This window comes from Chitinophaga sp. (assembly GCF_039596135.1).
Lineage (GTDB): Bacteria > Bacteroidota > Bacteroidia > Chitinophagales > Chitinophagaceae > Chitinophaga.
Genome location: NZ_JBCNKH010000014.1, coordinates 57,672 through 115,342, shown reverse-complemented (window position 1 = coordinate 115,342; position 57,671 = coordinate 57,672). Strand labels below are relative to the sequence as shown.

Here is a 57,671-nt window from a genome sequence, read left to right as displayed (position 1 = left end):
TTACGGAATAGGCGATCCATGAAGTGTAAAGTGCTTTCATAGGCCTGGTTAAGTTTTACGATATGGCTTTAAATAATACTATTTTGAAATTAAAATTAACATTAATATAGTAAATACAAAAAATGTGTATTACTTATCACTTAAGATATAAAAGCATAAATGGAAGTAAAGGGGGAGAGGAATTTTGATTTTCAGGTACTTAATGGGAGAAAAAAAATTTTTACTTTTATGCAGAAAAGTTATCCACATCCACAATCCGTGAATAAAAAAGTTATCTTTGGCGTTCGTTGTATAAAATATTTATCTACCTTTGCAGACCAAATTTGATGTAAGATGCCCAAAGTAAAGACTCATTCCCGGGCTAAGAAGACCTTCAAGGTAACCGGGAGCGGACAGATTAAGCGGTATAATGCCTTCAAAAGTCACTTGCTGACCAAGAAAGCTACCAAAAGAAAACGCCACCTGAGAGGCAGCAGCCTGGTTAGTTCCGCTAACCTGGATCTGGTAAAGAGAATGCTCGCACTCAGATAGTCGGTGTTTGTAAATTAATTATTTAACTAAAACGGAAAAAAGAGCACAAAATGCCTCGTTCAGTAAATGCAGTAGCTTCCAGAGCCCGCAGGAAGAAAATTTTAAAGCAGGCCAAGGGTTTCTATGGTAAACGTAAGAATGTTTATACCGTAGCCAAAAACGTATTGGAGAAAGGTCTTACATATAGCTATGTTGGCCGTAAATTAAAGAAGAGAAACTACCGTCAGTTGTGGATTGCGCGTATCAATGCAGCAGTTCGTGCTGAAGGTATCACTTATTCTGAGTTCATCCACAAGCTGTCAGTTAAAAATATCGATCTGAACAGAAAGGTATTGGCTGATCTGGCTATGAATGAGCCTGAGACTTTCAAGAAGCTCGTAGCAACCGTTAAATAAGCGGGAGCCTCCAACGATACAACGAATAAAGCCGATGTCATTATGACATCGGCTTTGTTATATTGTAAAAGTTTTATACGTCGCTGTAAATCCTGTGCCCTTCGGGAATATCCCTACCATTGCCGAACCACTTCCACTCATCGTTGCGTACACCGCACCCTGCCTGTACATGTTCTCCTTAATTTCTTTCAGTTCCGGATGTGCACTAAAGATCGGCTCTTCAAAGTCATTCTTCATTAACCCCTTCCATTCCTCTACTGGCTGCTTAATCACTTCCACCAGAGAAACGGCTGGTTCCTTTGGGATCAGCTGTTTAAACGCCCAGCCTGTATTCACGTGTATATCCGGGCATACCAATACAAACGTCCAGGCGTTCAGGTCCAGTTCTACCGGGCTCATTACCTCACCACGCCCGGTGGCATAACAGGGTTTATTCAACACAAAAAACGGGCAATCACTGCCAAGTACAGCGGCATATGCTACTAACTGTTCTGTGGTCAATTCCAGCTGAAAACGCTGATTGAGATGCATCAGCATAAAAGCCGCATCTGCTGAACCACCGCCCAACCCTGCACCAATAGGAATATGCTTATGCAGATGAATATCTACCGCTGCGATGGAAGGGAAATCCTTCTTCAGCAAATGCCATGCTTTCAGGCATAAATTATCTGCTGCAGCACCTGGTATGGCGATACCACTGCTGTTAAATTGTAATGTTCCCGGGCTCAACACCTCCAGCGCATCTGTGAGCTGTAGTGGATAGAATACCGTTTCCAGGTCATGAAAACCATCCGCACGCCTGCGAATAATATGCAAACCCAGATTTATCTTGCAATTTGGAAAAACGATCATGCGGAAAAAAGGTATAATTTATCTGCTCTTCCGGCTATTGATCTCATCGCGTATTGCGATTGCCCGGATATAATCTTCCTGTTCCAATACTTCCTGTAGCAGTTGTGTAAGCTCATCCAGGTTCAGGACTTTCAGATCATCCTCAGTGCCTTTTTCGTGTTCTGAAATGGTCGGTGTGACAGGTTTTAGCCCCTTCTTGCCGGCAGGGTCATCGAGTAAGATTCCGGCACTGTTCAGGATATTTTCGTAAGTGAAGATGGGACAACCAAAACGTACGGCTAATGCCAATGCATCGGAGGTACGGGAATCTATCTCAATGGTTTCGTCATTACTGTAGCAGACCAGTTTTGAATAAAAAATCCCTTCCTGCAAATTGCTGATGACTACTTCGTGTAATTCAATGTTGAATGCATTCATAAAGTTCTTCATCAGATCGTGTGTCAGTGGGCGGCTGGGTTGCATTTTTTCAAGCGCTACAGCAATGGCCTGTGCCTCGAATCCACCTATCACAATAGGTAATCTGCGCAAACCGTTCACTTCCCCCAATACGACGGCGTATGAATGTGTTTGTGTAATGCTGTGCGAAAGGGCAACTATTTCCAGTTCTATTTTTCTCATATCTGTCCTGCGTTGTCGCTGAATATTTTATAAGTCGTGAAGTTAGAAAAAATATTCCTTATCTAAAAATTACGTAATAAATCAACCTTGGTTTTACCAGCTGGCCATAGGCCCTGGCAGCTCAAACGATCGACTTTCACCGTTGGCAAAAGTCGATCGTTGAATATCTATAATTAGCCTTTTAATGCCTTTACTGCTGCGGTCAACTTTGGCACCACCTCAAACGCATCCCCCACAATTCCGTAATCTGCCGCCTTGAAAAACGGTGCCTCCGGATCTTTATTTATCACAACAATCACCTTACTACCATTAACCCCTGCCAAATGTTGTATTGCACCCGATATTCCTATGGCAATATACAGATTCGGCCGCACTGTCAGGCCCGTCTGGCCCACATGTTCATGGTGGGGGCGCCAGCCTGAATCCGCTACCGGCCTTGAACAGGCGGTACCTGCGCCCAGTGCTTTTGCCAGATCTTCTACCAGGCCCCAGTGCTCAGGTCCTTTTAACCCACGACCACCACTTACTACTATCTCTGCTTCCGTCAGCGGAATTTCTCCACTCACTGTTTCGACCTTACTCACTTTAACTTTAAAATCCCCGTCACTGACAGCAATGGGGAATGCTGCTACTGTAGCAGTATTGGAAGATTTTTCCACGGCAAAGGTATTCGGCATTACTGCTATTACCTTCTTCGCAGCGGTGATATTAATGTTGGCGAATGCTTTGCCGGAGAAGACACTCTTTTTTACCACAAAGCCATTGCTGGTATCCGGATAAGAAACCACACCAGACACGAACCCAGCCTTGAGACGGGCTGCCACCCTGGGGGCGATGGCCTTGCCATCAAAGTTGTGCGGGAATATGATCACATCTGCATCTTCCTGCTCCGCAGCAGCTGCAATGATCTTTGTAAATACGGTTCCTTCGGTTTCATTCAGGCGTGCATCTGCTGCATGCAGTACCTTGCCCGCACCGTAATTGCCCAGTGCTGTCAATTCACTTTCAGGCACTTCTCCCAGCACCAGCACGGTCGCAGTTGTATTAAATTGTTGTGCTACTTTTGCACCATATTGAATCGCTTCAAAAGCCGCCTTTTTAATCTTTCCCTGGGCCTGATCTGCAAATATGAGGACTGACATATCGAATTGACTGTTTAGATTGTTGATTAATGTTTGCAGGCGAGGCGCCTGACGTGGAATGATTTTTCTTAACGGGGTATTCAGTAAGACCGGTTAACTTAAATCACTTTCGCTTCTTCGTGCAGTAGCTTTACCAGCTCTTCCACATTATCGGGGCTGATCATTTTAACACCTGCTTTGGCTGGTGGCAACTCAAAGCTTGCAATGGTAGTCAGCGTATCGGCAGGTGCTGGTTCTACCACCGCCAGTGGCTTGGTTCTTGCGGCCATAATACCACGCATATTAGGGATGCGGGCTTCGGCCATTCCCTTCTGGCAGGATACGACTACCGGCAGGTCTGCAGTAACGATCTCTTCGCCACCTTCGATTTCCCTGTTGATGGTGGCAGTATTGCCACTCAGTTCCAGTTTTGCAGCGATAGATACATAAGGCAGGTCCAGCAGTTCTGCGACCATACCCCCAATAGCGGCGCCATTGTAATCGATGGTTTCTTTTCCTGTCAGGATCAGGTCATAACCCTGCTGTTTGGCATGGGCTGCAATCTGCGCAGCGATAAAATAACTGTCGGGACTCTCAGTATTCACTCTGAAGGCTTCATCGCCTCCCAATGCAAGGGCTTTACGGATAATGGGTTCCGTATCTGCACCACCCACGGTAATGAGATGTACAGTAGCGTTGAGGGACTCTTTCAGTTCCAGCGCCCTGACCAGGGCATACCATTCATCGTAGGGGTTAATGATGAATTGTACACCTGCTTCATTGAATTTCGTGTTGTTGTCTGTGAAAGCTATTTTTGCAGTCGTGTCCGGAGTTTTACTGATACATACTAATATCTTCATGGCCTTAACTGTTTTATGAAAAAAAGCGGTATGAGCAAATATATTTAAATAATGGATAGGATAGCCAGTATAAAAGAATTTTTGAAACAGACGCCCAATGACAGCTTTCTGAAGCATGCATTGGCGCTGGAATATATCAAATTGGGCAACGATACCGACGCCCGGCAGCTATTCGAAGAGCTGCTGGCACACGAACCGGGGTACGTGGGCTCGTACTATCACCTTGGCAAGCTCCTGGAAAGGGCAGGAGCAGAGCAGCAGGCCATTGCCATATACGAAAAAGGCATGGAAATGGCCAAAGCAGAAAATAACAGGCATGCCTACAATGAATTGCAGATGGCGCTGGATGATCTGCTGTAAGAAAATAACAATCGAATGAATACCATGGAGCTTATCAATAGGTTTAAAGCATATATCGTAGCAGAAAAATTGTACCGGCCGGGCGACAAGGTTTTGCTGGCTGTAAGTGGGGGCGTGGATTCCGTCGTAATGGCGCACCTGTATAAACAGGCTGGCATTGATTGTGCCATTGCGCACTGCAATTTTCAGCTCAGGGGGGCAGAATCCATAAGAGACGAGACGTTTGTGACCGCACTGGCCCATGAACTCGGTCTGCCATTGTACACCACCCGGTTTGATACCGAAGCGTACGCCAGTGAAAAGCGTGTATCCATACAGGTGGCAGCCCGTGAACTGCGCTATGCATGGCTGGAAGAGACCCGTCAGCAACAGGGGTATACATTCCTTGCCACCGCGCATCATATGCAGGACAATGTGGAGACGGTATTGATGAACTTTTCCAAAGGCACCGGTATCGCAGGGCTTCATGGCATATTGCCCCGCCAGCAACACCTGATCCGGCCGTTGCTCTTTGCACAGAAAGAGGACCTGGTGGCACTGGCTGCAGTTAACGGGTGGGGGTTTGTAGAAGACAGCTCAAATCTAACTGTAAAATACACACGCAATTTTTTCCGTCACAAAGTGATCCCTGTTATACAGGAAACCTATCCGGCTGCCGTACCCCAGATGGCCGCCAGCATAGACCGTTTCAGGGAGGCGGAACAATTGTACACAGAAGCTGTACTGAAACATAAAAAGCGACTGCTGTTTGAACAAGGTGAGAGCTTTAAAGTACCGGTATTAAAGCTGCAAAAAGCGACGCCGCTGCAAACGCTTGCCTGGGAGATATTCAAAGACTTTGGCTGTAGTCCTGCACAATTGCCACAGGTGATAGACCTGTTGCAATCAGAACCCGGCAGACTGGTAGAGACCTCTACCCACCGCATTATCCGTGACAGGGTATGGCTGCTCATTACGCCACTGGAAGCACCTGAAGCACCCTTAATAGTGATTGAGAAGGAAACGGCAGTAGTGCCGGTGAAAGGAGGGACCCTGAAGTTGAAAATCCGGAACAGCGAAGGCGCCACCATCCCTACATCCCCGCTCATGGCTTGCCTTGACATGGATACACTACAGTTTCCATTGCTGATGCGCCGCTGGAAACAAGGAGATTATTTTTATCCATTGGGCATGCGAAAAAAGAAAAAGCTGAGCCGCTTTTTCATAGATCAGAAATTGTCTTTGATACAGAAAGAAAATATGTGGGTGCTGGAATCAGCCAAACGAATTGTGTGGATCATTGGTATGCGTATAGACGACCGGTGTAAGATTACACCTCATACCAGTAATATGTTGGTGCTGGAATGGCAGCCTATTTAAAGTTTTGGATCAGACTGCTCAGTTCAGGGAAGGAATGTTTCTTCAGGCAGAAATCATAAAAATGCTGAGCAGAAACCAGGTATTCCTCGTAAGTAAACGGTTTCACCATATAGGAGAGCGCGCCGAGTTGACGGCACTCATGCATTTCCATTACGTTCATGGAGGAGGAGAAAATAATCACTGGTATGTCCTGATATTCAGGAATGTTCTTTAGTTCGCGTAAGGTTTCTGTGCCGCTCATTCTTGGCATATTCAGGTCCAGCACAATCAGGGAAGGTAGGGTGCCGGCGTGCTGGTAGAGCTGTTCCATATGCTGTAGTACTTTCTCTCCGTCTTCAACAAGTAGGGGCACGTCAGGCAGGTTGATGGCATTGAAGGCGTCCTGCATAATAAAGCGATCTTCCAGATCATCATCGGCCAATAATATTTTGACATTTTTTTCTTCCATACCTGATTGCTACCAATTCCTGATAAGTGATGAAAGGTCTCCCGTAGAAAAAAATCCACTAATTGATTCCTGATCCACAATGGTATTGTAGGGATATTTACTTCCTTGCTCAATCCGGGTGGTCTTAGATTTCATCAGATGGCGCATTTTAGCTTAGGTGGAACCTTAATTCAAAGACACAAGTGCAAAAAGCAGGCCGTGTAAAACGGAAAAGCCGCTTTGGAATTAGACCAAAGCGGCTTTTCAATATGGTGTTGATCCGTTTTAAAAAGACGGGTGCATAAGCTGATTCAGAAAGTACAATGCGATTTCCGGCTTGAAAACTATCGGAAAGAGCAGACCGAATATTGCTCCCCACAGGTGTGCGGAGTGATTGATACCATCTCCGAACTGACGTTTATCCAGGTAGGCAGTCAGGGCAATGTACAATACAGCATACAGGATCAGCGGCATGGGAAATATCAGTACGTAGATTTTTGCCCATGGTGCAAATAACACTGTCGCGTAGATCACAGCGGATACAGCACCCGATGCACCTACGGAAGAATAATGGTCGTCATTTTTGTGCCTGATATATGTGGGTATACCTGACAATATAATGCCTAACACATAGAATATCAGGAAGTAAAATTTAGACTGAAAAATAGCTTCGAATGTTCCTTCTATAAAGCGTCCGCAAAAGTAGAGGGAGAGCATATTAAATCCCAGGTGCATGAGGTCAGCGTGTACGAGACCGCAGGTTAAGAAGCGGTAGTACTGCTTGCGTTCTTTGATCATAGTGGGTCGCAGGCTCAGGTCGTAAATCTTCTCCGGGTTGTAGAACAACGTGGTGAGTGAAACCAGGCTGGTGATCAGAATAATTGTAAACGTTAAAGTAAGGCCGTCCATGTTGAGTCAAATAATTTATAGGTTGTAATGTACTTAAAATATCACTGATGATGATATTTTTCCCGGTTCAAAACTGTATACGCCCTGTAAATCTGTTCTGTCATAATTAATCTCACCAACTGATGCGGAAAGGTTAATGGGGAGAGGGACATTTTCAGTTGCGCCCTTTCCAGCAAACTATTGTCGATTCCAAATGCCCCACCAATCAAAATAATTAGCTGCCTGGTGCCGGCATTTTCCCTTTGCTGTATGAAATCGGCCAGTTGCAGGGTGGTATGCATCCTGCCATGTTCATCCAGGGCCAGCAGGTAGTCCTGTGGCTGCAGCATATCCATAATCATCTTTGCCTCCGCCTTCTTCAGTTCCGGTACAGACAGGCTGGCCGCCTGCTTGACGGTGGGGATCAGCTTCAGCTCAAAATCTGTATAGTGCTGTAACCGCTTCTGGAAAACCGCAATACCATCCCTGATATATGCGTCATTTTCCTTCCCGATGCTCCAGAGTTGTATTTTCATGATGACAAATGTAAAATATGCATAAAAGAAAAGCCCGTTTCATGTAGATGAAACGGGCTTTTTGGTGACCTCGTCTGGATTCAAACCAGAAACCTTCTGATCCGTAGTCAGATGCTCTATTCAGTTGAGCTACGAAGCCATTTGTTTGCCATTTGGCTGTTTGGGAGGGCAAATTTAGAAAACTTTTTATTGATAACCAAATTTTGTCCTTTCTTTTTTTGAAAGAGAAAAGTTTTGTTCTTTTTTTCGAGTTCAAAACTTTTCTCCTGGTGACCTCGTCTGGATTCAAACCAGAAACCTTCTGATCCGTAGTCAGATGCTCTATTCAGTTGAGCTACGAGGCCGTTCCCGTGATTGGGATTGCAAAAGTAGACTTTATTTTTAAATCACCAAAAAAAAGATGTGTTTTTTTATTCCTAACTGAAATGGCCCTATGAAAAGGGGGCAGGGAATCATCCTGTCGAACCTGGTACTTAAACAAAAGTACGCACACCGGAAGACGATGTATATGCCTGCCGGAACTCCTTGGGAGTGCAATCCTTTTTCTTCCGGAAAATTCTGTTGAAGTTCGATATGTTATTGAACCCGCACTTATAGGCAATTTCATTAATACTATGCGTGGTTTCGATCAGCATCCGGGAGGCATGCCCCAGCCTGATTTCAATAAGCGTATCCACAAATGTCTTTCCTATCTTCAGCTTGAAAAAACGGCTAAAAGACACCTCCGTCATTGACGCAATTTTTGCTGCTTCTCCCAGGGTTACATTTTTATCAAAATGTTCGTTCAGGTATTTCATCACATTGTCAATCCGCCTGCTGTTGTAAGATAGGGTCTCCGTATTCCGGAAACTGGCATCTGACAGGATCCGCATATTCCGGGAAATAGACAGGTCATGCAGAATAGACAGCAGTTCCAGCACAGAATCAAATCCTTGTTTGTGTGGCAACTGTATCAGCCTGGGCATGATATTGCTCACTGTTTCCGGCGAAAACAGGATACCCCGCAGCGATCTTTCCAGCATACTCCTGATAAAACTCATCTGGTTCCGCTGCAGGAACTTATCATCGAACAGATCCCTGTGAAACTGGATGGTAATCTCCCGGATCACCCCTCCGGCATGTTTGTGTGTAAACCACCCATGCTGCAGGTTCGGACCAACCAGTACCAGTTCCAGGTCACCTATTTCCTCGATATGATCCCCGATAATGCGCTTTGCACCAGTCGCATGCTGGATGAAATTCAATTCAAATTCCTCATGGTAATGCAGTGGAAAATCAAAACCTGTTTTTTCCCGGGCAAATAACGTGAAACAATCATTGGGTGTCAGGGGTGTGATTTCCCGTAATAATTTTCCTCTCATAACGATTGGATTCTACCTGCAAGTTAGTAATAATAGTATAGTATTTATGAAATAAAGTATTATTTTAGTTAGATCAGCCAGAGCAAACATATGCCAACGAATATGACAGATAAAATACAATATTGAGATAAAAAAGTATTACAATTCAGAGTGAATTAAAGGCATCTTTGCTATAAATACGCACACGTTATGAAAAACAATCTTTTAAAGGGATTCCCTATCATCCTTTTAATCGTCTTATGCCAGGTGGCGGTCCTGGGCCAGGACCGAAAAATCACTGGTACGATCAAAGATGAGAAAGGAAATTCCCTACCCGGTGCTACCGTACAGGTAAAAGGCATGAAACTGGCCACAAGCACAGACGTTAATGGACACTACACACTCACTGTGCCTGAAACGGGCAAAGTACTCGTCGTTTCTTTTATCGGCATGGTGCCACAGGAATTGCCCATCACTAAAAAGACCGTTTACGACATTAACTTACAATTACAGTCCACACAGCTTAATGACCTCGTCGTGATTGGTTATGGTGCGGTACGTCGTTCCGACCTGACAGGCGCTGTTCAAAAAATCAGCAAGGACGACCTGGTGAGAAACAATCCTACCAATGCCCTCGAAGCCTTACAAGGCAAGCTGGCAGGCGTGAACGTAACACAGAACGATGGCGCCCCCGGTGCAGGTTTGAGCATCCGCGTACGTGGCTCCAATTCATTTCTTGGAGGTACAGAGCCGCTATATGTGATAGACGGGGTACCGTTCAATAATAGCAGCAGCGGCTCCACGCCGGCTTCTATCGGGGACGATGAAAAACAAACTATTAATGCTATGGCATTCGTCAACCCCAGTGACATTGAATCTATCGAAGTGCTGAAAGATGCCTCTGCCACTGCTATCTATGGGTCCCGTGGTGCCAATGGCGTAGTGCTCATCACTACAAAGCGGGGCCGCAGCGGCAAAGACAAGGTAGAACTGAATATCAATATGGGCGTGAATGAAGTGTTTAAGAAAATCCACATGCTCAGTGCCCACGACTATGCCCTGTACCAAAACGAATCATTCCGCAACGAAAACGAGATTGAAGGAACTTCCTATGATCTTCCTTATCCGGGCAAGGATATGCCCGTGTCCGGATACCCCGACTCTACTTACTATGCGCCGGGGCCAGATGATTATGGTAAGGGTACCAACTGGCAGGATATCATCTTTCGCCGTGCCCTCACACAGAACTATACTGTGAGCGTATCCGGTGGTAGTGATGCGGGTAATCACAGCCTGTCTTTCAACTACCTGAACCAGGATGGTACCATTCTCAATTCCAGTTACAAACGTTACAATGTAAACATGAACCTGAACAGGAACATCGGCCAGCGTGTAAAAATCGGTACCAGTACCATGATCAGCCGCTCTATCATGAACGGTGTGAAAACCGGCACCACAAAGATTGATGACGTGACCGCAGGGGTAGTCAGGTCAGCCCTGACCTTTCCCAGCACCTTGTCTCTGACCGATCCTGCCACCGGTGCTTTTACCAGCGTTTACTTCGTAACCAACCCTTACATCTATACGAGAGATGTATTGAACAAAGTATCCAGTATTAATATTTTCTCTTCCAACTATGGTGAAGTGAGCATAACAAAAGACCTGAAGTTCCGTCAGAACATAGGTATGAACTATGCCTATAACCTGCGTGATCAGTATTATCCCCGTACCGTTTATGAAGGCCAGTCTGTGAACGGCTGGGGCCTCAAAGCCGACGATACCTGGAGCAGCGTGGTCTCTGAAAGCCTGCTTACCTATATGAAACAGTTGAACAAACACACGATTAATGTAGTTGCCGGTGCCACTTATGAGCGTACAGATGGTCAGTCTAAAAACATGCAGGCAAAGGATTTTCCGAACGATATCATGAAGAATGAAAACCTGTATGCGGGCGAAATCCAGGTTACACCTACGAACAACAGGTATAGCTCTACATTGATCTCAGGGCTGGTACGTGCCAATTACAACTATGCAGATAAATACCTGCTCACAGCATCTGTACGCCGCGATGGTTCCAGTAAGTTTGGTAAGGATAATAAATGGGCAAACTTTCCCTCCTTTGCCCTTGCCTGGAAAGTAGTGAATGAAAATTTCCTGAAAGGCAACACAGCCATCAGTGACCTGAAACTTCGTGCCAGCTATGGCCAGACAGGTAACCAGGGGATCGGTTCCTATGCCTCTTTATCAAAACTGGCAGTGTACAACTATGTACTGGGGGGCACTGTAGTTACAGGCCTGGCAGATGATTATTACTCTGGTCCGGCGAACAATAAACTGAAATGGGAAACCACTTCTGCCTACAACCTGGGCGTGGACCTGGGTCTCTACAACCGTTTGAACCTGCATGTAGAGGTCTACAAAAAGAAAACTGAGGACTTATTACAATACATCGTTACACCCGCCTCCAGCGGTTATAGCAAAGCGCTTCGTAATTCAGGCAGTGTAGAAAACAAAGGATTGGAAATCGCCGTAGATGGTACCCCGGTTAAAACTAAAAACTTTGAATGGACACTGAATGCCAACATCGCGTTCAACAGGAATAAAATCCTGAGCCTGGGTGGAGATGTGAAAGAGCAGTTTGCGGACAATATCAATACCAGCGACGCACCTTTTATTCAGAAAGTAGGTCATCCCATCGGGGCCATCTATGGCTACCGGGAAGATGGCTATTACGACAATGAAGCAGAGGTACGCAACGATCCTTACTACGCCTCCCAGTCAGACGCTATTGTAAAAAGAACCATTGGCGAAATAAAATACAAGGACCTGGATGGCCAGCCAGGTATTACTACCAATGACCGTACATTCATTGGTAATACCAATCCAGACTACACCTTCGGTATTACGAACAACTTCCGCTATAAAAACTGGGACCTGAGCATCTTTGTGAGCGGTGTACAAGGCAATGATGTAATCAATATGAACTACCGTTTCTTTGGGAACATCGGGGATTATAAAAATATTACCCAGGCCATGTGGGATGGCCGCTGGCAGGAAGGTAAGGACAACAGCCACGCTACAGGTCCGAAAGCCATTCACCAGTTCTGGCGTACTATGTACTTCTCCCGCAGGTATATTGAAGATGGAAGTTTTGTAAAGATCAAGAACGTACAGGTCGGTTATAATGTGCCGAACAAAATTCCGGGCATCTCTGCACTCCGTGTATCCCTGGCAGTAAATAACCTGTACACCTTTACCAAATACACCGGCTATGATCCTGAGGTAAACGGTTTTGGCGATAATCCTGCTTTATTTGGGGTGGACCTGGGTGGTTACCCTGGTTCAAGGACTTATACCTTCAGCGTTCGTGCTAATTTCTAAAAATGACCACATTATGAAAAAAATAATTCTCTTAATAGCGACGGTAGGTATGCTGTTCGCCAGCGCCTGTAAGAAGCAGCTGGAAGAAACGTCTTACAGCTTTATTTCCCCGGATGATTTTTATACCAGCGGCGATGATGCGGTGACCGCCGTCAATGGTATTTACAGCGAGTTATTTACTTACGATCTCTATATACAACCCTTCTGGAACCTGACCCTGCTGGATGACGACCATGTATCTGGTGCGGATTGGTACCTGGGATATGCAGGTGCTGGTAACCCTTCCAGTTATTGGGGAATTGACCGCCCCTGGTCCGGGTTGTACCTCATGATTTCAAGGGCAAATACGGTGCTGGAAAAAGTACCAGGCATTGCTTCAGACAAAATTACAGACGATTTAAGAAGCAGGGTGATGGGCGAAGCATATTTCCTGAGAGGATGGGCATATTTCCAGCTGGTTCAGTTGTATGGGGGCGTGCCTTTACGTATGCATTCCCTGTCTGCAGATCCCAACCAGAATATTCCCCGCTCTTCTGTGAAAGCAGTGTACGATACTGTTGTAAGTGATCTGAAACGTGCTGAAGCGAGCTTATTTTATGCTACTGACTCCCGTTCCGGTGAAACAGGCAGGGTGAATAAAGGTGTAGCACAGGGATTTCTTGCAAAAGTATACCTGACGATGGGGTCAGGTGCGCTCTCCGGCAATATTTCTGTACGTGGTGGCCAGGACAATGCTTACTATAGTTATGCCAAAGATGTGGTAGCAGGTTATGATAGCCTGGACAGTAAAGCCTGTTATACGCTGGCAAGAGACAAGGCGCTTGAACTGATTCAGGCTGGCCAGTATTCCCTCTTTGACAACTGGGCTGATATCTGGACCAAAGCGAATCGCAATGGAAAGGAGCATATGTGGGAAATACAATCCCTTGCTGGTTCTTCCTTTGTAAATGATTTACATTCTTATTTCACTGCCGGCTCTTACAACTTTGGATTGGGGGCAGTCTGGATGACCAACAACCATTATAAGAACTATGAGGAAGACCTGGATACGCGTATAGTGGACGGTGTTACCCATCAGTATACTGCTTATAGAAAAACATCAGCAGGTACCAATTATTACTATCCATCCTGGGAATCTTCCAAATACAGTACAGATGCCAGCGGCAATTCTTATTACAACAATGGCGGTACGGACAATAAAGCCTTTGTAACCAAGTTCAGTGATGTAACTGATCCTACTGTATCTACCAGCGACGCGTTTTTCCCGGTGATGCGCTATTCAGAGGTGCTGCTCATGTACGCAGAAGCAGAGAATGAAGTGAATGCAGGTCCGGATGCTGCGGCCTACCAATACCTGAACCAGGTAAGACAAAGATCTAAAGCGACAGCAGCGCCGACTGGCCTGACACAGGAAGAGTTCCGCAGTTTTGTACTGGAAGAAAGAGGACGTGAGTTCTCCCTGGAAAATATCCGCAGGTATGACCTGATTCGCTGGGGTGTTTATTTGCAGGTGATGAATAAAATTTCATTGGGGCAGGATAATATATCTAAGGTAAGAACAAATAAAAACCTCCTGTTGCCTATACCAACCAGTGAATTAAGTTCTAATTCTGCAATCACCAGTAATAATCCCGGATGGTAATAAACTAAAAATTTCACTTATGAAAAAGTTACTCTTCATAGCATTAGTACTCTTCGGTAGCTGCAAAAAAGAAGACTCCGGAGATACGGCAGCGCCGATCATTTCATCAGTCACCACGACCACAGACAGAACGACGGGGATCAGTTCCGGTTCATTGTCTGAATGGGTACAGATAAAAGGTTTGCACCTGGCTACAACCCAAACCGTTCGGTTCAATACACTGGAAGTAAGTGCCGGCGATTTCTACGCCACAGATACCAGTGTGACGGTACAGATCCCCGGTGAGATTGCAGATAGCCTTACGAATAAAGTGACGGTGATTACAAAATACGGGCAGGCAGATTATGACTTTACTGTCGAAATCCCTGCACCGGCTATTACGTCCTTTGATCCGGCGGTTGGTGATGCGGGCGCAGTGGTGAATATTGCGGGGAATTGGTTCCAGAACCTGGAAAGTGTAAAAATCGGGACACTGACAGCAGAGATTGTATCCAGCACGGATACGACCATTCAAATCAAAGTACCGGATGGGTTTACGCCAGGGTATTTATATATCACCACATCTACAGGTGGTACAACAAAATCTGCAAATCCCTTTGGGATGAGTTATGCTGTATATGATGATGCAGCGAATGCAGACTGGTGGTTTGGGCCATGGTCTGCAGATGTAACGACAGGGAGTACAGAGCAGGTACGCAGGGGTAGTAATAGTATCAAGGTACAGTATACCGGCGGATATGGTGGTTTCCAATGTGGCTCCTGGGTTGATGTGACGAGTTACCAGGGCATAAGGTTATCTATGTATGGTGGCAGTGGTACCAAAGGAATGCAGGTAAAACTGTACATCAATGGGGTATCAGGTACAGGTGTAATACTTACCCTGTCAGAAGGTACCTGGACGGATTATAGTGTACCATTTAGTGCACTGGGCAATCCGACTAACTTGTCTATATTGGTGATACAGGAGTTCAGCAACAATAATAGTCTTATTTATATTGATGATCTGGGTTTATTCTAAGCATATGAAAATACTCTGTGGTATACTTCTATTTATGGGCACCGCTGCATTTGCACAGGCAGATAAGCAAGCGAATGCGGAAACAAAGAACCTGTATCAGCACCTGCAGCAATTACCTGCTAAAGGATTCCTGGTAGGGCACCAGGATGATCTCGCTTATGGGGTGAACTGGAAATATAAAGCGGGGAATAGTGATGTGAAGGCAGTCTGTGGCGATTATCCGGGTTTGTATGGCTGGGACCTTGGCGGAATAGAATTGCCGGGGGGAGATAAAAATCTCGATGGTGTACCATTTAAAAAAATGAAGCAATATATCAGAGAGGGATATGAGCGTGGTGGTGTAATTACAATCAGCTGGCATGCACGTAGTCCATTCGGCGCGGAGAAGGGGGCATGGGATACGACTCATGGTACGGTGACCAGTATCCTGCCTGGTGGCGTGAATCATGCACTGTATAAGGAGTGGCTGGACAAGGTAGCAGGATTTCTGCAATCATTGAATGGAATTCCGATACTCTTCAGGCCATTTCATGAACTTACCGGAAATTGGTTCTGGTGGGGACGTACAGCCTGCACACCCGATGAATTCAAAACACTGTGGCGGTTCACTGTTTACTATTTAAAGGAAGAGAAGCATCTCCATAATTTACTCTATGTATATAACACCAGTGGGGAGACTAAGAGAGCCCTCGTTTTGGAAAGATATCCGGGGGATGATATGGTAGATGTGATCAGTTTCGATACCTATCAGTATGATGACAGCTTTGTCAAAAATGTACAGCAGCAACTGGCCCTGCTGGATAGTATTGTGACAGAGAAAGGAAAGATTCCTGCATTGGGGGAAACAGGATATGAAGCAATTCCCGATGCATCGTGGTGGACAAAGTCCTTATTGCCCGCGATTGGGAATTATAAGATCGCATACGTGCTGTTATGGCGCAATCATGGGTACAATGAATTTATGAAGAAGATGCATTACTATATGCCTTACCCGGGGCAGTTATCTGCAGAGGATTTCAGGGTTTTTTATAATGACAAGAAAACTCTTTTTGAACGTGATGCTGCTGAACTAGGACTATACAAACAATAATATGCGATTGACAATATTTGATGCCGCCATTATTATTCTTTACCTCATTGGTATGGTAATGATCGGTTGGTTCCTCCGCAAGAAAGCCCGACAGAACAAAGAGAGTTACCTGATGGGTGGGAAACAGCTGCCCTGGTACCTATTAGGTCTCTCTGACGCCTCTGACATGTTCGACATCAGCGGTACCATGTGGATGGTAGCGCTCTGTTTTGTGTACGGCATGAAGAGCATCTGGATCCCATGGTTATGGCCGGTATTTAACCAGGTTTTCAACATGATGTTCCTGTCTAAATGGCTGCGCCGCTCTAATGCCAACACAGGCGCCGAATGGCTCGCCACCCGCTTTGGACTGAGCGGCAGGGGAGTGAAGTCGTCGCACAATGTAGTGGTGGCTTTTGCTTTGTTAGGTTGCCTGGGCTTTCTGGCGTATGGATTTGTAGGATTGGGTAAGTTCATAGAGATATTTGTGCCCTGGTCGCTGGTGCAACCTTACATTCCATTTACGGTGGCACCGGCATATGTACCACATGTATATGGTATCGTCTTTACTTTGTTTGCGATGTTTTATTCCATCCTGGGTGGCATGCACAGCATTGTGCTGAGTGATATGATTAAGTACATCATCATGACCATTGGCTGTTTTGCTATTGCCGGAATTGCAATGGTACACCTGCATGGCAAAACACTGCCGGTACCACAGGGCTGGGGCAATCCTTTCTTTGGATGGAAATTAGATCTTGACTGGTCAGCGCTGATCGCGGATGCCAATAAAAAGATAGCCGATGATGGCTATGGGCTCTTTGGCCTGTTCTTCATGATGATGCTGTTCAAAGGCGTCTTTGCGAGCCTGGCAGGACCAGCGCCTAACTACGATATGCAAAAGGTATTGAGTAGCCGCTCCCCCAAAGAAGCAAGTAAAATGACGGGGTTTGTATCCCTGATTTTATTGCCTGTAAGGTATTCCATGATCATTGGATTAACAGTGATGGCATTGTTGTATTACAACCAGCTCGACATCAGGGGCGCAGGTGGAACAGATTTCGAACGGATTTTACCGGCTGCTATCAATGCATTTCTGCCGGCGGGTATATTGGGTATTGTATTAACGGGGTTGCTCGGTGCATTCATGGGAACCTTTAGTGGTACGCTGAATGCTGCCCAGGCTTATATCGTGAATGACATCTACCTGAAATATGTAAATCCTGGTGCATCGAACAAAAAGATCATCTCCATGAATTATACTGTAGGTGTATTGACAGTAGCGATCAGCATTGTACTGGGTTTCTTTGCAAAAGATGTAAACAGCATTCTGCAATGGATAGTCGGCGCACTGTATGGTGGTTACATTGCTGCCAATATGCTGAAATGGTACTGGTGGCGCTTTAATGCCAATGGGTTCTTCTGGGGCATGATCTGCGGTATTGTAGCTGCCCTGATTTTCCCCTTCATCTTTACAGGGTTACCATTATACAACTGGCCTTTATTATTCTTCATTTCGCTTATAGGATGTGTGGTGGGTACTTATGCCGCACCACCTACAGACATGGAGACCTTAAAAACATTTTATCGTACGGTCAGGCCCTGGGGCTTCTGGGCGCCGGTGCATGCACTGGTGGTGGCCGAAGAACCCAACTTTCAACCCAATCGCCGCTTTGGGCTGGATATATTCAATGTGGTGCTGGGTATCATTGCCCAATGCTGCCTGACTATCCTGCCCATGTATGTGGTGCTCTGGTGCCAGTTGCCACTGGCTGTGACGGTCTGCATCCTTGTTGTTATAGCCTTTATCTTAAAGCGTACCTGGTGGGACAAACTGGAAAATTAAACGTGAAATCAATAAAAACGAAAAGTTATGAACTTTGAACAGCGGCTGGCAGCATTACAGCAATCATCAGAAGTATTGCTAAGCCGGCCTAACAGCCGGTTACCACTGGGCAATGGTGTGTATGACAGGTATGCACACCCTGTACTAACTGCAGCACATACACCTATATGCTGGCGATACGATCTGCGGAAGGAAACGAACCCTTATCTCATGGAGAGATATGGGATCAATGGGGTGTTTAATGCGGGAGCAATTAAATTTGGTGATAAATATCTGATGGTGGCCAGGGTGGAATCTGTAGACAGAAAGTCCTTTTTTGCGGTCGCAGAAAGTCCGAATGGAACAGATAATTTCAGATTCTGGGATACCCCGGTGACCATTCCTGAAACGGAGAATCCGGATACGAATGTATATGATATCAGGATGGTGCAGCATGAAGATGGGTGGATCTATGGATTATTCTGTACAGAACGCAAAGACCCCGCTGCGCCACTTACTGACCAGTCAGCAGCCGTGGCACAGTGTGGTATAGTAAGAACAAAAGATTTGCGCAGCTGGGAGCGTTTGCCTGATTTAATTACGCCTTCGCCACAACAGCGGAATGTGGTATTACATCCTGAGTTTGTAAACGGGCAGTATGCTTTTTATACAAGGCCGCAGGATGGATTTATCAATACCGGTTCCGGTGGGGGAATTGGATTTGGCCTGGCGGCAAGTATGGAAGGAGCCGTGATTAAAGAAGAAATTGTAATTGATCCCAAAGTCTATCATACTATTTCAGAAAGTAAAAATGGACTGGGGCCGGCGCCGATCAAAACACACCTGGGATGGTTACACCTCGCGCATGGTGTAAGAAATACAGCGGCCGGACTACGGTATGTATGCTATTTGTTTATGACAGACCTGCATGACCTTACAAAGGTGATCCACAAACCAGCCGGATATTTTTTAGCACCGGAAGGAGAGGAGCGGGTAGGTGATGTTTCGAATGTATTATTCAGTAATGGATGGATTGCAGATGAAAACGGAGATGTGTTTATTTATTACGGTTCATCCGATACGAGAATGCATGTAGCGACAAGCACCATTGATAAGTTGCTGGATTATGTGATAAATACACCGGAGGATGGGTTGCGGTCAGCGGCGACTGTAAAGGTGATTAATTCTATCATCAGTGCAAATAAATCAGTTATCCTTTAAGCTTTGGATATCCCTGGGCACTCAGCAATCTGGGCGCTCAGGGAATATCTTTGTCTCTTTTTCTTAATATAGGGAAAACAAATATTCTCATCATTGTCATTCCCAGGAATATCCCAATCAGGAATACTACCAGTACATTATACAGCGATATCTTTTTACATTCAGCCGTATCGTCTGTAAGGCCCAGCAAGGGCATTCTCTTGGCCAGCATCAGGTTTATTGTACCTGACAATATCATCAGCACAATCAATGTTACCAACAGGTATAACATCTTTTTCCGCCATTTCCATTCTGTTCCTTCCATCCGCACCTGGTAGACATAGATCAATCCAACAACCAGCGCACAGACAAATAAAAATATAGTCAGGTACTTAAAATAATCATCACTTTTATACCTGGCCATATTGGTTTTACAGGGATCCTTCAACAGACTGTCAATGCCAATCATTTCATGATGGAAACGTAATTGCAATTTTCTCCATAAAGATAATTCCGGCGCAGGCTTGGGTACCAGTCTTACGGTATCGATAAACAGGGTATCGATTATTGTAAACTTATCAGTGAGCTCATCCCACAATTCACCGTATCCGTCATCTGCACCTAAAGGATAAACAGCTACGCCTCCCAATCCATTCCTCAGCACATAATCATATTTTACATCCATTGTAGTCGGATCATTAAACCATGTTTGGGTCAGCAGGCCATTCTCTGTTTTTTCGACAAAGGCAGCTGCTGCTGTCACGTCATAGTTGATCATTGAGTCGGCCGGATATTCTTTTTTAATATTACTATAGGCAACAAACGAAGGCTTTTTACCTTCCCATTTTATTCCATTGTAAGGTAACATTACAACGAATTTATCAGGAGGGATCAGCTGATTGATATATTTTGATACCACTGGCGCAATGCTATAATTAACATTCCCTTTCAGGGGATCGCTGCTACCCGGTTCTGCAGGTGCTTCCGTAAAATTGATCAGGAAATATTTTACCAGGGGCGCCATTTCACGAAGGTCATATGCCTTGTTCCTGTCATTTGCAGGAATAGTTACCATTACAATATATCTCTCAGCAAGACGATTACTCAATATCGTCACAAACTGTGTAAGTGCATCCCGTTCGCTTTGTTTTACTCCTTTAAACCAAACATTAACACCTACCGCCTGTTGTGCTTCCAACATTGGCAATAATGAATCTACCAGCTCAAACTGCGCTGCTTCATCTTGTAGCAAGCCATTGCGGTTAGAGATAGTTAACAATGCCTGGCAACGATTCTTTGCTGCAGCGGTCAAAATCTTTGGCGGAACAGGGGGCGTTGCCGCCAGGTAACTCAATGATGTGAAATTATAATTCCTGTAGGCTTCGGGGTATTCATTAGATTGAATCCCAATCACTGCCGCCTGATGAGCGAGTCGTATTTTATAGGTTCTGCCCAGGGTATCACTTAGGCGTAGTGTATCAATCTTGTCTGGTGGTCTTCCATACAATGACCGGATTATTTTTAAACGTTGTTGTTGTGCAGTATCATTTTTGATCTCCACCTGTTTTTGTTGTAATAATGGAATCAGCTTCGCTGCCAGTTCTGTCATTTCTTCGTCTGTAATAGTGTCTTTTATAAAGACCGTGTCAGCTGTTCTTTTCGACAGACTATCGTTTAGTAATTGACGTAAGTAGGCATAACTCTGGATGCGTTCGTTATTCAATGCCCAGTTCAGGTATTTAATCGCTGCCGGCGTGGCCAGCAGTGAATCTACAAAAAGCCCGTTTACAATTGTTATGACCCGCTGCTGTTCCCGTTTCCTGGCGTTGCGTCTGAATTGCAACATTTCAGTGATCCGCTTTAGCAGTTTAGTTTTCACCGCAGTATCCTTAGGTATTTGCTGGCATACAGCTACTGACGCAGTCATGGTACTCACTGCAAAAAAGAAGATTGTGGAGAGAAATAAAATCAGACGGAACTTACTCCGAATGCAGGGTATCATACTTCAGTTTAATATCGGGTTTCAGGGGATGAAGTTATTGATGCAATAGTAAGGAATCTGTATAAAAAATAGACAATAATTTGTTCAAAATAAAATTTGAATAATTTTTTTTAACTCCTATATTGCGTTTGAATTTGAATTCCTAGCCCGCAGAATTCAACCGTTTAATACTTAAACTTCGTTAATGACTCCTAAATACTGACGTTTCCAGGCGTTACGGATTTCTGTTTCCAGTACTGACTCCCTCAAAGTGTATTTGCTACATACTGCGAAGCCGATTTCGTACCGGGCATTCTTATAAACGGATTTACTGACATTGTAGAATAGCAGTGTGTGATCATAGTATGTGCTTACTAACATACATGGTTATACGGGTTACTATTGCTTTTAAAATGACAGATATGATCTATGAAACCCTTTCCTGCATTGTCGATGAGATGAACCGTTTTTTTAACAGGCAGTTGCATCTCAATGAAGACAAGGTAGTGTTGTCGTCCATCGTTAACCAGGATGGTACTGTCGCTATACAGGGCGAAAATAAAGTGGCGCTTACACTTATTAATGTAGAAAAAGAACCGGCGGGCAAAGGTGTGCCGGGGTTCAATAGCGGTACGGTAACTGCGAAAAGCATGCCCCCGGTATGCATCAATCTGTACATTTTATTTTCTGCATATTTTAGTCAGAACAATTATGCGGAAGCATTGCGCTTCCTGTCATTTATCATTGCGTATTTTCAGTCCAGGAATGTTCTGAACAGCGCGAATACACCGTCGCTGGATAAGCGGATAGACAAGCTGATGTTCGAAATGGAGAGCCTGGGAACAGAACGGTTGAATAACGTATGGGCTACATTGGGCGCGAAATATATGCCATCTGTAATTTACAAAATGCGCATGCTGACATTTGATGAAAGTGTAATTGTGGAATACAGACCTGGTGTATCGGAGCCATCCGGCAATACGCGTCCTGTATAATAAAGTATTCATGAGCTATACATTGTTGACAACGGTTTATTTCCGTCATCACTATTATTCTTCTAACAGGTATGAGCAGCTACAGGTGACGATCCCTGTGGCCACAGCAGGGAATATGCGGCGTTATGGATTATTGCTGCGGCAGTTTGCGGATGGTATCACTTTGTTTTTTGATAGCACTACGTTCAGCAGGGACAGTATTTTAAAGGATGCACTGTCCCTGAGTTTTGACCTCTCTTTAAAGGATTACCTATTCTATAATTACACAGATCTGCAGCAGCACGATCTGCCGGATAGTATGCTCCTGTTCACTAATAAAAATAATTCTACGGGCAGGTTACACCAGGAGTTATACGTTTCTGACAGTGATGTGGTGCCGGTTGCAGGTCCGGGATTTAGCCACCAGTTTGGCCGTATAGAGCTACTGCTCACTGATGAATTGCAGGCGAAGTATGAAATCTGTTTTGCACCCAGGGCTACCCACTGGAAATATTTCCTGATGAGCGGGCACTTGCAGGAAATAGCACAACCAATGGTAGTAGATTCCTTGGGCAAAACTACTTTCAGTGCGCCACAATCTGTCGTGTTGCCAGATGGCCGGAAAGGGATTGTATTTATTTCGGATACACCAGTTACACTCGCTCAGCATAGGGCTCCTTTTATGCTGGTAGATGACTCCGCGGGCAGCGATGCGCGGCGCACTATCATTCCTGTATTGCCTACGCCAGACATCAGCAGAATTTCTGCTGCGGGTGGCAATATGCAATTATCATCTGAAATCTTTTTATACTAATCGTTAAACTGCTTTATCTATGGCCTCAACACTTATGACACCCGGCGTTTATATTGAGGAAAAAAACGCCTTCCCCAGCTCGGTGGTCGCCGTAGAGACAGCGGTTCCTGTCTTTATCGGCTACACAGAAAAGGCCGAACGGTTCGGGAAATCGCTGCTCAACAAGCCCACCCGCATTACATCCTTTGCAGAGTTCGTAGAGAATTTCGGCGGAGGGTTTCATGCAAAGTTCACCATCGCTGCGGCTGATCCTGCCAAACCAGGTGAGACCTTCATGATTAATGGTGCTCCTTATGTGGTGACAATCAATCCTAAAAATACGGTCTACCTTTTTAACAGTATTCGCCTCTTCTATGCAAATGGTGGCAGCAACTGTTATATTGTATCCGTAGGCACCTATGGCGATAAGCCAGATGGTATTGAGATTGCGCCGGCGGACTTTATCGGTTCAGATACCAAACCTGATATCTTTGAACTGCTGAAAAAAGAATTTGAACCAACACTGGTAGTCATCCCGGACGCAATTGCACTGGGTGCCGATGCATACGGAAGTATTTATACAAAAGTACTGGGCCACTGCCGTGATACACAAAGCCGCTTTGGCATTTTTGATCTCGCACAACAATCCTTCACTGATACCACAGACGCAGTAGTAAAAACATTCAGAGACAAAATAGGCGTCAATGCACTTAACTATGGCGCCGCCTACTATCCCTGGCTGAAAACAGCTATTGTACAGGCCAGTGAAATCAGTTTTGAAAACCTGGATGCCACTGTTGACCTGGAAAAACTGCTGCCTGAAACTGCAGCCCAGAAGATTGTTCAAACTTTTAAAGGGGTGGCAGCACCAGATGATAATGCGAAGAAGAATTATCACCAATCACTCAAAGCAGCCAGTCCTACCTACAACAGCATTCTTGAAGAAGTGCGTTCACGCCTCAACGAGTTGCCACCCAGTGGTGCTATAGCCGGCCTTTATACGATGGTCGACAACAACCGTGGGGTATGGAAATCGCCGGCCAATGTTAGTATTAATATGGTAAATGCACCTGCGGTAAATATCTCCAACGACGAGCAGAAAGACCTCAACGTGGATGTAATGGCGGGTAAGTCGATTAACGTGATCCGTCCTTTCCCCGGCATCGGGGTACTGGTATGGGGTGGCAGAACACTGGACGGCAACAGCCAGGACTGGCGATACATCAATGTAAGGCGCACCCTGATCATGATTGAACAATCGATCAAACTTGCTGCCCGCGCCTATGTATTCGAGCCCAATGACGGAACTACCTGGGTGACGGTTAAGAGTATGATCAACAACTTTCTGAATAACCTCTGGAAACAGGGAGCGCTGGCCGGGGCAGCACCCGAAACTGCCTATGATGTACAGATTGGCCTGGGTACTACCATGACACCACAGGACATCCTGGATGGTAAAATGCTCATCACCGTTAAGGTAGCGATCGTTCGCCCCGCTGAATTTATCGTGATTACCTTCCAGCAACAAATGCAGCAATCATAATATTTCTTCACTTTAAAATCATTCTAACATGGCAGATGATGGATCAGCACAGTCACAGACGGTGTGGCCTTTGGTCAAATTTTCCTTCAAAGTAATGTGGGATGGTGCCGAACTGATATTCCAGGAAGTGACAGGATTATCGTCCGAAACACAAATCATAGAATACAGAGGTGGCAGCAATCCTGTATACTCCACAGTAAAAATGCCGGGCATACAAAAGTTCTCGAACATTACCCTGAAGAAAGGCATCTTCAAAGGTGATAAAGCGCTGTGGGATAAATACAGTGCTATCAAAATGAATACCTACAAGCGTTCCAGCATCGTCATCAGTCTGCTGGACGAAGGACAACAGGTGGCGATGAGCTGGACATTGAAGAACGCGTTCCCTTCCAAAATCACGGTGACAGATATGAAGTCTGATGCGAATGAAGTTGCCGTAGAAACTATGGAAGTGGCACATGAAGGTCTCACACCAAGCTGATAATATATGCCGCGTCCTGATAGTACTTTTTACCCACCTACGGGCCTTTATTTCAAAGTTTCATTTGCAGGAATACTAGGTGTTCTCGAAAGCAATTTTACCGAAGTAAGCGGTATTTCTGTGGCCATTACGCCCGAAGAAGTGAAGGAAGGAGGAGAGAACCGGTTCACACACCGGCTCCCTTCTCCTCCCAAATATGGCAACCTGGTGCTGAAACGGGGTATGGTCATTGGTTCGCCGCTAATAAGCTGGGCAGAAGCCTGTATCAATGATTTTCAGATTAAACCTAAAACAGTAGTGGTACAACTGCTGAACGACGATGGCAAACCTATTTCGCACTGGACCTTCTATAATGCATATGCTGTTAAAATGGATTTTTCCGGGCTGGTTGCTAAGGAAGCACAGGTAGTCATCGAAACATTGGAATTATCGTATGATTTTTTTGAAAAAACGTTATAATCATGGCGCTTGAAATTCGCGAACTGGTCATCAAAGTTACTATCACTTCCGGGCAGCCTGCCAGGCAGGAGCAGCCCGATGCATCGCTCATCAGGCAGCTGAAAGATAAAATCGTAAAAGAGTGCATGCTGCAACTAAAAGCAGGGCTCAACGCAAGCGCTGAAGACAGATAAACCACACACCATGCCGGAATTGACCAAATTGAAAATAGAGGCATACAGCGACATGGCTTGTACCAAACCGGTAAACAAGTCTATTTATGCCATGATTAATCCTGCCAGCTTTTCCAAAAGCTATATGACGACGTACAAGAGCAGCGAGGAAATGAACAAAAGTAAGGATACCAAAACCTTTAAGAGCAGTGCAGCCAGGTTTGAACTGAACTTAATAATAGATGGCACCGGTGTAGTCCCTTTCCCGGATGGCATATCGTCGGTAGATGATTATATTGATAAGCTCAGTGATGTGGTTTCCCGCTATGACGGCAATCTGCATCATCGTTACTACCTTAAAATAACCTGGGGCCAGGTATTGGTGACTGGTGTGAGTGAGGGCCTGACCATTAATTATAAATTATTTGATCCCGGTGGAGCTACCCTGCGTGCGGAGGCTAAGCTCCGGATGGCAGAAACAAAAGACTTCCTGACCAAAAACAAGGAAGCAGGCAAAAACTCGCCGGATCTTACACATATACTGACTGTAAGGGCAGGCGATACACTGCCCCTGATGTCATACCGTGTTTATGGCAATTCGTCTTATTACATGGAAGTGGCGAGGATCAATAACCTGAATAGTGTACATGCCATCCGCCCTGGCGATCAGCTATATTTTCCACCGCTTAAAAAGATCTAAATGCCGGCACCATCACCTGCTAATATCCAGGATATCAATCTCTCTTTTACAATTACCGTGGCAGGCAACCCGGTAGAGGAAAAATATCCTGTTGTATCTATTCAGATCGTGCACGAAGTGAACCGCATCTCTTACGCAGAAATTGTGATCGCAGAAGGATTAAATGAGGATACAGAAGGAGACAGTGGTAATTTTCCCATCAGTGAAGGTGATGATTTTATTCCTGGAAACGAAATTGCCATCGCTGCCGGTTATGGCACAGACACACAAACTTCCCTGTTCAAGGGCGTCATTGTAAAGCAGGCTATCAGGGCCAGTACCGAGGCAGGCGCTGTACTCGTGGTGACATGCAGGCACAAGGCCGTGAAAATGACATACAATAAAAAGGAATGTGAATTTGCAGGAATGACAGATAGCGATATCATGAGCAAACTGACCAGCAACTATAGCCTGACCGCTACCGTGAGCAGTACAAGTTCTACCCTGGAAGCAGTGTTTCAAAAGATGGCAACAGACTGGGATTTTCTGCTTACACGTGCCGCTTTCAACGGGTTCGTTACTACACTGTATGACGACGACATGATAGTAGGTCTTCCTGACTTCAGTACAGATCCTGTACTGAGCATTACTATGGGAGATTCTATTATCGATTTCAAAGGCGAAGTAAGTGCAGAAAAGCAACCGCCATCCCTTCAGACTGCTGCCTGGGATCCCGGTACACTGGCACTGATTACAGCAGATGCTTCGGAACCTACGGTAGGCCTGCCAGGTAACCAGACTGCCTCTTCGCTATCCGGCAAGTTGGATCAAACGACCTTACAGGTTACGTCTACCGTGCCATTGATACAAACGGATCTGAAGACCTGGGCAGACAACCTGCTGATGCGCATGCGTATGAGTGCTGTGAAAGGCCAGGTTTCCTTTATTGGCAACGGTACAGTAAAACCCGGTTCCATGATCACACTGAACGGTGTTGGCGCCCGCTTTAACGGCAACGCATACGTCAGTATGGTCAAACACTCACTGGAAGAAGGAGAATGGACAACTACAGTGGGTTTCGGCTTCTCGGAAAAACCTATCTACGATAAAGAACAATATGCGTACAGCAATGCAAACGGCCAGGTTCCACCTGTTCATGGCCTGCAGCTGGCAACTGTAGTAAAAATTTCTGAAGACCCGGGATCTGCTTATCGCGTAAAAGTTAAACCTGCGTCTGCTTATGCAGAACAGAAAGGAATCTGGGCAAGATTAGCAAATTATTATGCTACTGCCGGTGCCGGTGCTGTATTCTGCCCCGAAGTAGGGGATGAGGTGATACTGGGCTTCCTGGAAAATGATACCCGCTATCCCATTATACTAGGCTCCCTCTATGGCAAAGCAAATACCCCACCTTTATCGCAGGCAGATGAAAAGAATAACATCAAAGCGTTGTATACAAGGAGCCAGCTACAGGTAAATTTCGATGACGATAAAAAAATCATCAAAATTACCACACCCGGCAACAATACAATTACAATAAGCGATGAAGGAAAAAGTATCACCCTCAAAGATCAGAACAGCAACAGCGTTCTGCTGGATGATAGTGGCATTACCCTGAACAGTACAAAAGATATTATTCTCAAAGCGACTGGCAATATCAAAATGGAAGCTACGCAAAAGTTAACTGCCAATGCTACCCAGGACCTGGAACTGGCAGGCCTGAATATCAAACAAACGGCACAGGTCGGGTTGACAGCGCAGGGAAGCGCTTCCGCAGAACTATCCGCATCAGGACAAACCGTCATTAAAGGCGGTATGGTGATGATCAATTAAAATAAATAGTCAATATGGGAACACCCGCAGCCAGACTCACGGACATGCATGTATGCCCTATGGTAACACCAGGCCTTCCCCCTATACCCCATGTAGGAGGCCCCATTACCGGTCCCGGTGTGCCAATGGTGCTTATTGGAAAAATGCCCGCCGCTGTGCTGGGCGATATGTGCGTATGCACCGGACCACCAGATACCATTGTAAAGGGCTCTGCCACTGTAATGATAGGCGGAAAACCCGCAGCCCGGATGGGAGACAGTACCTCCCACGGCGGGTCTATTGTGTTAGGTTGCCCAACCGTATTAATTGGAGGATAAATAATCATGGAAATACAATCATTCTTAGGAACCGGCTGGAGCTTTCCGCCCTCGTTTGATAAGGTAGGGCGCACCGCCGTCATGGTGTCCGATATCGCTGACATTGAAGAAAGCATCCGCATCATTCTCAGTACTATTCCAGGCGAACGGCTTATGCAACCGGAATTTGGATGTGACCTGAAGAAACTGGTATTCGAAAAATACGCCTCCTCCCTGATGGGCGAGTTGAAACATATGATCTACTATGCACTGCTGTATTATGAACCAAGGGTAAACAATGTAGATATAGCAATGCTGGGCAGGAATGAGCTGGAAGGCGTTCTTTACATACAACTGGATTATACCGTGATTGTTACCAATACCAGGCATAACCTGGTATATCCGTTTTATTTCCTGGAAGGTACGAGTCTGACATGAAGCACCTCTTTGATTATATCAGGGATGGGGTTACCCAATCAGAAAGGTACCTGCCGCCATTACACCCTACGTATGTAAAGATTGACGATCGTAGCCAGGCGCAACTGCTCATGCAGCTGGTGCGCTTGTCGAAACAAATCAGGTATTATAACCTGAAAAACGAGGAGGATGGCAACTGGCAGGAATTCTTACAGGCCGACCTGCTGATTGTGTTGCAGTACATTGCGCAACTGGACTTCACCCCTTACCAGAGCGAACAACTTGAGATCCGGCAGCGACTGGAACATGCAGCAGGTGATCAGGCACTGCAGGAAGGCCTGACGGCATTGTTTGACCTCCTGTATTCTTTAGCAACCTTCCTGGGTCAATACCTCCAGCTAGCCAGACAGGCAGACACCGTAGCCGCCTACTGGAATTATATTGACCAGGTTATGGATAGCATAGAGGAAGATGTATACCAGCTGATAGTTTATGAAAACCAGGCGCTCGGGCTATTCAGACCGGGCACTGTCTTACGGTCGAAAGACTTACCGGGGTTATTTAACAGAAGTATAAAGCGTGCGGCCGATGATCCGCACACACACAATTTTCTGGGATATGAATCACTCCACGAAATATATAACCGCCTCCGCGCCAAGTTCTACCAGATAACAAGTGCAGCCGGCAGGCAATTGACATTGCTTGAACCGGAACATCGGCACCATCCCCATATTGGGTTATTGCTCACTTTCCTGGAATTGTACAAACAGCTTCAATACCAGATCAATCAACTCACAGAGCGGCACCTTGAATATTATTATACAACGGTACTGGGCATACCTTTTAAAAATGCGCAGCCTGACCTGGCACATGTGGTACTGGTACCAGCACCTAATGCAACCAGCCAGTTTGTACCTGAAAATACACGCTTCCAGGCAGACCTGGTTAAAGGGCAGCCACCTGTGTTATTTCGCCTGCTGTTTGATGTGCCTGTATCCCAAACCACTATAAAAGCTTTACGTACTGTATTTATCAGCCATCACAAGCAGATTACGGCACAGGACGAAAACTACCAGGATGTAATAGAGACACAGGTCTACATGAAGCAACAGGCAATTGCCGTTGCATCTGCTTATCTGCCTGATGCCCCGCCTGTTCAGTCATGGCCTATGCTCGGTGAAGAACAGGCCGACCTGGCGGACAATAACCGTACGATGGACATTTTGCCCATGGGATTTATACTGGCATCTTCTTTACTACACCTGGAGGAAGGTGCCAGAACTGTGACTATTGAATTGCATGCCACTGAAGAGAGCTATCAAAAAATAAGCAGTTATGTAGCCAATCTGTGCGCGGTGATGAACAGAACTGAAGATGTGCTGAAATGGGAATTACTATCTGCTGCTTTCCTGATTTATTATACGGCGCCGGAAGGATGGGAAGCAGTGAAAGATTACACAGCCAGTTTTACTGCTAATGGTATCCGGGTTATTTACAATATTGGTATGACCGCACCTTCGCATGTGATGTACAGTGCCGCCATACATGGGGAGCACTATGAGAGCAGGCAACCCATGATAAAAATCATGCTGAATAATAACTCCTTTCATCATCCCTATTCTTACCTGCAATATCTGATACTGGATAGGATTACAATACACGCCAAAGTAAAAGGATGCAGGGCCGTGCAGTTAAAGAATAATGTAGGTCCGCTGAGTACCGCCAATCCCTTTCAGCTATTCGGACCAGCACCTGCTGTTGGAAGTTACCTGCAGCTCAGTAATCCAGATATCTTTAATAAGTATATAAAGCAGTGTTGTATACAGCTGGAATACCTGGATCTCCCGGCGGTAGAAGGAGGTTTTGATGCCTGGTATGCTGATTATGATGCCGGCATGACCAATGATACATTCCAGGTGAATATTAGTACCATACGGAATGGAGAATATCAACCGGCCAGGGAAAAAAGACAAACCTTCCCGTTATTCAGCATAGGTGATGATAAAAGGCTTAGGGTGAAAACAAAACTCAGTGATATTGATTTTACAAAGATCGTCTTCAATAATAATCCCCGTAAAAACAGTTCTTATGAAGACGGTACGGTGATCCTGGAATTGACAGGGCCAGGGGCGGGTTTTGGCCAGCGGCTATATACGCAGTTGTTCCAGGAAGTAGTGACACACAATGCCGGGAAATGGACGAAAAAAAAGCGCATTCCCAATCCGCCCTATATACCGCTCGTAAACGCTATCACGATTGACTATGAGCTGGAACATACAGAGGTGTTGAAACCGGAATGGGTAGATGATGTGAACAATCATACCGTATTGTTTCATATTTACCCGTTTGGATACCGGGTGGCCTATCCCCAGGCCAGTGAATCAGCATTTTCATTAGTGCCGGAATTTGAACATGCATCAAATTTATATATAGGATTAGATCATCTGAAGCCAGGGGAGTTACTCTCATTTTTATTTCAGCTGGAGGAAAAATACTATTCTGACACGACCGGTAAGTTGCCGGAATACCAATGGAGTTATCTCAATCATGATAAATGGCTGCCCCTGGACCAAAAGAATATATTGGCAGATAGTACACAGAATTTTATCCGGAATGGAATTGTTGTACTGAAAATGCCGCTATGGGATGCCAGCGGGCATACAAGGCTGGAACCTGGTTTGCAATGGCTGCGTCTTTCCAGTATAACTGCGCCTTCTACCCGGCCTATGGTAAAAGGAATTTTTCTGAATGCGGGAGTTGTGAAACGGCAACAGGTGGGAACCGGTGATGGCGCCAGTCTTCCGCCTTTTTCTATTAAAGGGCTTAGCAAAGAAATCAGGGGTATACAGCAGGTTTTCCAGTTTTTTCCTTCTTTTGGCGGCAGGCGGGCAGAAACAAAGGCTGAATACTATGTACGGGTGAGCGAGCGGCTCAGGCATAAGAACAGGCCGGTGTTGGGAGTCGACATTATCCAGATGGTACTGGAAGGTTATCCGGATATTCTTATTGCAAAGTATATTGCCAATTATGAGGAGACAGGCCCCGACCTGCAACTGGTAGTTGTGCCCCGCCAGCAGGAAGGGATGGAAGTACCTGAACCCAGGGTCAACCTGGCTACGCTCTATAGCATCCGGGATTATGTAATGCAGTTATTGCCGCCCTATATGGAGGTCACAGTCAATAACCCGGTATATGAACGTGTAAAGGTGCTTTGTGATGTTTGTTTCAATGATAGCGATAGCAATTACTACCTGAACAGGTTGTACGAAGACATCCGGCATTTTCTCACCCCATGGCTCTATGATAAGGGAGCCGACCTGAGTATAGGCAGCAAAATTTACAAATCCGATTTAATGAATTACATCAGGAACCTATCCTATGTAGCTTATATGACCGCATTTTCATTGGTACATTTTTTTACGGAAACAGATCCTGACACAGGCGAGACCTTGCACTGTGTACTTGATACTGCAATGGAAGAAGTCGAATTCATCGTTCCCTCTACACAGGGAGCTATATTAATTCCGGCCCCCCATCACAGTATCAGGGTCATTGATGAATGGATATACAGGGAAGCGGCGCCCATGGGCATCAATGATATGATCATAGGTGAAGAGATGATAGTAGGCCGGAAAATAATGGCAAACTATGGCCAGGCAGCGGAGAATAGTGATATAGAGGGAGAAATGATACGCTTAAGCATTCACTCAAAATAATTTCATTATGGCATCTAAAACATTAGGAAGAGAAGAGCTGAAAGAGCATTTTAAAAATGGGAAAATACCAACGGAAAACCATTTTGCCTGCCTGATAGATTCAACGATTAACAGGCAGGAAGATGGATTTTCGAAGGATGAAGAAAATGGACTGCTGATAAAAGCACTGGGCACTTCTAACCGGTTGATTTCTTTTTACCGCCATGCTGGTGATCAGGATCCATTTTTTATGATGGAAAAAGATGTGCGTGCCCAGTCAACCATCATGCGCCTACAGGCCTTTACTACGGAACAGGAAGAAGCAAAACGGGATGCAGCCAGCTTCTTTTTGCATACAAATGGGAGTATGGGATTGGGAGCACCCTGTGTGGACGATATCAGGTTGCAGGTAAAAGGGTTCGCCGCGATGGAGGGCCGTATAGGGAACTACATGGGTGGCACTATCCCGGCCGATGGCAAATGGCATTCCATCGTGGAAGGCCTCAACAATTGCCAGGCAATGGAAGTAATGGCGCGGGCAGGAATGATTAATACAGGCCGGTTCGCCATCATGCACGCCATTGCGGTAAGTGCCTTCGGCACAGGGCACAACAGTATACGGCGTACCAGTGCACATTACGGTTACTATTGGAACCGCCTACGCTTGCGGTGGAAAGGAAAGACGCATAAATACGACCTGCAGTTGCGCACCAACAGCAATTATGGAAAAGATGTAGACATATATTACAGGATCACCCGCTTATGGGATGATGCTGCTTTTTTACCAGCGGAATGTTATCACTGATGAACAGTCAGCCTATACAAATAACGAAGGATACCCGGTTTGACTATGAAAAACTGCGTGCAGATGCTTTGAGCCTGGTGCAAAAACTGTCTGGTCATATCTGGACGGATTATAACATTTCTGATCCGGGCGTTACCATCCTGGAACAGCTTTGTTTTGCCATCACAGATCTTGGATATAAAACCGGCTTTCCTGTGGAAGAAATTCTGGCAGGTCCGAATGGTCAGATTGATCCGGAGGCACATGCATTTTTTAGCAAAGGAGAGATCCTGTGCTCAGGACCTATTACTACAAAGGATTTCTGCAAACTACTATTAGGCCAGGTAGACGGTGTGGAACAGGTATGGATTGAGCCCATGCTGAGCAATACAGGTAGTTCCATCTGCAAGGGTATCTACAAAGTAAAGGTGCAGCCAGATGAAAATATTACCGCCACAGGCCAATACGATCAGCTACAGGAAGACATTCGCCGCTGTTTACAGTGGTATCGTAACCTGGGTGAAAATTTTGAAGAAATTACTATTCTTCGTCCCCTCAATATAGCCATTAAGGCTGCAATACTCGTCGATGAAAAGCAACATGTAAAGGAAACACTGGCTTATATCTGTAGTACAATTGAGCAGACTATTCACCCGCCGATAAGGTTCCTTTCTGAAGCGGAACTGATTGCCATGGGAAAGACTACGGACGAAATCTATGCAGGTCCGTTACTGTCCGGTGGTTTTATTCCTGATGAGGACCTGAAACCGGCAAGAATCCAGGTAGATCCTACAGAACTGATCAAAGCAATTTCGGACATTGAAGGTGTGCTGCAGGTAAAATATCTCTACCTGTCTATAGATGGTACACACTTCAGCAATAAACCGGTGCTGGTTCCACCGGGTTATTTTCCGGCTGTGGATATCAGTAACAGTAATAACGATATCACGATTTTTAGCGACCAGTTCGAACATCACTCCCAGGATGCACTCTTCTGGAACATCTTTGAGCGCATCAGGGAAACAAGGAAACGACACTATACAGGGCAGCAGGTATCAATGGCAGATAGCTCCCTTAATGGGGTATACCGGGACCTGGGCCGGTATTATTCCATCCAGCATTTTTTTCCGGCTATTTATGGAATCGGTATGGAAGGTATTTCCAAAGATGCCAGCGATGCAAGAAAGGCGCAGGCCAAACAGTTAAAAGGCTACCTGCTGTTCTTTGAGCAGATACTGGCAAATTATCTCGCGCAATTGGGAAATATCAGCAATTTCTTTCGTCCGGCTGAAAAACAGACTTACTTTACCCAAACGCTGGATGACGTTCCGGGTGTATCGCAATTACTGGATGACGGGTATATGACAGCTTTGGCAGATACAGGTGATTCAGACGAAAGGAAAGAGGCTATACTGGATCATTTGCTGGCCAGGTTTAACCTTCCTGTACTACCTTATCCGGTTACACTATTCCAGCGTTTATATGGCGGCGTTACTACGATAGAATGGAAAACCGGGTTGCTGAAAAAGCTGCCATTCCTGATGTATACGCGAACCAAGGCTGGTGCAGGTGGCTACCAGGAGGGGCTGCGGCAACTGCTATATATGCATTGGAAGTTTGGTGAAAGACTAACAGCCGTATTTGAGGAATCGCAGCTGAACCTGGGTGAGGGGCAGCCCGCTGAACGCTTTATGCTGCATGATATTCCCGTTGTGAGTGAAATACCATCAGGCGCGGATGGTTATTATTTTGGACATCAGCCCCTGCACTTACTGCGATACGGTATTGACCCCGCGAACTATAGAATTCTATCAGACAATCACCAGTATTTCGTACTGTACAAAGCCCCTCCTCAAACGGAATGGCAGGCCGTGGCCCGGCATACGCAGCGGAATCAGGCAATAGCGGCACAGGCAGCCATTATCAGGCACCTGAAAGACATTAGTATACAATCGGAAGGATTTTATGTAGTAGAGCATTTGCTGTTAAAACCTGCGCTTACTGAGCCTGTATATGGATTTCGGGTAAAGAACCACCAGGGAGCAATACTTGCAGAACAGCAGCACCTCACCTTTATGGAAAGAGAAAAAGTTGTGGCAGCAGGTGCATTCAGTAACCAGATTGAGTTTTTTGTATCAACGGCTACAGGCCAGCTGTTACCTGAGTCTTTTTTTCATTTTAACATCACCGTTGTCTTTTCCGGATGGCCGGCCAGGTGCCAGTACCAGGAATTTAAACTATTTGCAGAATCACTGTTCCGGGACCTGACACCTACGCAATATAGATTGAAGTTTCGCTGGCTGGGTGTGAATGATATGCGGCGTTTTGAAGCTGCCTGGTTCGATCAGGCGAATAAAGATGCATTAATTGAATTTCTGACCAGATGAGTCATCAGCACAAAATAAAGCAGATGGTAATGGACGCTGCCTTTACAGAAAGGGAGCTGGCGGGTGAATTGCAGGACAAAATCAGCCGGGTGTTTAATCATAGTATAGAACCGGCTACTACTGCCTTGTTCAACCAGTTGGGCGCGAATGGCGAAAGTGTGTGGATAGAGCGGCTGGAACTGGATCTGGGAGAAATGGCTTATGACAACTTCGAGCAGCAACTAACCGATCGGATCATCGCAGCACTCAGGGATGCCCTGGAGGGCAAGCTGGAACTGGTAACGCTGGATACCGGCAATCTGTATTTCAAAAATGAAACAGAACGATTATATGCTTTGCTGGAACATTACCTGCTGACAGGTACTTTGCCCTGGTGGGCAGATTATGGCGAAGGCGCATTACTGGATGAATACATGATCCGGTTGATGACCGCTACACCAGATCGTTTCAGCAGGTTTATCATAAGCATCAGTCAGACTGATTATGTATTGCGCCGGATCGTCTATCACTTTTCCCGGCATACACTGGAAAAGCTGATTACCCTGCTGGAACCAGACCAGGCAGAGTTTATATACGGCTACATTGCCAATGTGCTGATGCTGCAACAGCAACGGCCAGCCGTGAAAGCCACACAGGAGGAATTTGAAAAGATGGTGTGGCTGTTTGTGCTCACTTACCTTGTAACAGATAACAGCGGGCAGTTTAACAGGAAATCGTTCATTCGCCGCAACCTGGAGCAACTGGCACATCATTTCAATATCGGATATGTACGATTGCTGTATACTTTCAGACAGGCATTGATCTTTTATAAAAAAGAAATTCCGGCAGGTTCGCTTGCCGCATTGATCCGGGAACTGTATGAAGAGAAATTTTCAGATGCATCTCCTACCATAGCTACTACACGGGAGTCCGTGCTGGCATATTTTTTATTGGTAACATCCGGAGATGTTATGGTACGGCGCATACTCGATCCTTACGGACCAAATGTACCGCTGCCGGCCTCCTGGATAGGGTATGATACCATCCCTGAACAATCGGACAGGGAAGAAGTATGGCAACAGGCGGTATTCCTGGTCACTTTATTTTTAAGTGGAGAACCGCTTCCTTACTGGTTTACACAACTACAACCCGGCTTGCAGAATGGCCTGTTACAACAGGCGATTATATTACTATACAGGAAAAGAGCGGTACTGTTGTTTTCGCTGTGGGAGAAATCTATACGGTTTCCCCAGATCCGGTTAAGGATGCACCAGCTGTTTGCCAACCCGGTCAATCCATTGGAAGAGCAGATTCAAAAGCAACTGGCAGAGTATGTAGAACGGGATACAATCAGGTTCCTGCAAGAAACATTGAATGATCAGCAGGCGGATAGCTTTATAGAGATCTGGAGAAAGGCAACGGATAAAAAACGATTCTACAGGCAGGTATTACAGGCAGCACCGGCTATACAGCGGATTGCACATTTGTTGAGAGAAGCTGAATTCTGGCTCCTGATGGCAGATGTGCCTATCTTTACAGTGGATCTGCTGAAAGAAATGCAGTCAGCACTTGTACAGCTGGGTGCAGATAATATTGAAAGGGACCGTATCCGGCATTTATTCAGGATCTTTAACCTGCAATGGCTGGGAGGACGATTGATATTGAAAGATGCGGAGCAATACAAAAAGGCCCTGCGTGAGTTCCTACAGCAGTTTGATGAAAGGGCCACCCACCGTATTTTACAACCTCAAAAAGAAAAGGTAATGCCTAAAAAAAAGGTAGCTACATCTGAACAGGAAGGTATTCAGATCAACAATGCAGGATTGGTATTGTTACATCCTTTTTTCTATACCTACTTCACCCGGTTACAATTATTAGAGAATGGAAAGTTTGCCGACCCAATGGCACAGCAAAGGGCCATCAGGTTATTACAACTACTGGTGGATGGGAAGACTGATCATGCAGAACATGAATTGGTTTTAAATAAGATCCTTTGTAACTATCCACTAGAACAGCCTTTAGTACCGGATATAAAAATCACTCCAGCTGAAATGGAATTAGCCACGCAACTCATACAGGCCGCCATTCAGCAATGGGAAAAAATGAAGAACAGCAGCATAGAAAGTTTTCGCGCCAGCTTTCTGCAACGTGAAGGATTAGTATGGTATGCGCAGGAAGCCTGGTTTCAACGCGTGATACCTCGCGGTTATGATATTATTTTACAAACCCTGCCCTGGAGTTATGGCATGATCAAAACCTCCTGGACAGACAAATTCTTTTATACCGAATGGACACCTTGCTGATCAGTTCAAATGCCAGGGTATTACAACAGGAGCTTGCCTGGCTCAGGGAGGTACTGGAAGTACGTATGCAGCAATACTTTGAAAAAAGTACGCTGTCATTTCCTGCACCACCGGCATTACCTGATGATGACGCTGTATATGCGCGGATACTGCGGCACTACAATGTGACTATTCCCGAAAGACTCTTATTATTACTGGCACTCGCTCCGCATATTCAGCCCCAGCTGCTGGATATCTTTTATCTCAGGAACAGCACTTACGACAGGGGCTTTACAGAATTTGGCGGCATCAAGGGCCAGCAACATGGTGGATTTTTGCCTACAGCAGAAACGGCTGCTTTTGTAATAGCAGGTGATCAGCTGGAACAGCGATTCCTGTTGCAGCAGCTATTAGGGCCAGATCATTTCTTTGCCAAACATAACATGCTACGTATCCAACCCGCGCATGCAGATGAACCCTTTTTTAGCGGGGCATTGCAGGTCACTAATGAATACCTGAGTTATTTTACCCTGGGCACTCCACATAAACCTGACTACAGTATTCACTTTCCTGCCCGGAGAATTGAAACAGGCCTGAACTGGGAAGACCTGGTGCTGGATGAACGGACCATGGCAGAAGTCGATGAAATAAGAACCTGGGTGGAATATGGGCCCACACTGCTGCAGGACTGGAAGATGAATAATAGAATTAAACCCGGCTACCGGGCTTTATTTTATGGCCCTCCGGGCACCGGCAAGTCTTTAACAGCTTGCCTGCTTGGCAAGACATTCGGATTAGATGTATACCGCATAGACCTCTCTATGGTCGTATCTAAATTCATAGGCGAGACAGAGAAAAACCTCGCTGGTGTATTTGATCAGGCGATCAATAAAAACTGGATACTATTCTTTGACGAAGCCGATGCATTGTTTGGAAAAAGAAGTAACACCACATCTTCGAATGACCGGTATGCGAACCAGGAAGTAGCTTACCTGCTGCAGAGAATCGAAGATTTTCCCGGGCTGGTGGTGCTGGCTACAAACCTGAAAGCAAATATAGACGAGGCTTTTGGCCGGCGTTTTCAATCCATGATTTATTTTCCTGTACCGGGTCCTGCACAGCGGGAACGGCTCTGGCAACAATCATTTCCGGAACATGTGACGATGGAAGAGGGACTCCTGTTATCGGAGGTTGCTAAGAAATATGAGATGACGGGTGGTGCTATTATCAATGTATCGCGCCATAGTTGTCTCGCAGCATTGAAAAGGGGAGATACGGCTATTCTGCAGAAAGATATATTGACAGGAATCAGGAAAGAGTTTGGAAAAGAAGGGAAAACAATTTAGGGACTGGCAACATATGCCAGCCCCTGTTTTATTACTCATCGTCCCCCGTATTCTTCATTTTCATGAGAACAGGATAGGCATTATCTATCACATATTCTCCTTCAGGCAAATCGGTTTTGATTTCAGTGAAACCATCTGTATGCACGCCAATTTCTACAGGTATCAGCACATAAGTAAAACCAGTATCCACTTTGAACACGTAGTTTTTTCCCTGCCACTTTACAATCGCATTGTCCGGTAATGCTTTTACCTGTGCATTGTTCAGTGCAATTTCAGCATTCATGAACATGCCGGGTGCCAGCCGCTTGTCATATTTTTTCAGGTGACAGTGTACTTCCGCAGTATGAGCTTCATCTACACCGTGTGTGATGAAGTGAACTTCGGCCTGGTACTTTTCATCGCTGTTATTCGTCCAGGCAATGACTTCCTGCCCAGGGCTGATCTGTGGCAGATCTTTCTCAAAAACCGTGAGACTCAGGTGCAGGTCTGCAGGATCCATCAGTTCAAACAATATGTCGGTAGGCGCTACATATTTGCCCGTGTTCACATTCACCTTACTCACAAAACCACTGATCGGTGCGATAATGCTGATCTGGCGACTGATGTTTGAAGACCTGAGATTTGCCGGGTTAATGTTGATCAGGTGCAGCTTTTCGGAAAGCGCGCGTGCGATCACTTTCTGGCTTTCATATTCACTCCTTACCTGTTGCAGTACCTTATCACTATTTGCTTTGGACTGGTTCAGTTCCTGCTGACGGGCATAATCCGCTTCCAGGAAGGTCAGCTTACTTTGTGCCACCAGGTAATCTTCCTGTAGCTGTACATACTGGGGATCTTCCAGTACAGCCAGTACCTGTCCTTTCTTTACCTGCATGCCGGGCAGCAGGTTCATGGTCTTCAGGTACCCGCCCAGCGGGATGCTGATGGTAACGAGGTTTTGAGGTGGTACGTCGATAACACCACTTACCCGGAGGGAGGTATGCATCTGTTTCAGTTCAGGTTTGCCAGTGATGACACCTGCATTCTTTACCTGCGTGGAAGTCAGCTGTACCGTATTGCTGCTGCTATCCACAGCCTGCGTTTTGGTCGCTTCTTTATTATCGGCTGATGAATGACAGCCGGTCATGATGATCAGTGAGCCTGCAAGAACGTTTAATATATCCCGCATGTTGAGTATTTAAATAAGTTAGTTAATTCCGCTGATTTTCTCGATGTCAAAAGCGGCATCGTTCAATTCTATGATCAGGTTATAGTAGTTACTGCGTGTTTCAATGGCCTGGTTGACCAGGATGGTCCATTCCAGGTAACTGCTTTCGCCGCTGTACAACCTTTTGTTAGCGCCTTCTATGAGAATACCTGCATTAGGCAATTGTACGGTAGTGTAAGTGTGCAGTAACTCCTGGTAACGGTAATAATTGTTTAATGCCCTGGTCAGTTGCTGGTCCAGTTGCTGTTTGTTGGCAGCCAGTTCCTGTTCCTGCCGCCGGATGAGGATATTACCTGCTTTGATACGAGCACGCTGTGCACCACCAAAGATGGGGATGCCGATACCTGCATTCACAGCAGAGAACCGGGTGCCGCTTCCAAAATATCTTTCTGTACCGGTTATATTCTGGTAGCCGGTAATGCTGCTGTTTGCATAGCCCACACTAATAGAAGGCAGCATTCTGCTCTTTTCCAGTTTGTATTCAGCACTGATTGCATCCAGCTGTCGCTGTTGCAACAGCAGGAGAGGAGCATTGTTCAGGCTATTGCTGTCAGGCAGTACTGCAGGGTGGTATACCAGGCTATCACTGGCAGGAACAACAGGCGTTGTACTGTTCAGCAAAATACCAAACAACTGCAACGCTGCATTGTAGTCTGCCTGGAGGATGGCCAGTTGCGAAGCAATTTGTAAGCGCTGGTTTTCGGCAGTCGCTTTTTCCAGTGCATCGGTATCACCTGTCTTGAGTCGCAATGCCGCTTTGGTTACAAATACCGCATAGATGCTATCTGCGTTTTGGAGCAGGCGCTGTTTTTCCTGTAATACCAGCAGGTGGTAGAAGGTAGATTTTACGCTTGACCTCAGCTCATTTTCTGTATTGCGGGTATTGGCCTGGCTAATCTGCCATAGGGCAATGCCCAGGTCACGCTGGCGCTTATAGACAGTAGGAAATTCAATGCCTTGTGAAATGGTGAACCTGTTATCATTCGCCATACTGTTGATATGGCCATATTCCGCATTGATCTGTGTTTTATCAGGATTGAAGTTGCTCTTACGAAGCATGGCATAATAATCCTCCCCTGATTTCGCGGCTTTAATATGCAGATTGTTTTTTACGGCCAGGTCCAGCGCTTCCTGCAAGCCTACTTTTTGCTGTGCATGCAGGCCGGCGCCAATCAGCAGCAGAACCGCCACAGCAGCACCCTTCTTATAAAAGCGGAATCCTTTTTCAAAAAGAATGTATAAAACGGGTAATACAAAAAGTGTCAACATAGTAGATATGATTAAACCACCGATGACCACGGTGGCCAGTGGTTTCTGTACTTCTGCACCAGCGCCCGTGCTGACGGCCATTGGGATAAAACCCAGGGATGGTACCAGTGCAGTCATCAATACTGCGCGCAGTTTTGACTTGGTGGCATGCCTCACTATACGGCGTACATCATGCCAACCCTCACTTTTCAACCGGTTAAATTCGGTCACCAGCAGGATACCATTCAACACGGCTACCCCAAATAGCGCAATGAAGCCTACGCCGGCAGAGATACTAAATGGCATGTTGCGTATCCATAAGGCGAAGACACCCCCGATAGCTGATAATGGAATTGCTGTGTATATAAGCAGCCCTTGTTTTACTGACTGGAATGCGAAATACAACAGCAGGAAAATGAGTAGTAACGCAATCGGTACTACGACAGATAAACGCTGCTTTGCAGCTGTGAGGTTATCGAAGGCGCCACCGTACACGATAGAATAACCTAAAGGTAGTTTCACCCCGGCAGCGACCTTTTGCTGCAGTTCCTGTACAATGGTCTGTACGTCACGGCCATTTACGTTGAAACCCACGATGATGCGGCGGCGGGTGTTTTCACGCTGAATCTGGTTAGGACCTTCTATCTCTTTGATTTCTGCAACCTGGTAGAGTGGAATCTGCATGCCATTGGCAGCAGGCACCAGCAGGTTTTCTACATCCTGGATGTTTTGCCTTGCCTCACCAGCTAATCTCACCACCATGTCAAAACGCTTTTCACCTTCGTAAACCACACCAGCAGCCTGGCCCGCAAAGGCCGTATTCACTACCCGGTTGATATCACTTACATTCAGGCCATAACGGGCCATGGCATCGCGGTTGTAATTGATCACGATCTGTGGCATACCGGTTACACTCTCCACATATAGGTCTACAGCACCTTTCACGGTATGGATCACTTCACCCAGCTTGTTTGCATACAATGCCAGTGAGTCGAGGTCTTCTCCGAAGATCTTGCACACCACATCCTGGCGGGCGCCTGTCATTAATTCATTGAAACGCATCTGTACGGGAAACTGGAAACCAACGCTGAGTCCCGGTACAACGGAGAGTGCTTCGGTCATTTTCCGGGACAGTTCCGGGAAGGTTTTCGCAGAGGTCCATTCCTTTTTATCTTTCAGGATCACCATCACATCTGCCGCTTCCAGCGGCATCGGGTCTGTAGGAATTTCCGCACTCCCTATTTTCGTCACTACCTTTTCTACTTCAGGAAATTGTTTCAATAGAATACCGGAAGCCTGTTGAGTGGCCTTGATGGTTGACTTCAGGTTACTACCCGTGAGCAGGCGGGTTTCTACTGCAAAGTCACCTTCTTCCAGCTGTGGAATAAATTCACCGCCCATATGCCCGAGAATGATGACTGCCGCAGCTATCAACACCAGTATACCGGCAATGATGGTACGGGGATAATTCATAACACGGCCCAGGAGAGGTTGATAGAAGCGCTCCAGGCGGGTCATCATTTTATCGGCCAGGGAAGATTTATGAGAGAGTTTTTTGTTCAGGCACAAAGCACTCATCATCGGCACATAGGTAACAGACAGCAGGAATGCGCCTAGTATAGCAAAGGCTACCGTGAATGCCATTGGCTTGAACATCTTACCTTCAATACCCTGCAAAGAAAGGATCGGAATATATACGATGAGGATGATGATCTGGCTGAATACAGCGGAGCGGATCATGGTTCCCGTGCTTTTGTTGACGGCTGTATCCATTTCTGCCTGTGTAATCTTCGACAACTTAGAATGGGAGAACCGGTGGAGAATCGCTTCTACTACGATCACCGTACCATCCACGATCAGACCAAAGTCAATCGCCCCAAGACTCATCAGGTTACCGCCTACACCAAACCTGTTCATCAGGATGACGGCAAACAGCATGGAAAGCGGGATTACGGAAGATACGATCAACCCGGCCCTGATATTGCCCAGGAAGAACACCAGTACAAATACCACGATGAGCGCTCCTTCCATCAGGTTGCTTTCAACGGTTTTAATGGCATTGTTCACCATTTTGGTACGGTCCAGGAATGGCTCTATGACTACGCCTTCGGGCAAAGCTTTTTGTATTTCTGCCACCTTGGCCTTTACTCTTTTGATCACGGCAGAAGAGTTTTCTCCTTTCAGCATCATCACAACTGCTCCGGCTACTTCGCCTTCTTCATTAAAACACATGGCGCCATATCGGGTGGCGGCACCAAGGTGTACTTCAGCCACATCACGAATGAGCAGGGGCACCCCGTTATTGAGGTTCTTTACGACAATCTTTTCAATATCGGCCATACTGCCTGTGAGCCCCTCACTGCGGATGTAGAGTACGGTAGGGCCTTTTTCAATATAGGCACCACCGGTGTTCTGGTTATTCTTTTCCAGTGCGTCGAACACTTCGGCGATGGTAATGCCATAAGCTTTGAGTTGTTCGGAGCGTACAGCAATTTCATATTGTTTCAGTTCACCGCCAAAGCTACTCACATCTGCCACACCGGGTGTGCCGAGTAATAGCCGGCGCACCGTCCAGTCCTGCAGGGTACGAAGGTCCATAGCCGTGTATTTACCTTCATAGCCTTTTTTAGGCCTTACTACGTACTGGTAGATCTCACCAAGCCCGGTAGTCACCGGCGCCATTTCTGGCTTACCTATGCCATTAGGAATGGCATCCTGCACCTGTGCCAGTCGCTCTGCGATCTGCTGACGTGCCCAGTAAATATCAGTTTCGTCGTCGAACACAATGGTGACGAGGGATAAACCAAAGCGGGAAAAGCTCCTGAGTTGTTTCAGACCTGGAATATTACTACAGGACTGTTCAATTGGAAAAGTGATGAGTCGCTCTACATCCGGCGCACCAAGGGCAGGAGATACGGTTATAACCTGCACCTGGTTGTCCGTAATATCGGGAACCGCATCGATGGGCAACCGGGTTACTTCAAAAGTGCCCCAGCCGATAAGGGCAATTACAAACAGCCCAATGATCAGCTTATTCTTTACAGAAAAGCTAATTATTTTATTAAGCATAAGATATCAGATTCAATCAAATGGAAATTGAAGGAAGGGAACCTTCCTTTACTATGCAATATATAAGAATAGATTATGCCCGGGGAGGACGAAAAAGCTTACTGGTAGCCGGATTAGGAAGATGATCGCCATCCAGCTCAGGATATTGGATAGAAATATTGGCCACCGCCTGTACTTTTAGATTGGTAATTTTGGCGAGTGGTATGAACACCTGTTGAACGGTAGTGGTGTTTACTTTTTTGAAGGGTAACTGGTTGTCGCGGTCCTGGTCATTGTCATTCTTATCCTTTCCCCAATAGTGCATGGAAAGGAACTGCACCACAGTCAGGTTTCCATCCTGTGCGCGATGCTCTATATAGTGCATCACCAGCACCGGCAGCTTGATAAGCTGATCAAACGAGATGGTGTGCAGTGTGAAGAGACCCATTAATATATAAAGGCGTAATTTTCCCACGACAGTGCAAAGATAAAAATTCTATCTTTACTCTGAAGCCTTATCTTATATTATGCAGGAAGATATATTGATACAAATCGGGAACAAGATTAAAGAAATTCGTAAAGCTAAAGGGATCACCGTGCAGGAACTGGCCAGCAAGGCCGAAGTGAGCAAAGGGCTAATTTCACAGATTGAGAATAACCGTACTATACCTTCCTTGTTGGTATTGATGAATATTATCACCTCACTGGACCTGGACCTGAATGAATTTTTCAAAGGCATAGAGCAACAGGCGCAAGCCTCGCATGTGATTGTGAAGCGGAGTGAGGAATATTATGAGTTTGAAAAGGAGAAGACCAAGGGCTTTAAATACAAGCGCATTATGACGCGCAACCTGAAGAATTTTCCTGTAGATATTGTAATGCTGGAACTGAAGCCAGGTGCCAAAAGGAGTAATATGGTGAAGACGGAGGCCTATGAATATAAATATATTGTACAGGGCACCGTCGAATACCTGATCAACAACGAGAAGCATACCCTGTATGCGGGCGATTCCATCTTTTTTGATGGCAGACAGGGGCACCGGCCTGCAAATATCGGCGCGGACACTGCCTTAATCCTGGTAGCTTACTTCTTTATTTAAAAGCAATTTTTTAAAAAATAACACACAGGTAAACAACAGCATCCCTCCACCTATGGTCATAATACAGCTAAACTGGGCCATCGTGTCTGACCACTTCACCGTTTTGGCAAAGAACTCCTTGTAGAAAAGAATCCCTACGCTGCCGAGATAGCCTAAGGCATCGCAGAGGTATACGAAATAACCGGCATTGGCGCGGATGTGAAACAACGCAATCATTCTTTCGAAGAGAGCGACCTGTACGGGTACATAAGCCAGGAATAATCCCATACCCACCCATAACATCCAGTTAAATCCAGAAATGAAGTGCACATGGTATAATAGTGTACTGATGCCTCCCATACCAATCCCGGCGATGATTACGCCCATGGTTACATGAAAAGCCTTTTCATTATTCTTTATTAAGCTAAGTGCACCCACTGCCACGAGTACAAAGATGCTGCAGAGTACTTCTGTCTGGGCAAGGACGGTCTTGCTCCAATGGGTATCGAGTTCGTTCCAGATCTCTACAGTGAAGTTGTCTCTGAAATCGCGCATGGTAGCCAGCATACAGTATACGATCATGATGCAGGCAATACCCGGGCCAAACTGGCGGAGCACGTTTGCTTTGTCCGCACGGGTCATGGGTGGGCGTTCTGCACGAAGCATTTTATCGGCTTCAGAAGGGGCGGGTATAACAGATAGCATCCAGACAAAGAAACAGAAGAAAGGGAACGCGATGGCACCAATGGTAAAGGGAAGCCAGAATTCCGGAATATACGGGAATAAGCTATGAACTTCCAGGTAGATGGTTTTTAGAATACCACTGGCAGCAATAATACTGATGCTGAGCCCTATGGAAAGGACTTCGGTGTATTTACGGCCTTCGAGAAAACTAAAAACCACGCCCCAGATCATACCAAGCGGCAGACCGTTGAAAAAGAGAAAAATGAAATTGTATGGATAAGGAACAAGGCCAAAAAATAATAGTGCTATAGCGGAGAACCCTACCAGGCCAAGAATGAGTTTTACCCTGCCGGCGGGGCGGAGTTCGGAAATGATTTTGATTCCTATGAATTTGGAAGTCATATAGCCGAGTACCTGGGAGATAATGCATATGGCTTTGTAACCCATACCAAAGAGAGTGTATTCGGAATAAAGACCTGTAGACATCGGTTTACGGAAGGCATACATACAAAAATAAGTGCCAAAAGAGGCAATCAGGCACCAGAGTGTGAACCAGGGGCCGGAGGCATTCTTGAGTAAACGATGCATAGGTGAGAAAGTTTAATATTTGTAAATATATTTTACAAAAGTGGCAGGTAGGTTAAGCTAATATTAATTAAAGATTAAGTCTCAGTATAGAAATGCGTTCCGGCTAGTGTTTAGTATTAGTAAATATTATATCATACCTTAGTTTTACTAATACTTAACAATTTGTTAAGCCAAACTAAACTATTTCTTTTAGATATTTGTCCGGTATGGAAGCGCAATTCTCATCAAAAGAAGGGGATATAAACCTGTCCGAAAACCGGCAGGAATGGATGAGCCGGCACGCAGATGCCGCTACTACAGCATTACTGGATGCAGATGCAAAAGTATTCCTGCACCAGTCGCTCTCTACGCCCTGTATGGATGTTCTCTCGGGTGCGGAAGGCATCTACATTATCAACCAGCAGGGTAAGCGATACATGGATTTTCATGGTAACAGCGTGCACCAGCTGGGTTACCAGAATAAATATATCACGGACAGGGTGAAAGCGCAGATGGATACCCTTGCTTTTTCTCCCAGGAGGTTTACCAATATACCAGCTATACAGTTGGCAGAAAGGCTGACTACCGGAGATCTAAGCAGGGTATTATTTGCGCCGGGCGGCACCTCCGCCATTGGGATGGCGCTGAAACTGGCCCGTGTGGTGACTGGCAAATACAAGACTATTTCCATGTATGACTCCTTTCACGGCGCATCTATGGATAGTATTTCTGTAGGAGGTGAGTACCAGTTTCACCAGGACATAGGGCCGCTTTTGCCCGGTAGTATCCATGTTCCGCCACCAGATACACCGCGGGGCATCTGGAAAGATGAAATGGCCTATGCAGACTACATTGAATATGTAATCGAAAAAGAAGGCGATATCGGTGCACTGGTAGCAGAGACCATTCGCAGCACAGATGTAATCATCCCTTCTGTACAATACTGGAAAAGACTGAGGGAGATCTGTACCCGTCATGGTGTACTCCTCATCCTGGACGAGATTCCTATTTGCATGGGGCGTACGGGAACGCACTATGCCTGGCAACAATATGACATCATCCCTGATATCGTCGTATTAGGGAAAGGCCTTGGCGCAGGCCTGGTACCGATGGCCGCCATGCTCTGTAAAGAAGAATTCAATAAAGCCGCACATATCTCACTGGGGCATTATACCCATGAAAAAAATCCATTGGGTGCAGCTGCGGCACTGGCGGCGCTGGACTATATGGAGGAGTATAAGGTACTGGATCATGTAAAGAAAATGGAAGAATATATCCGTTCCCGTTTAGAAGGGTTTACTGCCAGGGGCAAAGGAATGCTCTGGGCCATAGAAACAGATCAGGCAGAAAAAGTACTGTACCGCTGCCTGGACCAGGGGCTGAGTTTCAAAGTATCCAGTGGCAGGGTATTATCCTTATACCCTCCATTAATTACTACGAAAGAAGAAATGGACCATGCTTTAGACATCATAATCACCGCTATATGAAAAAATTCCTGACTGGCTGTCTGTTATTACTACCGGCCTCCCTGCAGGCACAGGAGAAATTTCCTACAGGTATTGAACACGTCATTATCATCGGGGTCGATGGCATGAGCCCCGACGGGATCAAACAGGCCCAAACACCTGTGATGCATCGTCTCATTGCCCACGGTGCTGTAAAGTGGAATGTGAGAACAGTACTACCCAGCAGCAGTAGCCCGAACTGGGCCAGTATGATCATGGGCGCAGGTCCTGAGCAACATGGCATCACGGACAACGACTGGCAGCGCGACAAACATTCTTTACCCCCGGTAGTAGCTAATGATGAAGGTATCTTCCCCACCATCTTTGGCGTACTACACCAGCAATTCCCCCAGGCTAATATTGGCGCTGTCTACCACTGGGATGACTTTGGCCGCCTATTTGAAAAAAAGGCCGTAAATCATGACCGTCATTTTAGTACAGAAGATTCAACCGCCACGGATTTTATTCAATATATCCGGGCAGAGCAACCATTCTTTGCCTTTGTACACTTCGATCATGTAGACCATGCCGGTCATGAATACGGTCATGGTTCACCGTTATATTACCAGGCAGTGGCCAAAACAGATTCACTCATTGGCCGCATTATGGAAAGCATACCACGTAACACACTGGTGATCATCACCGCAGACCACGGCGGCAAAGGCAAAAGCCATGGCGGTGCTACTCCGGAAGAGGCAGAGATTGCCATGATCTTTTCCGGCAAGGATGTGAAACCCGGTTATATCATCACGCAACCCGTATACACTTACGACCTGGCTGCCACTATTGCATTTGCCCTGCATGCCAGACCACCTTATGCCTGGATAGGCCGCCCTGTTATGAGCGCCTTTGAAGGGTTTGCTGCACCACAAAATTAATCACATGTCTATATCCACCTTACCATTTACTGCGAACGGCATTACTTATCAACCACCAGCAGCACCTATCGTGGTGATCTGCCTGGACGGCTCTGCCGACGAATACCTGGACATTACGCTCGCCTTTGACCGCATGCCTCACCTGAAACGCATGATTCAGCAAGGCTACAGGGGAATGGTCAGAGGCGCACTACCTTCTTTTACAAACGTGAATAATTCTTCCATTGTAACAGGGGTATCACCAGCTGTACATGGCATCAGTGGCAACTTCTTTTACGATGCAGCCCTGGACCAGGAAGTCATGATGAACGCCGCAACTTATTTACGTGCAGAAACCCTGCTGGCAGCAGCTGCAAATGCAGGTAGAAAAGTAGCAGTAGTGACAGCCAAAGAGAAGTTGCGCGATATCTTATCTCATAACCTGAACGGCATTGCGTTTTCTGCAGAGAAAGCAGCAGCAGCTACTATAGCCACACACGGCATCGATGATGTAGAACAACTGACAGGTGAACCCGCTCCCGCCATTTACAGTGCAGCCGCCAGCCTGTTCGTACTACGGGCTGGCAATGCTTTGCTGCGTGCCGGCAGAGCAGATTTCCTATACCTGTCACTGACAGATTACATGCAGCATACCTATGCACCGGAAGCGCCTGAATCTTTAGATTTCTATGCTGCCATCGATCATGAACTGGGTCAGTTACTGCAGGCAGGCGCCATTGTAGGCGCTACGGCTGATCATGGTATGAACGCCAAACAATTACCTGACGGCAGTCCGAATGTGATCTATGTAGAATCCCTGCTGGATGAACAATTCGGCAAAGGCAGCAGGGTGATTTGCCCCATCACCGATCCATATGTAAAGCACCATGGCGCATTGGGTTCATATGTGGTCGTACACCTGGCAGATCCTTCCCGGACAGATGAAATAGGCCGCTGGCTGCTGGCACAGCCGGGTATTACGGAAGTATATGACCGTGAAACCGCCGTGCGCTTGCTCGAACAACCGGCTGACCGTACCGGTGACCTGGTGGTAATGTCTGCCCGCAATGTAGTGCTGGGCCGTACCCCTGCACATCATGACCTGCGTGCACTGGATAGCGGACTTCGCTCTCATGGCGGCCGTTATGAAGAAATGGTGCCCCTGCTCATTTCTCATCCCCTGAATGCAACCTATATGCGAAAAGCGGCAGGTGATGCCCGCAACTTTGACGTATTTGATTTTACAATTAATGGAACTGGTAAATAACTTATCCCTGCATTGCTATGCAGCAGGCAAAATGATACAGGGTACGGAACAACTCACGATCCGGAGCCCTTACGATAACAGGGTAGTTGGCACCCTCTCCACGGTAAAGGAAGCCGATACCCGGGCGGCCATCGAAGCAGCATTGCAGCCAAAAGCGATTATGAGCCATTATGAGCGCTACCAGGTGTTAAATAGTGCTCACCAGCTGCTGGGTACCCGAAGAGACGAATTTGCGGCGCTAATTAGCGCAGAATCGGGTCTTTGTATCCGGGAAGCCATGTACGAAACCGGGAGGGCGATGGATGTGCTCCTGTTTGCTGCCATTGCCGCCTTGCAGGAACCTGGCCGGGTATTATCCTGCGATGTTTCTCCACAGGGCAAAGCAAGGAAGATCTATACCCTGCAGGAACCGCTTGCACTGGCTGTCGCAATTACACCTTTCAACCATCCCCTGAACCAGGTCGCACATAAAGTAGCGCCGGCATTGGCAGCAGGTACGCCTGTAATTCTGAAACCTTCTGAGAAAACACCGCTTACCGCCATCCGCTTTGTGGAATTATTGTACGAAGCTGGCTTGCCACCACATATGCTCAGTGTACTGCTGGGACCAACCCCTGAAGTGGCAGGTGTTTTAGTGAGTGATCCCCGTGTATCCGTGGTGTCTTTCACTGGCAGCGTAGCAGTCGGTAAGCGCATTGCTCAAACAGCAGGCTATAAAAAAGTGATCCTGGAACTGGGTGGCAACGATCCCCTGATTATACTGGACGACGCAGATATGGAACTGGCTGTGACCCTTGCAGCCGAAGGGGCATTCCGCAATTCAGGGCAGCGCTGTACAGCCGTGAAGCGTATATTAGTTCAGGAAAGTATCCATGATGAATTTGTATCGCAATTCATTGAAAAAACAAAAACCTATACCTGTGGTGATCCTGCCGATCCGGCTACTATAGTAGGCACTGTGATCGACGAAGCCGCCGCCGTGCACCTGGAAGAACTGATTGGAAAGGCGGTGGCACAGGGCGCAAAACTGTTGCATGGTGGTACCCGCAAAGGCGCCTTACTACAACCGGCGATATTGACACAGGTGCCGCGGAATGCAGAAATGGTCGTACAGGAAGCATTTGGACCACTGGCACCGGTAATGGCTGTAGCGAATCTTGAAGACGCCGTACATGTTGCCAACAGCACCACATACGGACTATCTTCCGGGGTAGTGACCAACGACCTGCAGCGCGCGATGTACGCCATCAAACATATTAGCGCCGGCACCGTGAATATCAATGAAGTGCCCGGATACCGTATTGAACATTCTCCATTCGGAGGTATTAAAGACTCAGGACTAGGCATTAAGGAAGGGGTAACTGAAGCCATGAAGACTTTTAGTTTCACCAAAACTTATTCCCTTCCCTGGTAATATTATTTTTATGCAACAATTTGACCTGATTATAACCGGCGGTGGTATACTGGGAACCGCACATGCCTTTCATGCTTTGCAAAAGGGGTTAAAAGTTTTATTACTGGAAAGGGACAACTATCCTGTTGGCGCTACCGTACGTAACTTTGGACAGGTAGTTCCTTCCGGCCTTGCAGATAAATGGTTTGATTACGGGCTCACTGGTTTGGCGCTTTATAAATCTATCCAGGAGAAAGGCGATATCTCTGTGAGGCAAAACGGGAGTGTCTACATCGCATCTGACGACGATGAGCAATTACTGATTCATGAGCTGAAAGCCCATTATGATAATAAGGGGTACAATGCACAGCTGCTTTCTGCATCCGCGATTCAGGATCGTTACCCGGCTATCAAACCTGCATACGCCCGGGAGGCGCTTTTCTTCCCGGACGAAATCAGTGTGGAGCCGGACAAGATGATTCATGGCCTGCATGCCTATATGAAAGAAACATTTAGCCATTTAAAGATCTCCTGTTACACCCCCGTTACTTCCATTACCGAATCCAACGGACAAGTTATTGTAAACGGGCAGTTCCAGGCTAATAAGGTCATTATCTGCTGTGGGCATGAAGGAAAATTATTGTTCCCGGATATCTTTTCCAACAGTGGTCAGATGGTAAGCAAGCTCCAGATGATGCGCACCATTCCAATGCCTGAACTACAGCTGAAAGGCAATATCCTCACCGGACTCACCATTCGCAGGTATGAAAGCTTCGCTGCCTGTTGCCCTTCCTTTCACCACATTCAAACACCACAGCACTATGAAGAGCTGAAAAAATGGGGCATCCATATCCTCTTCAAACAGGCCACAGACAATAGTATTATCATTGGCGACAGCCATGAGTATGCAGCAATCAACCAGACTGACGATTTAGGTTTTCATACCAATCATTATATCAATGAACTGATCCTGGAGGAGGCATCACATATTATTAACATAAAGAGCAAACAGATCGCTACCTGTTGGAATGGGTTCTATGCACAGCATAATGAAAAGAATATTTTCGAATATGACATCACCCCGCAAATCCATATCCGTACCGGGATAGGAGGAAAGGGTATGACGGCCGGTGCTGGGTATGCAAAAGCGAGTGTGGACCTGCTTTATGGGAATTAATACCCAATTTGCGGAAAAAACTTTTCATCCGGGGCCATGAATAGTGGCCCCGGGTACGGGCACAGGTTTTGCTTTTGTTTCAGGTATGAAAAAGGCATTGATATTTTCGGTTTTTGCAATCGTCCTGATCGCAGGCTGTAAATTCAGGACAGATCATAACAGCAGCGGCGACAGTGCCGCACAATATGTTACTCCCCGGAACAACGATATCACCCCCGCAAATGCCTACAACAGCCTTTTCCTTGACACCAAAGATGTAGAGCAATTCATCACGAACCAAAAACTGGATACTAACCTGGCTAACAGGTTGCGTAGCTTTTACAATGCCCGTAACTTCGAATATGCCTGGCTCGATACCAGCGGTCTGAATGAGCAGGCCTACGGATTCCGTAGTTTATACGATTACAGTGTAGATACCAGCGAAACGAATAAGGCCCTGGAATATCGCCTCAATGCTCTCATGAACAATGAACAGGATTCAACTACTAATATTGTAAAAACAGAACTACAACTGACCCAGCGCTTCATTACCTACTTCCTCAATGCACATAAAGATGATAAAGATGCTGTGAAAATCATGGAACACTATGTACCCATGCAAAAGTACGATGTGCTGCAGCTGGCAGATATCGTTACCTCCGGCAAAGGTTATCACTCCACAGATATTCATAACATGTACGGCGACCTCACAAAAGAGCTGGAGAAATATACTGCTATTGCTAAAAAAGGAAGCTGGGACACCATTCCCGTAGATAAAAAGAAGAAATACAAAAAAGGAGATACCAGTGCTGTCATAGCCGCTATCAAACATCGTTTGCAGGTAACCGGTGAACTGGCCGGGCAGGACACAACCGGCGTGTTCGACGATGCACTGGAAGCTGCTGTCAATCAATTTGAAGGTACGCATGGTCATACACCAAAAGGAATTATCACGGATACCCTTATACGGGAAATGAATGCACCAGCGGTTACTATCGTAGAAAAATTACTCATCAACATGGAGCGTATGCGATGGATACCACCTCTACCACAGGGCAGGCTCATCATGGTGAATATACCCGAATTCATGCTGCACGCATGGAACGGTAAGAACAAAGATTTTGACATGGCAGTGGTAGTTGGCAAAGAGGGTAAAGGTACTACCAGCTTTTCCGGCGATCTGAACCAGGTAGTTTTCAGTCCCTACTGGAATCTGCCCCGGAGTATTATCAAAGAAGAAGTACTACCTGCCATCCGCAGAAATCCCAATTACCTGTCAAGCCATCATATGGAAGTAACGGGCGAGAGAAATGGAGTGCCGGTGATCAGGCAGGTACCCGGAAAAGATAATCCATTGGGCAGGGTGAAATTCCTCTTTCCCAACAACTTCAATATCTATTTTCACGATACGAATCAAAAGGAATTATTCAACAAAGATCAGCGCGCGTATAGTCATGGCTGCATACGCCTGGCAGACCCGGTAAAAATGGCGAATTACCTGTTGCATGATCAGCCGGAATGGACAGCAGAAAAGATTGATAGTGCCATGAACAGTGGAAAAGAAAAGTACGTCAGGGTAAAGCACCCTGTACCCGTTATGATAACTTACTATACTACCTGGATAGGCGCAGACGGTCAGTTGCATGTGGTGGAAGACATCTATGACCATGACCGCAAAATGGCGGCAAAATTATTTACTGTCAGACAATTGTAGTATCGACAGGCATTGAATCCAGAATTTTGGAATGTGCCATATAGTATTTATCAGGACTATACAGGAACAGGCAGGAACCATCTTTGATCATCTCAATAATCTTCCTGTGTACTTTTTCAGGAATAGCCGGGCAACCTAAACTGCGGCCGATATACCCCTGCAAAGCAGCTAATTTCTCATTTACATATGCCGCACTGTGCATCACGATGCCACGACTCATCGCGTTGTCATTGATGCCCTGTTCCTGACCTTGCAGGCGCAGGCTATAGCCATGCTCCCCCCTGTAAGTATCCCCCGTTACATAAAACCCCAGGCTGCTTTTAAAGCTCTCCGGCGAATTGGAGAATGCAGTTGCTACATCCGTACCGGAATTACGGCCATGAGATACGAGGGTGTTAAACAGCACTTTCCCGTTTTTCAGGTCAATAACGAATAGTCTTTTCTTACTGGATGGAAGGCTGAAATCTACGATAGTAATCAGATCTGTGTTAGCTAATTTGCCTTCTGCTTCGAGTTTTTCCATACCACGAAGTGCATAATTGAAGGCGGTACGGGATAATCCCATTGAATCCAATGCCAATGTGTCGTACAACATCGCTTTGTTGCTTACTGCTGATGTGTTGTGGACGATAGTGCTTGTTGTTTTATGACCGGTAGATGGTAGTACTCCAAATGTTGTAACTGCAAAAACTCCGGCGGCAAAGGTATACTGAGTAATTTTCTTAATAACAGGTTTCTTCATCTAAGAAATTGGTTAGGCTTCTTTAATAAGGATAATAATTTCTGAAATACCAGGACAGGGCAAAGGTAGCACTGAAAATGTGAAAGAAATGTGAAGAGGAAGGTAGGACTCCGAACAGAACGATTCCGTGAATTGGGGGATATGCAACAGTGGTGCAGTTCTAAAAGGAATAGCCCGGTAGCGCCCGGCAGTGATTTTTAACAATTAGATGACATTGGAAGTCAATCATATAGCGGAATTCAGGGATATGTTTTGACCTAAAAAAGGCGCTGTTGCGAGTACAACAGCACCTTTTTTTATACCAATGGTTCCTGCTGACTCAGGCAGTGAAAACTACCCAGTCCCCAGATGATCTCGGTTGAATCGATCCCGACTACCTCACGGGTTTTAAAGCATTCCTGTATAATCCGGAGGGCTTTATCATCCTGTGCACAACGATAAGTAGGTACGATAACATGTTTGTTGCTGATATAGAAGTTAGCATAAGAAGCGGGCAGGCGCTGGTCTTCAAATACCACTGCATCAGGCATTGGCAGCTCAATAACGTTGAGTTGCTTACCGTTCAGCAGGCGCATTTGCTGTAGCTGTTGCAGGTTCTGCTGCAGCAGGTCGTAGTTTTCGTCCTGCTTGTTACTTTCCACTACAGTAAGCACAGTATCTTCGTTTACGAAACGAACAGTATCGTCGATATGACCATCTGTATCGTCTCCGATGATTCCTTCTGCCACCCACAGTACCTGGTCTACACCATAGTAATCCTGTAAGTAGGTCTCCAGCTGTGCCTGTGTCAGGTGTGGGTTCCTGTTTTCATTCAGCAGGCAGCAGGTAGAGGTCAATACGGTACCTGCCCCGTTAAATTCTACAGAACCACCTTCCATAACGATACCAGGGTAGAATACCGGTAATTTATAATGATTTGCAATCAGGGAAGGAATTACATCGTCCTTATCGAAAGGAGGATATTTACCGCCCCAGGCATTATATCCCCAGTCTACGATGACCTTCTTTTCTGCAGCAGCAGGATTGATCAGGAAAGCAGGTCCATGGTCACGACACCAGGCATCGTTAGTAGGATGCAGGAAGAATTCCACTTTGTCCATTTGAACGCCTGCTTTCTGCAGGTGTGCAGCAGCAGCGGCTTTCATGGCTTCGTCTACCACGTTGATGCGTACCAGCTCACTTTCTGCCAGGTACTTTACGAACTGGCTATAGTAAGGATAGATCGTGTCAATCTTGCCTGGCCAGCTGGCTTCTTTATGCGGCCAGCTCAGCCATGTAGCGACATGCGGATGGAATTCGGCAGGGAAGAAGTATCCCTGCTGTTTCAGCGATGGTTGTCCGTTCATTATGCTTCGTCGATAAATCTTTTAGTGATATTGGCGTAGGAATCAATCCTCCTGTCGCGCATGAAAGGCCAGTGGGTGCGGTACCTGTCGGTTACAGACAGATCCAGTTCTTCCACATGGATTTCTTCGTTTTCGTGAGAAGCCTGGTAGATGATGGTGCCAAACGGATTGGAAATGAAGGAGCCACCCCAGAATTTCATGCGGCCTTCCTGCTCGAAACCGGTACGGTTCACGCTTACCACGTGGATACCGTTTGCAACGGCATGGCTACGCTGAATAGTCTGCCAGGCGTTGTATTGCTCGGTATTAGTGGCTTCGTCCTGGTTGGTAGCCCAGCCAATAGCGGTAGGGTAGA

The 57,671-nt window shown here is 46.2% G+C and carries 48 protein-coding genes and 2 tRNA genes (1 of these 50 only partly in view); 32 read left to right on the top strand and 18 right to left on the bottom strand.

What is annotated here, in order from left to right; all coding sequences use genetic code 11:
* Window positions 1-333: 333 nt before the first annotated feature.
* Together rpmI and rplT are read left to right on the top strand one after the other, a co-directional pair.
* Window positions 334-531 carry a 50S ribosomal protein L35 gene (gene rpmI, locus ABDW16_RS11965; protein WP_072357585.1) on the top strand — a complete coding sequence of 66 codons (198 nt, stop codon included), beginning with the start codon at window positions 334-336 and terminating at the stop codon, window positions 529-531.
* 50 nt (window positions 532-581) lie between these two features.
* The gene (rplT, locus tag ABDW16_RS11960) at window positions 582-926 is read left to right on the top strand and encodes a 50S ribosomal protein L20 (RefSeq protein ID WP_072357586.1); all 345 of its coding nucleotides are present in this window, start codon (window positions 582-584) and stop codon (window positions 924-926) included.
* Between the two features lie 57 nt (window positions 927-983).
* On the opposite strand, the gene ispE is transcribed toward rplT, so the two are convergent.
* The 4 genes from ispE to ABDW16_RS11940 all read right to left on the bottom strand — a co-directional run bounded on the left by ispE (window position 984) and on the right by ABDW16_RS11940 (window position 4,377).
* On the bottom strand, window positions 984-1,778 hold the full coding sequence (gene ispE, locus ABDW16_RS11955) for a 4-(cytidine 5'-diphospho)-2-C-methyl-D-erythritol kinase (protein WP_343669991.1): 795 nt from the start codon (window positions 1,776-1,778) through the stop codon (window positions 984-986).
* An 18-nt stretch (window positions 1,779-1,796) separates the two neighbouring features.
* A complete protein-coding gene (locus ABDW16_RS11950; RefSeq protein ID WP_343669989.1) occupies window positions 1,797-2,396 on the bottom strand; it encodes a bifunctional nuclease domain-containing protein in 600 nt (199 codons plus the stop codon).
* A 173-nt stretch (window positions 2,397-2,569) separates the two neighbouring features.
* Window positions 2,570-3,538 carry an electron transfer flavoprotein subunit alpha/FixB family protein gene (locus ABDW16_RS11945; RefSeq protein ID WP_343669988.1) on the bottom strand — a complete coding sequence of 323 codons (969 nt, stop codon included), beginning with the start codon at window positions 3,536-3,538 and terminating at the stop codon, window positions 2,570-2,572.
* A 98-nt stretch (window positions 3,539-3,636) separates the two neighbouring features.
* Window positions 3,637-4,377, bottom strand: coding sequence for an electron transfer flavoprotein subunit beta/FixA family protein (locus tag ABDW16_RS11940; protein ID WP_343669987.1), 741 nt, complete (start codon window positions 4,375-4,377; stop codon window positions 3,637-3,639).
* Window positions 4,378-4,458: 81 nt separating this feature from the next.
* Between ABDW16_RS11940 and ABDW16_RS11935 the strand changes: the two genes are divergently transcribed.
* Both ABDW16_RS11935 and tilS read left to right on the top strand, forming a co-directional pair.
* A complete protein-coding gene (locus ABDW16_RS11935) occupies window positions 4,459-4,737 on the top strand; it encodes a tetratricopeptide repeat protein (protein WP_343669985.1) in 279 nt (92 codons plus the stop codon).
* A gap of 15 nt (window positions 4,738-4,752) precedes the next feature.
* Window positions 4,753-6,096 carry a tRNA lysidine(34) synthetase TilS gene (gene tilS / locus ABDW16_RS11930; protein WP_343669983.1) on the top strand — a complete coding sequence of 448 codons (1,344 nt, stop codon included), beginning with the start codon at window positions 4,753-4,755 and terminating at the stop codon, window positions 6,094-6,096.
* Here tilS and ABDW16_RS11925 read toward each other — a convergent pair.
* The 6 genes from ABDW16_RS11925 to ABDW16_RS11900 all read right to left on the bottom strand — a co-directional run bounded on the left by ABDW16_RS11925 (window position 6,089) and on the right by ABDW16_RS11900 (window position 9,308).
* Window positions 6,089-6,544, bottom strand: a complete 456-nt coding sequence (locus ABDW16_RS11925; protein ID WP_343669981.1) for a response regulator — start codon at window positions 6,542-6,544, stop codon at window positions 6,089-6,091. The two genes, tilS and ABDW16_RS11925, sit on opposite strands and share 8 nt — an antisense overlap.
* Window positions 6,545-6,808: 264 nt before the next feature.
* On the bottom strand, window positions 6,809-7,432 hold the full coding sequence (locus tag ABDW16_RS11920) for a rhomboid family intramembrane serine protease (protein WP_343669979.1): 624 nt from the start codon (window positions 7,430-7,432) through the stop codon (window positions 6,809-6,811).
* Window positions 7,433-7,473: 41 nt separating this feature from the next.
* Window positions 7,474-7,947 (bottom strand): 23S rRNA (pseudouridine(1915)-N(3))-methyltransferase RlmH, encoded by a 474-nt coding sequence (locus ABDW16_RS11915; RefSeq protein ID WP_343669978.1) that lies wholly within the window; start codon window positions 7,945-7,947, stop codon window positions 7,474-7,476.
* A gap of 62 nt (window positions 7,948-8,009) precedes the next feature.
* Window positions 8,010-8,086: transfer RNA gene (locus ABDW16_RS11910), tRNA-Arg, on the bottom strand.
* Window positions 8,087-8,214: 128 nt separating this feature from the next.
* Window positions 8,215-8,291, bottom strand: a tRNA-Arg gene (locus ABDW16_RS11905).
* A 129-nt stretch (window positions 8,292-8,420) separates the two neighbouring features.
* Entirely contained in the window at window positions 8,421-9,308 is an 888-nt protein-coding gene (locus ABDW16_RS11900) for an AraC family transcriptional regulator (protein WP_343669977.1), read from the bottom strand.
* Window positions 9,309-9,497: 189 nt separating this feature from the next.
* On the opposite strand from ABDW16_RS11900, the gene ABDW16_RS11895 reads away from it, so the two are divergent.
* From ABDW16_RS11895 to ABDW16_RS11870, 6 genes are read left to right on the top strand one after another with little or no spacing between them, the layout of a single operon-like run.
* Window positions 9,498-12,668, top strand: coding sequence for a TonB-dependent receptor (locus ABDW16_RS11895; protein WP_343669975.1), 3,171 nt, complete (start codon window positions 9,498-9,500; stop codon window positions 12,666-12,668).
* Window positions 12,669-12,681: 13 nt separating this feature from the next.
* Window positions 12,682-14,310 carry a RagB/SusD family nutrient uptake outer membrane protein gene (locus ABDW16_RS11890; protein WP_343669973.1) on the top strand — a complete coding sequence of 543 codons (1,629 nt, stop codon included), beginning with the start codon at window positions 12,682-12,684 and terminating at the stop codon, window positions 14,308-14,310.
* A gap of 19 nt (window positions 14,311-14,329) precedes the next feature.
* Entirely contained in the window at window positions 14,330-15,328 is a 999-nt protein-coding gene (locus ABDW16_RS11885; protein WP_343669972.1) for an IPT/TIG domain-containing protein, read from the top strand.
* Window positions 15,329-15,332: 4 nt separating this feature from the next.
* Window positions 15,333-16,418, top strand: a complete 1,086-nt coding sequence (locus tag ABDW16_RS11880; protein WP_343669971.1) for a glycosyl hydrolase — start codon at window positions 15,333-15,335, stop codon at window positions 16,416-16,418.
* Window position 16,419: 1 nt separating this feature from the next.
* Window positions 16,420-18,243 (top strand): sodium:solute symporter family protein, encoded by a 1,824-nt coding sequence (locus ABDW16_RS11875; RefSeq protein ID WP_343669970.1) that lies wholly within the window; start codon window positions 16,420-16,422, stop codon window positions 18,241-18,243.
* A 27-nt stretch (window positions 18,244-18,270) separates the two neighbouring features.
* Entirely contained in the window at window positions 18,271-19,443 is a 1,173-nt protein-coding gene (locus tag ABDW16_RS11870; RefSeq protein ID WP_343669969.1) for a glycosidase, read from the top strand.
* 37 nt (window positions 19,444-19,480) lie between these two features.
* Here ABDW16_RS11870 and ABDW16_RS11865 read toward each other — a convergent pair whose 3' ends face one another.
* Window positions 19,481-21,424, bottom strand: a complete 1,944-nt coding sequence (locus ABDW16_RS11865; RefSeq protein ID WP_343669968.1) for a glycosyl hydrolase family 18 protein — start codon at window positions 21,422-21,424, stop codon at window positions 19,481-19,483.
* 401 nt (window positions 21,425-21,825) lie between these two features.
* Here ABDW16_RS11865 and ABDW16_RS11860 point away from each other — a divergent pair, with 401 nt between their 5' ends.
* Genes ABDW16_RS11860 through ABDW16_RS11790 form a run of 15 tightly spaced genes read left to right on the top strand, consistent with a single transcriptional unit; the run spans window position 21,826 to window position 39,503 of the window.
* Window positions 21,826-22,398: a DUF4255 domain-containing protein gene (locus ABDW16_RS11860; RefSeq protein WP_343669967.1), complete on the top strand. Its 573-nt coding sequence runs from the start codon at window positions 21,826-21,828 to the stop codon at window positions 22,396-22,398.
* A gap of 10 nt (window positions 22,399-22,408) precedes the next feature.
* Window positions 22,409-23,191, top strand: coding sequence for a hypothetical protein (locus tag ABDW16_RS11855; RefSeq protein ID WP_343669966.1), 783 nt, complete (start codon window positions 22,409-22,411; stop codon window positions 23,189-23,191).
* Between the two features lie 19 nt (window positions 23,192-23,210).
* The gene (locus tag ABDW16_RS11850) at window positions 23,211-24,713 is read left to right on the top strand and encodes a phage tail sheath C-terminal domain-containing protein (RefSeq protein WP_343669964.1); all 1,503 of its coding nucleotides are present in this window, start codon (window positions 23,211-23,213) and stop codon (window positions 24,711-24,713) included.
* A gap of 28 nt (window positions 24,714-24,741) precedes the next feature.
* Entirely contained in the window at window positions 24,742-25,194 is a 453-nt protein-coding gene (locus ABDW16_RS11845) for a phage tail protein (protein ID WP_343669962.1), read from the top strand.
* Window positions 25,195-25,200: 6 nt separating this feature from the next.
* A complete protein-coding gene (locus ABDW16_RS11840; RefSeq protein WP_343669960.1) occupies window positions 25,201-25,653 on the top strand; it encodes a phage tail protein in 453 nt (150 codons plus the stop codon).
* 2 nt (window positions 25,654-25,655) lie between these two features.
* Complete coding sequence (locus tag ABDW16_RS11835) at window positions 25,656-25,826, top strand: DUF5908 family protein (RefSeq protein ID WP_343669958.1); 171 nt, start codon at window positions 25,656-25,658, stop codon at window positions 25,824-25,826.
* Between the two features lie 10 nt (window positions 25,827-25,836).
* The gene (locus ABDW16_RS11830) at window positions 25,837-26,505 is read left to right on the top strand and encodes a hypothetical protein (RefSeq protein ID WP_343669956.1); all 669 of its coding nucleotides are present in this window, start codon (window positions 25,837-25,839) and stop codon (window positions 26,503-26,505) included.
* Complete coding sequence (gene vgrG, locus ABDW16_RS11825) at window positions 26,506-28,317, top strand: type VI secretion system tip protein VgrG (protein WP_343669955.1); 1,812 nt, start codon at window positions 26,506-26,508, stop codon at window positions 28,315-28,317.
* A gap of 14 nt (window positions 28,318-28,331) precedes the next feature.
* Window positions 28,332-28,634 (top strand): PAAR domain-containing protein, encoded by a 303-nt coding sequence (locus ABDW16_RS11820; RefSeq protein WP_343669953.1) that lies wholly within the window; start codon window positions 28,332-28,334, stop codon window positions 28,632-28,634.
* Window positions 28,635-28,640: 6 nt separating this feature from the next.
* Window positions 28,641-29,051, top strand: a complete 411-nt coding sequence (locus tag ABDW16_RS11815) for a GPW/gp25 family protein (protein ID WP_343669952.1) — start codon at window positions 28,641-28,643, stop codon at window positions 29,049-29,051.
* Entirely contained in the window at window positions 29,048-32,746 is a 3,699-nt protein-coding gene (locus tag ABDW16_RS11810) for a hypothetical protein (protein ID WP_343669950.1), read from the top strand. Before ABDW16_RS11815 ends, ABDW16_RS11810 begins: the two co-directional genes overlap by 4 nt.
* Before the next feature lie 7 nt (window positions 32,747-32,753).
* Window positions 32,754-33,530 carry a hypothetical protein gene (locus tag ABDW16_RS11805; RefSeq protein ID WP_343669948.1) on the top strand — a complete coding sequence of 259 codons (777 nt, stop codon included), beginning with the start codon at window positions 32,754-32,756 and terminating at the stop codon, window positions 33,528-33,530.
* Window positions 33,518-35,896, top strand: a complete 2,379-nt coding sequence (locus ABDW16_RS11800; RefSeq protein ID WP_343669947.1) for a hypothetical protein — start codon at window positions 33,518-33,520, stop codon at window positions 35,894-35,896. Before ABDW16_RS11805 ends, ABDW16_RS11800 begins: the two co-directional genes overlap by 13 nt.
* Complete coding sequence (locus ABDW16_RS11795; RefSeq protein ID WP_343669946.1) at window positions 35,893-38,178, top strand: contractile injection system tape measure protein; 2,286 nt, start codon at window positions 35,893-35,895, stop codon at window positions 38,176-38,178. The genes ABDW16_RS11800 and ABDW16_RS11795 overlap by 4 nt, the downstream gene beginning before the upstream one ends.
* Complete coding sequence (locus tag ABDW16_RS11790; RefSeq protein WP_343669944.1) at window positions 38,163-39,503, top strand: ATP-binding protein; 1,341 nt, start codon at window positions 38,163-38,165, stop codon at window positions 39,501-39,503. The genes ABDW16_RS11795 and ABDW16_RS11790 overlap by 16 nt, the downstream gene beginning before the upstream one ends.
* A 31-nt stretch (window positions 39,504-39,534) precedes the next feature.
* On the opposite strand, the gene ABDW16_RS11785 is transcribed toward ABDW16_RS11790, so the two are convergent.
* The 3 genes from ABDW16_RS11785 to ABDW16_RS11775 form a co-directional block, all read right to left on the bottom strand.
* Window positions 39,535-40,671 (bottom strand): efflux RND transporter periplasmic adaptor subunit, encoded by a 1,137-nt coding sequence (locus ABDW16_RS11785; RefSeq protein ID WP_343669942.1) that lies wholly within the window; start codon window positions 40,669-40,671, stop codon window positions 39,535-39,537.
* An 18-nt stretch (window positions 40,672-40,689) separates the two neighbouring features.
* Window positions 40,690-45,027 carry a CusA/CzcA family heavy metal efflux RND transporter gene (locus ABDW16_RS11780; protein WP_343669940.1) on the bottom strand — a complete coding sequence of 1,446 codons (4,338 nt, stop codon included), beginning with the start codon at window positions 45,025-45,027 and terminating at the stop codon, window positions 40,690-40,692.
* 73 nt (window positions 45,028-45,100) lie between these two features.
* Window positions 45,101-45,481, bottom strand: coding sequence for a hypothetical protein (locus ABDW16_RS11775; protein ID WP_343669939.1), 381 nt, complete (start codon window positions 45,479-45,481; stop codon window positions 45,101-45,103).
* Between the two features lie 52 nt (window positions 45,482-45,533).
* Between ABDW16_RS11775 and ABDW16_RS11770 the strand changes: the two genes are divergently transcribed.
* Window positions 45,534-46,106, top strand: a complete 573-nt coding sequence (locus ABDW16_RS11770; RefSeq protein WP_343669938.1) for an XRE family transcriptional regulator — start codon at window positions 45,534-45,536, stop codon at window positions 46,104-46,106.
* Here the strand turns inward: ABDW16_RS11770 and ABDW16_RS11765 are convergent.
* Window positions 46,077-47,357 (bottom strand): DUF5690 family protein, encoded by a 1,281-nt coding sequence (locus ABDW16_RS11765; RefSeq protein ID WP_343669936.1) that lies wholly within the window; start codon window positions 47,355-47,357, stop codon window positions 46,077-46,079. The genes ABDW16_RS11770 and ABDW16_RS11765 overlap by 30 nt on opposite strands.
* Before the next feature lie 206 nt (window positions 47,358-47,563).
* On the opposite strand from ABDW16_RS11765, the gene ABDW16_RS11760 reads away from it, so the two are divergent.
* From ABDW16_RS11760 to ABDW16_RS11735, 6 genes are all read left to right on the top strand, one after another.
* Window positions 47,564-48,823 carry an aspartate aminotransferase family protein gene (locus tag ABDW16_RS11760; protein WP_343669935.1) on the top strand — a complete coding sequence of 420 codons (1,260 nt, stop codon included), beginning with the start codon at window positions 47,564-47,566 and terminating at the stop codon, window positions 48,821-48,823.
* Window positions 48,820-49,719, top strand: a complete 900-nt coding sequence (locus tag ABDW16_RS11755; RefSeq protein WP_343669934.1) for an alkaline phosphatase — start codon at window positions 48,820-48,822, stop codon at window positions 49,717-49,719. The genes ABDW16_RS11760 and ABDW16_RS11755 overlap by 4 nt, the downstream gene beginning before the upstream one ends.
* Window positions 49,720-49,723: 4 nt before the next feature.
* Window positions 49,724-50,965, top strand: a complete 1,242-nt coding sequence (phnA, locus tag ABDW16_RS11750) for a phosphonoacetate hydrolase (protein ID WP_343669933.1) — start codon at window positions 49,724-49,726, stop codon at window positions 50,963-50,965.
* Entirely contained in the window at window positions 50,934-52,379 is a 1,446-nt protein-coding gene (locus ABDW16_RS11745) for an aldehyde dehydrogenase family protein (RefSeq protein ID WP_343669932.1), read from the top strand. Before phnA ends, ABDW16_RS11745 begins: the two co-directional genes overlap by 32 nt.
* 10 nt (window positions 52,380-52,389) lie before the next feature.
* Window positions 52,390-53,535, top strand: a complete 1,146-nt coding sequence (locus tag ABDW16_RS11740) for a TIGR03364 family FAD-dependent oxidoreductase (RefSeq protein WP_343669931.1) — start codon at window positions 52,390-52,392, stop codon at window positions 53,533-53,535.
* An 85-nt stretch (window positions 53,536-53,620) separates the two neighbouring features.
* Window positions 53,621-55,228, top strand: a complete 1,608-nt coding sequence (locus ABDW16_RS11735) for a L,D-transpeptidase family protein (RefSeq protein ID WP_343669930.1) — start codon at window positions 53,621-53,623, stop codon at window positions 55,226-55,228.
* Here ABDW16_RS11735 and ABDW16_RS11730 read toward each other — a convergent pair.
* From ABDW16_RS11730 to ABDW16_RS11720, 3 genes are all read right to left on the bottom strand, one after another.
* The gene (locus tag ABDW16_RS11730) at window positions 55,215-55,970 is read right to left on the bottom strand and encodes a murein L,D-transpeptidase catalytic domain family protein (protein WP_343669929.1); all 756 of its coding nucleotides are present in this window, start codon (window positions 55,968-55,970) and stop codon (window positions 55,215-55,217) included. The genes ABDW16_RS11735 and ABDW16_RS11730 overlap by 14 nt on opposite strands.
* Window positions 55,971-56,266: 296 nt before the next feature.
* A complete protein-coding gene (locus ABDW16_RS11725; protein ID WP_343669928.1) occupies window positions 56,267-57,316 on the bottom strand; it encodes an agmatine deiminase family protein in 1,050 nt (349 codons plus the stop codon).
* Window positions 57,316-57,671, bottom strand: partial view of a carbon-nitrogen hydrolase gene (locus ABDW16_RS11720; protein WP_343669927.1) — the end only. Its footprint extends 520 nt past the window's final position; 356 of the gene's 876 nt are visible here — the last part of the coding sequence; its start codon lies beyond the right edge, outside the window; its stop codon occupies window positions 57,316-57,318. Before ABDW16_RS11720 ends, ABDW16_RS11725 begins: the two co-directional genes overlap by 1 nt.

Bases quoted from the DNA above. Each gene is read 5' to 3' on its own strand.
- ABDW16_RS11880 (WP_343669971.1), top strand. From the start codon at position 15,333: ATGAAAATACTCTGTGGTATACTTCTATTTATGGGCACCGCTGCATTT.
- vgrG (WP_343669955.1), top strand. From the start codon at position 26,506: ATGCCGGCACCATCACCTGCTAATATCCAGGATATCAATCTCTCTTTT.
- ABDW16_RS11860 (WP_343669967.1), top strand. From the start codon at position 21,826: ATGATCTATGAAACCCTTTCCTGCATTGTCGATGAGATGAACCGTTTT.
- ABDW16_RS11915 (WP_343669978.1), bottom strand. From the start codon at position 7,947: ATGAAAATACAACTCTGGAGCATCGGGAAGGAAAATGACGCATATATC.
- tilS (WP_343669983.1), top strand. From the start codon at position 4,753: ATGAATACCATGGAGCTTATCAATAGGTTTAAAGCATATATCGTAGCA.
- ABDW16_RS11820 (WP_343669953.1), top strand. From the start codon at position 28,332: ATGGGAACACCCGCAGCCAGACTCACGGACATGCATGTATGCCCTATG.
- ABDW16_RS11730 (WP_343669929.1), bottom strand. From the start codon at position 55,970: ATGAAGAAACCTGTTATTAAGAAAATTACTCAGTATACCTTTGCCGCC.
- ABDW16_RS11755 (WP_343669934.1), top strand. From the start codon at position 48,820: ATGAAAAAATTCCTGACTGGCTGTCTGTTATTACTACCGGCCTCCCTG.
- ABDW16_RS11885 (WP_343669972.1), top strand. From the start codon at position 14,330: ATGAAAAAGTTACTCTTCATAGCATTAGTACTCTTCGGTAGCTGCAAA.
- ABDW16_RS11790 (WP_343669944.1), top strand. From the start codon at position 38,163: ATGGACACCTTGCTGATCAGTTCAAATGCCAGGGTATTACAACAGGAG.
- ABDW16_RS11850 (WP_343669964.1), top strand. From the start codon at position 23,211: ATGGCCTCAACACTTATGACACCCGGCGTTTATATTGAGGAAAAAAAC.
- ABDW16_RS11890 (WP_343669973.1), top strand. From the start codon at position 12,682: ATGAAAAAAATAATTCTCTTAATAGCGACGGTAGGTATGCTGTTCGCC.
- ABDW16_RS11845 (WP_343669962.1), top strand. From the start codon at position 24,742: ATGGCAGATGATGGATCAGCACAGTCACAGACGGTGTGGCCTTTGGTC.
- ABDW16_RS11785 (WP_343669942.1), bottom strand. From the start codon at position 40,671: ATGCGGGATATATTAAACGTTCTTGCAGGCTCACTGATCATCATGACC.
- ABDW16_RS11900 (WP_343669977.1), bottom strand. From the start codon at position 9,308: ATGAGAGGAAAATTATTACGGGAAATCACACCCCTGACACCCAATGAT.
- ABDW16_RS11805 (WP_343669948.1), top strand. From the start codon at position 32,754: ATGGCATCTAAAACATTAGGAAGAGAAGAGCTGAAAGAGCATTTTAAA.
- ABDW16_RS11925 (WP_343669981.1), bottom strand. From the start codon at position 6,544: ATGGAAGAAAAAAATGTCAAAATATTATTGGCCGATGATGATCTGGAA.
- ABDW16_RS11870 (WP_343669969.1), top strand. From the start codon at position 18,271: ATGAACTTTGAACAGCGGCTGGCAGCATTACAGCAATCATCAGAAGTA.
- ABDW16_RS11865 (WP_343669968.1), bottom strand. From the start codon at position 21,424: ATGATACCCTGCATTCGGAGTAAGTTCCGTCTGATTTTATTTCTCTCC.
- ABDW16_RS11830 (WP_343669956.1), top strand. From the start codon at position 25,837: ATGCCGGAATTGACCAAATTGAAAATAGAGGCATACAGCGACATGGCT.
- ABDW16_RS11835 (WP_343669958.1), top strand. From the start codon at position 25,656: ATGGCGCTTGAAATTCGCGAACTGGTCATCAAAGTTACTATCACTTCC.
- ABDW16_RS11760 (WP_343669935.1), top strand. From the start codon at position 47,564: ATGGAAGCGCAATTCTCATCAAAAGAAGGGGATATAAACCTGTCCGAA.
- ABDW16_RS11735 (WP_343669930.1), top strand. From the start codon at position 53,621: ATGAAAAAGGCATTGATATTTTCGGTTTTTGCAATCGTCCTGATCGCA.
- ABDW16_RS11810 (WP_343669950.1), top strand. From the start codon at position 29,048: ATGAAGCACCTCTTTGATTATATCAGGGATGGGGTTACCCAATCAGAA.
- ABDW16_RS11725 (WP_343669928.1), bottom strand. From the start codon at position 57,316: ATGAACGGACAACCATCGCTGAAACAGCAGGGATACTTCTTCCCTGCC.
- ABDW16_RS11855 (WP_343669966.1), top strand. From the start codon at position 22,409: ATGAGCTATACATTGTTGACAACGGTTTATTTCCGTCATCACTATTAT.
- ABDW16_RS11770 (WP_343669938.1), top strand. From the start codon at position 45,534: ATGCAGGAAGATATATTGATACAAATCGGGAACAAGATTAAAGAAATT.
- ABDW16_RS11740 (WP_343669931.1), top strand. From the start codon at position 52,390: ATGCAACAATTTGACCTGATTATAACCGGCGGTGGTATACTGGGAACC.
- ABDW16_RS11780 (WP_343669940.1), bottom strand. From the start codon at position 45,027: ATGCTTAATAAAATAATTAGCTTTTCTGTAAAGAATAAGCTGATCATT.
- rpmI (WP_072357585.1), top strand. From the start codon at position 334: ATGCCCAAAGTAAAGACTCATTCCCGGGCTAAGAAGACCTTCAAGGTA.
- ABDW16_RS11815 (WP_343669952.1), top strand. From the start codon at position 28,641: ATGGAAATACAATCATTCTTAGGAACCGGCTGGAGCTTTCCGCCCTCG.
- ABDW16_RS11945 (WP_343669988.1), bottom strand. From the start codon at position 3,538: ATGTCAGTCCTCATATTTGCAGATCAGGCCCAGGGAAAGATTAAAAAG.
- ABDW16_RS11840 (WP_343669960.1), top strand. From the start codon at position 25,201: ATGCCGCGTCCTGATAGTACTTTTTACCCACCTACGGGCCTTTATTTC.
- ABDW16_RS11920 (WP_343669979.1), bottom strand. From the start codon at position 7,432: ATGGACGGCCTTACTTTAACGTTTACAATTATTCTGATCACCAGCCTG.
- ABDW16_RS11875 (WP_343669970.1), top strand. From the start codon at position 16,420: ATGCGATTGACAATATTTGATGCCGCCATTATTATTCTTTACCTCATT.
- ABDW16_RS11895 (WP_343669975.1), top strand. From the start codon at position 9,498: ATGAAAAACAATCTTTTAAAGGGATTCCCTATCATCCTTTTAATCGTC.
- ispE (WP_343669991.1), bottom strand. From the start codon at position 1,778: ATGATCGTTTTTCCAAATTGCAAGATAAATCTGGGTTTGCATATTATT.
- ABDW16_RS11800 (WP_343669947.1), top strand. From the start codon at position 33,518: ATGTTATCACTGATGAACAGTCAGCCTATACAAATAACGAAGGATACC.
- ABDW16_RS11765 (WP_343669936.1), bottom strand. From the start codon at position 47,357: ATGCATCGTTTACTCAAGAATGCCTCCGGCCCCTGGTTCACACTCTGG.
- rplT (WP_072357586.1), top strand. From the start codon at position 582: ATGCCTCGTTCAGTAAATGCAGTAGCTTCCAGAGCCCGCAGGAAGAAA.
- ABDW16_RS11950 (WP_343669989.1), bottom strand. From the start codon at position 2,396: ATGAGAAAAATAGAACTGGAAATAGTTGCCCTTTCGCACAGCATTACA.
- phnA (WP_343669933.1), top strand. From the start codon at position 49,724: ATGTCTATATCCACCTTACCATTTACTGCGAACGGCATTACTTATCAA.
- ABDW16_RS11795 (WP_343669946.1), top strand. From the start codon at position 35,893: ATGAGTCATCAGCACAAAATAAAGCAGATGGTAATGGACGCTGCCTTT.
- ABDW16_RS11940 (WP_343669987.1), bottom strand. From the start codon at position 4,377: ATGAAGATATTAGTATGTATCAGTAAAACTCCGGACACGACTGCAAAA.